Here is a 54,949-nt window from a genome sequence, read left to right as displayed (position 1 = left end):
CAACATCCGCCTCGCCATCAGTTCCTTTTTGCATGCGCACGCGCTTTCGCAGGAGGAGGCGGGCACCATGGGGCTGGGCAAGTACGCCCTGGTGCACTCCGAGGCCACCGACATCGAAGCCCTGCGCGGCGAACTCGCGGACCTGCTGGCCGCGATCACCCGGCAGAACGAGGTGGACGTGCGCACCGCCACCATCTCCGGCCAGGACGACGTGGCCGCCGAAGATATGGCCAAGGGCATCGTCTTCGCGATCAACCAGTTCAAGGAAAGCGCGGGCCAGGGGCTCACCCTCTCGTCCCTCAACGCCAACTTCGCCGGGCTGGCGGAAGAGGCGGTGAAAACCGTGACGCTGTTCCGCAACGTCGTGGAGCACTCCAACTTCGCCATCGTCTTCCAGCCGATCGTCAGCCTGAAAGACGGCGCGGTGCACCACTACGAGGTGCTGAGCCGCTTCCAGGGCAAGTTCGGCGAATCCCCCTACCGCTACATCTGCTTCGCCGAGGAGACCGGCCTGATTTCCAGCTTCGACTTCGCGGTGATGCTCAAGACCGTGGAGTGGCTGGAAACCAACGCCAGGAAGAACAAGCTGCGCATGGCGGTGAACATGTCGGGGCAGTCGCTGCTCGACCCCGGCTACCGCGAGCGCATCGACGACCTCCTCAAGGCCAAGCCCTGGCTCAAGGACCGCCTGATCTTCGAACTCACCGAATCCTCCCGCGTCGAGGACCTGCAAAGCGCCGACCTCTACATCCAGCACCTGCGCGGCAAGGGCGTGCCGATCTGCCTCGACGACTTCGGCGCGGGCGCGGCAAGCTTCAACTATCTCTCCGCGATGGCGGTGGACGTGGTGAAGCTGGACGGCGTGGCGGTGGAAAACACCATCGGCACGGTGCGCGGCCGCGCCTTCATGAAGGCGATGGGCTCGTTCTGCCGCGAACTCAAGGTGGAAACCATCGGCGAGATGGTGGACAGCAAGGAGAAGATGGCCTTCCTCCAGGCCTGCGACATCGACTTCGCCCAGGGCTACCTGTTCGGCAGGGGCGAAACCGTGCCTCAGGACATCGCCAGGCAGGTCGCGCCGCTGTTCTCCTAGGCCGCCAGCGCGCGGATGCGCTCCACCATCGAGAACAGGCCGTTGCGGCGGCTCGGCGACAGATGCTGGTCGAGCCCCAGCCCGTGGAGGAAGTCCTCCGCATCGATCGCCGCGATCTCCGCCTTCGGGCGGCCGGAATAGAGCATCAGGAGAATGCGGATCAGGCCGCGCACGATGTGCGCGTCGCTGTCCGCCGTGAGGTCGAGGCGCACCCGCCCCTCGCCGTCGGCGTGCTCGCGCCCCACCATCCACACCTGGCTGGTGCAGCCGCGCACCTTGGTCGCCTCGGTCTTCAGCGCCTCGTCCATCGGCGGCAGGCCCTTGCCCAGGTCGATGATGTAGGCGTAGCGCTCCTCCCAGTCGTCGAGGAACCCGAACGTCTCCTTGAGGTCCTCCAACTCCGCCGCCGCTTCCATTCCGTCACGTCCTCATGAAAAACCAGACCGGGGCGCGGCCCCGGACCCCGCAAAGGGTCGTGGACCCTTTGATCCCCTAACTTGTTTTCGCCGCGCAGCGGCAATCCTATCGCGCTTTGCGCAAAAACCGAAAGCATGTGGGTTCCAAGGGCGTTACGGCCCTTGGCGGGGGTTCCGGGGGCGGCGCCCCCGGATTTTAGAAGTAGTCCAGCAGCATGCGCGCCGCTTCGGTCATGCAGTCGGGGGTCCATGGCGGGTCCCACACCAGGTAGACCTCGACGATGCCGACGCCGGGCACGCGGGAAACGGTGAGCGCCACCTCCTCCGGCAGTTCGCCCGCCACCGGGCAGCCCGGCGCGGTCAGCGTCATGCGGATCTTCACGTCGCCGTCCTCGGAGCGCAGGATGTCGTAGATCAGCCCGAGGTCGTAGATGTTGACCGGGATTTCCGGGTCGTGCACCTCGCGCAGGGCGGCGACGATCGGCTCGTCGGAGTCCACCGGGGGCATGCCGGGTTGCAGCGGCATGCCGGCGCGGCCCACCAGGTCGTCGCCCGCCAGCGCATCGGCGAGCGCGTCCGCGCCGTCGTCCGTCTCGTCGCGCCAGGTCTCCGCGTCTGCGGTCTCTTCCGGGGCGGTCTCCGCCTCGGGCACGAATTCATTCATCGAAAACCGGTTGCCTTCCGTCATGTCCTGACCCTACCCGATACCTGTCACCGCAACATCGCCAGCGCGCGCTCCACCCCTGAGGCCAGGGCTTCCGCCTCGGCCAGGGTGTTGTAGAGGGCGAACGAGGCGCGCGTCGTCGCCGAAACCCCCATCCGCACCATCAGCGGCTGGGCGCAGTGGTGCCCCGCCCGCACCGCGATGCCGCGTTGATCGAGAAGCGTCGCGATATCGGCGGGGTGCGCGCCCTCCGCCACGAAGGAGAGCACGCCGCCCTTGTCCGGCGCGGTGCCGACGATCCGCACGCCGGGAATGCGGCCGAGCAGGTCGGTGGCGTGCGCCAGAACCTCGGCCTCGTGCGCGTGGATGCGCGCAAGGCCCAGACCCTCGATATAATCGATCGCGGCGGCGAGGCCAATCGCCTCGACGATCATCGGCGTGCCCGCCTCGAAGCGCGCCGGGGGCTCGGCCCAGGTGCTGCGCTCGAAGGAGACGGTCTCGATCATGTCGCCGCCGCCCTTGTAGGGCGGCAGGGCGTCGAGCAGCGCCCGCTTGCCGTAGAGCGCGCCGATGCCGGTGGGGCCGTAGATCTTGTGGCCGGTGATGGCGTAGAAGTCCACGTCGAGGTCCTGCACGTCCACGGTCTGGTGCACCGCGCCCTGGCAGCCGTCGGCGACGACGATCGCGCCCGCCGCGTGCGCCGCGGCGGCGATGCGCTTGATCGGCATGATCGTGCCGAGCACGTTGGACATGTGCGCCACCGCCACCGCCTTGACCTTGGGCGAGAGCATGGCGGTGAACGCGTCGAAGTCGAACACCCCGGCGTCGGTCACCGGGATCGGCCGCACCACCGCGCCGGTGGCCGCCGCGGCGAGCTGCCAGGGCACGATGTTGGAGTGGTGCTCGCTCTCGCAGACGAGAACCTCGTCGCCGGGCTTGAGGAAGCTCTGCCCCCAGCAGCGCGCCACCAGGTTGAGGGAATCGGTGCCGCCGGAGGTGAAGACGATCTCCGAGGCGTCCGCCGCGCCGAGGAAGCGGCGCACCGTCTCGCGCGCCGCCTCGTACATGCCGGTGGCGGCGTCGGAGAGCGCGTAGATGCCGCGGTGCACGTTGGCGTAGGAGGTGCGGTACATCGTGTCCATGGCTTGCAGAACCGCTTCCGGCTTCTGCGCCGAGGCGCCGTTGTCGAGGAACACCAGAGGCTTGCCGTGCACCAGGATGGAGAGGATCGGGAAGTCGCGGCGCACCGCCGCGACGTCGAAGCTGTTGCGGCCCGCGACCGTGGTGATTTCCCCCAGGGGACCGTTCATCGCTTCGCTCCTTCCGCGTCCAGCCATGCATCGGCCCGCGCCGCGAAAGCCGCGCGCACCGCCTCGTCCGAAATCGTGTCCAGAACCTCGCCGATGAAGGCCCGCATCAACAGGGCGCGCGCCGTCACCGCGTCGATGCCGCGCGCCTGTAGATAGAACAGCTGGTCGCCGTCGAGTTCGCCCACCGTGGCGCCGTGGCTGCACTTCACGTCGTCGGCATAGATCTCCAGCTCCGGCTTGCAGTCCACCTCGGCGGCGCGGGAGAGCAGCAGCGCCTTGTGCAGCTGGTTGCCGACGATCCTCTGCGCATCGCGCCAGACCTGCACCCGGCCCTGGTAGACGCCCTTGCTCCTGCCGTCGAGGATGCCCTTGAACACCTGGTCGGTGGTGGTCTCCGGCGCAATGTGATCGACCACCGTGGTGGTGTCGCACACCGCCTCGCCGCGCACCCCGTAGGCGCCGTTGAGCTGCGCCTCGCCGCCCGCGCCCACCATCTTCAGGCGCATCTCGTGGCGCGCCGTCTTGCCGCCGAGTTGCAGCACGAAGCCCTCGTAACGGCCGTTTTCCGGCACCGCGCAGCGGCCGAGGGAAACGTGGGTGGCGGCCTTGCCTTCCGCCTGCAACACATAGTGCTTGAGCGCGGCCCCGGCGCCGAGAACCATCTCGCTCACCGCGTTGACCGCATAGACGCCCTCGGCCGGGCCGGTGAAGGTTTCCACCAGGGTCAGCGACGCGCCCGCGCCGAGGCGCACCAGCAGGCGGGGAAACGACATCGCAGGCGTATCCCCGACGGCGAGCGCCACCACCTCGACGATCGGCGCGACCGCAACCGCCGCATCGACGGAGAGCACCGCGCCGTCCTCCAGCCAGGCGCTGGCGAGCGCAGCCATCGGCGCCTGGGCGAAATCCGCCCCGCCGTCCAGCGCCGCGAGCACTTCCGCGTCGCCCGCCTCCAGGCAGGCGCACAGGCTTTTCACCGTCACTCCGGCGGGCAGGCCCGGCGTGGAGAGGTGTTCGGCATAGCGGCCGTTGACCAGGACGATGCGCACCGCCTCCACCGCCAGGCCCGCGCCCCTCGGCGCGGCGGCCACCACAGCGGGCGCGGCGCGGCCGAACGAGGTGCTTTCCAGATCCTTCAACCGGGTGTAGCGCCAGGCCTCCACCTTGCCGTGCGGCAGGCCCTGGTCGCGGAAGGCGGCGGCGGCGGCGGCGCGCAACGCCGCCACCGGCCCGCCGCCGGGCAGCGCGGCGGCGAGATGCGCGTGATCCTCGAGGAAGGGAGCGGCAGAGATATGGTTCATCGCCTCCTCCCTCACGCCGCCGTGCCGGCATACTCGGCGTAGCCGGTCTTTTCCAGCTGCTTCGCCAGGTCCGGGCCGCCGGTCTCGACGATGCGTCCGTCGGCGAGCACGTGCACCACGTCGGGCACGATGTAGTCGAGCAGGCGCTGGTAGTGGGTGATCACCAGGAAGGAGCGGTCCGGCGCGCGCTGCGCGTTCACCCCCTCGGCGACGATGCGCAGGGCGTCGATGTCGAGCCCCGAATCCGTCTCGTCGAGGATCGCGAGCTTGGGCGCCAGCACCGCCATTTGCAGCATCTCGTTGCGCTTCTTCTCACCGCCGGAGAAGCCGACGTTCAACGGGCGCTTCAGCATGTCGTCGGGCAGGTACAGCAGCTTCGCCTTCTCGCGCAACAGCCGGAGGAACGCCATGGGGTCCATCTCCGCCTCGCCGCGCGCCTTCCTCTGCGCGTTCACCGCGGTCTTGAGGAAGGTGGTGTTGGTGACGCCGGGAATCTCCACCGGATACTGGAAGGCGAGGAAGAGGCCGAGCGCGGCGCGCTCCTCCGGCTCCATCTCCAGCACGTCATGGCCGTCGAAGCTTACCGAACCGCCGGTCACCGTGTAGCCCGGACGGCCGGAGATGACGTGCGCCAGCGTGCTCTTGCCGCCGCCGTTGGGGCCCATGATGGCGTGCACCTTGCCCGGCTCCACGGCGAGCGTGACGCCCTTGAGGATTTCCTTGTCCTCGATGCTGACGTGCAGATCCGTAACGATCAAACCCTTGCTCATGCTCTCAAACTCCTTCCCGCGCCGTCAGCCGACGCTGCCTTCCAGGCTGATGCCCACCAGTTTCTGCGCCTCGACGGCGAATTCCATGGGCAGGTTTTGCAGAACTTCCTTGCAGAAGCCGTTGACGATGAGGGCCACCGCCTCCTCCGGCGAGAGGCCGCGCTGGCGGCAGAGGAACAGCTGGTCGTCGCTGATCCGCGCCGTCGTCGCCTCGTGCTCGATGGTGGAAATCGGCATGTGGCTCTCGATGTAGGGCACGGTGTGGGCGCCGCACTTGTCGCCGATGAGGAGGCTGTCGCACTGGCTGTAGTTGCGCGCGCCCTCCGCATTGGCCAGCACGCGCACTAGGCCGCGGTAGGTGTTGTCGGACCGCCCCGCCGCGATGCCCTTGGAGACGATGGTCGAGCGGGTGTTCTTGCCGATGTGGATCATCTTGGTGCCGGTGTCGGCCTGCTGCGCGTTGTTGGTGATCGCGACGGAATAGAACTCGCCCACCGAATCGTCGCCCTGCAGGATGCAGCTCGGGTACTTCCAGGTCACCGCGGAGCCGGTCTCCACCTGCGTCCACGAGATCTTCGAGCGCTTGCCGCGGCAGGCGCCGCGCTTGGTCACGAAGTTGTAGATGCCGCCCTTGCCCTCGGCGTCGCCGGGGTACCAGTTCTGCACCGTGGAATACTTGATCTCCGCATCGTCCAGCGCGATCAGCTCCACCACCGCGGCGTGAAGCTGGTTTTCGTCGCGCTGCGGCGCGGTGCAGCCCTCGAGGTAGGAGACGTAGGCCCCCTCCTCGGCGATGATCAGGGTGCGCTCGAACTGCCCGGTGTTCTGCGCATTGATGCGGAAATAGGTGGACAGCTCCATCGGGCAGCGCACCCCCTTGGGGATGTAGACGAACGAGCCGTCGGAGAACACCGCCGAGTTGAGGCAGGCGAAGTAGTTGTCGCCCTGCGGCACCACCGAACCGAGGTACTTTTTCACCAGTTCGGGGGCGCGGTGCACCGCCTCGGAGAAGGAGCAGAAGATGATCCCCTTCTCCTCCAGCTTCGCCTTGTAGGTGGTGGCCACCGAAACGCTGTCGAACACCGCGTCCACCGCCACCACGCCCGCGAGGATTTCCTGCTCCTTGAGCGGAATGCCGAGCTTCTCATAGGTCGCCAGCAGCTCCGGGTCCACCTCGTCGAGCGACTTCGGGCCGTCGCTCCTGTTCTTCGGCGCGGCGTAGTAGTGGAGGTCCTGATAGTCGATCTTCGGGTAATCGACCTTGGCCCAGGTCGGCTCCTCCATCTTCCGCCACAGGGTGAGCGCCTTCAGCCGCCATTCCAGCAGCCACTCCGGCTCGTCCTTCTTCGCCGAAATGTAGCGGATGGTGTCTTCGGTCAGGCCCTTGGGCGCCACGTCCATCTCGATGTCGGTGACGAAGCCGTACTTGTAGGCCCCGGTGAACTCATGCACCGTTTCGACGGTTTCGATTGTGGACACCATACCTTCTTGCCTTTCCTTAAGAAGCCTGCATCGCCGGGGCGTGACGCGCCGCGATGCCCTTGATCAGATCGTCGTGGTCCATGAAGCGCGCCTCGGGCAGCATGTCGATCAGCCGCACCTCGTGCAGGGAGCGCCGGATCGCCACGTTGACGGCGTTCCAGTGGCCGCTCATCGGGCACTGGTCGGTGAGACTGCAACACGCCCCGGAGTCCTCGACGCAGCCGGTCACCGCGATCGGGCCTTCCAGGGATTCGATGATCTGCGCCATCGAGATCGTCTCCGGCAGGCGGGCGAAGCCGTAACCGCCATTGACGCCGCGCGCCGACTGCAAAATCTCGGCACGGGCGAGCTGCTTGAGAATCTTCGAGACGGTGGGCAACGGCACGCCGGAAGAGGCCGCGAGGTCGGCGGCGGAGCGCAGGCGTTCGCCGCGCACCAGGTCGCACAGCACCACCACCGCGTAATCCGTCAATTTGTTGACTCTCAGCATCGGGTATTCCCTGCCTTGCCGCAGCCGCCGGAGCGCCCGCCTTTCCTCGTCTTTTACAGTCGCGATTGCGAATCGTTCTCAGATACAGGACCAAAACGGTACAGTTTCTGAATTAGTCCGATCGCGCCGCCTGTCAACCCGATAAAATTGACGGGACGCAAAAATACCGCCGCAGCCCAACCCGGGGGACGCACCCGCCGCGGCGGGGCGAAACCCGCGGTCGCACCGCGAAACCGTTCCGGTGCAGGCGGTTCCACTCGAGCGGAATATGCTCTAGGGTGGAGCGTTTCGACTCGTCACCTCGCAGGACAATCATGACGCCGCGCCACCTCAAGAGCATCGTCTGCCTCAACTCCGGCCCGCTTTTGCGCAAGGGCCCGCCGGAAAAGGCGGAGTGCCTGAACACCGAGTCGCTCTATCACGGCTATTTCTGCGTCAACCGCTATACCCTGCGGCAGCAGACCTTCGGCGGCGGCTGGAGCGAACCGTTCACCCGCGAGGTGTTCGAGCGCGGCCACGCCGTGGCGATCCTGCCCTACGACCCGGTTTCCGACCGCGTGGTGCTGATCGAGCAGTTCCGCGTCGGCGCGCTGATCGCCGGGTGGCGCCCCTGGCTGATCGAGACCGCCGCGGGGATGATCGAACCCGGGGAAACCCCGGAGGAAGTGGCGCGCCGCGAAACCGCGGAAGAGACCGGCCTCGCCGTCGGGCGGCTGGAATTCATCGCGCACAGCCTCTGCACCCCCGGCGGCAGTTCGGAAACCCTGGCCCTCTACTGCGCCGAGGTGGACGCCTCGCAAGCGCCGGAATATGCCGGACTGGCCCACGAGAACGAGGACATCCGGGTGTTCTCCATGTCCGCGGCGGACGCCATCGGCCTGCTCGAAGCCGGATCGGTGAACAACGCCAGCACCCTGATCGTCCTGCAATGGCTCGCCCTCAACCACGCGCGGCTGCGCGCCGCGTGGCAGACCGGAAAGGACACGCGATGACCGCCTGCGAAGCCCTGATCGACGGCGACTGGCTTGCCGCCCGGCTCGACGCGCCGGATATCGTCATCCTCGACGCCACCAGCTTCCTTCCCACCGATCCGCGCGATCCGAAGCAATGCTTCCGCGAGGCGCGCATCCCCGGCGCGCGCTTCTTCGACATCAACGACGTCGTGGACCCGGCGAGCAAGCTTTCCCACGCCATGCCGAAGCCGGAGACCTTTCTCGCCAAGGTGAGCCGCCTCGGCGCGGGCGACGGCTTCAAGGTGGTGGTCTACGACGCCAACGGCGGCGGCTCCGCCGCGATGCGGGCGTGGTGGATGTTCCGCGCCTGCGGGCATGAGGACGTGGCGGTGCTCGACGGCGGCCTGCCGAAGTGGATCGCCGACGGCCACCCGGTGGAGGACGGCCCGGAGCGTCCGCTCGCGCCGCGCGACTGGCGGCACTTCACGCCGCGCGAGGGCGGCCCGCGCGTCGTCCCCATGGCCGAGGTGCTGGACAACCTCACGGCAAAGACCGCGGTGCTCGCCGACGCCCGCGCCGCGGAGCGCTATGCCGGCACCGCGCCGGAGCCGCGGGCCAGCCGCTTCTTCGGCCATGTGCCGGGCGCGGTCAACCTGCCGCACGCGAATTTCTTCAACGCCGACAAGACGGTGAAATCGCCGGAGGAGATCCGTGCGATCTTCGCCGCCGCGGGCGCGCCCCTGGACTCCACGCCCCTGGTGGCGATGTGCGGCACCGGCGTCACCGCCTGCGTCGTCGCCTTCGCCGCCTTCCTCGCCGGAAAGACCGACGTTGCGGTCTACGACGGGTCCTGGGAGGAATGGGGCAATTCCGACGTTCCCGTCGCCACCGGACCGAAACCCTGAGGAACCCGATGAAGAAAGACACCCTGCTCACCCATGCCGGACGCACCTCCCCCTACTTCTCGGGGAGCGTCAACCCGCCGGTGTATCACGTCTCCACCGTCACCTTCCCGACCATGGCGGCGATGGCGGACGCCCAGGGCGACCACCTCAACAGCTTCTACTACGGCCGCATCGGCACGCCGACCACCATGGCCTTCGAGGAGGCGGTGGCCGCGGCGGAAGGCGGCGAACGCACCATCGCCCTGCCCTCGGGCCTCGCCGCCATCGCCGCGACGCTCACCGCGTTCACCGCGCCGGGCGACCACATCCTGGTGTCCGACGGCGTCTACGGCCCGACCCGCACCTTCTGCCAGGACATCCTGAAGAAGAACGGCGTCGCGGTGGAATACTTCCACCCCCTGGCGGGCGAAAACATCGCGCCGCTGTTCAAGCCCAACACCCGCCTGGTGTTCTGCGAATCCCCCGGCTCGCTGACCTTCGAGATGCAGGATATTCCCGCCATCGCCGCGGTGGCGCACGCCAAGGGCGCGCTGGTGGCGGCGGACTGCACCTGGGCCTCGCCGGTGTTCTTCCGCCCGTTCGAGAAGGGCATCGACATCTCCATCCAGGCGGCGACCAAATACATCGTCGGCCATTCGGATGCGATGCTCGGCACCGTCACCACCAGCGCCGAACTCTACCCGCAAATCAAGACCACCGCGGTGAAATACGGCTATTCGGTGGGCGCGGAGGAAGCCTACCTCGGCCTGCGCGGCCTGCGCAGCCTCGGCGCGCGGATGAAGCAGCACCAGGAGAACGGCCTCGCCGTGGCGCGCTGGCTGCAAGGCCGCCCCGAGGTGGCGCACGTGCTGCACCCCGGCCTGCCGGACGACCCGGGCCACCCGGTCTTTGCGCGCGATTTCCTGGGGGCGAGCAGCCTGTTCGGGGTGATCCTCGAACCCTATCCGGAAGAGGCGATGGTGCAGATGATCGACAGCCTCAAGCTGTTCTCGCTGGGCTTCAGCTGGGGCGGCTTCGAAAGCCTGATCATGTACACCACGCCCGGCATCGTGCGCACCACGGTGCTGTGGAACGCCGACGGCCCGACGCTGCGCCTGCACGTCGGCCTGGAGGACCCGGAGGACCTGATCGCCGACCTCGAAGCCGGGTTCGAACGGCTCAACGCCTTCATCTATTGAGCGGGGACGCGATGACCGACGAAACCCTCGCGCCGCTCTTCGCCGAGCTGCGCTTCACCGCGGACGGGCTGATCCCCGCCATCGCCCAGCAGTTCGACAGCGGCGAGGTGCTGATGATGGCCTGGATGAATGCGGAGTCCATCGCCGAGAGCCTGGCCGCCGGGCGGGTGTGCTATTGGTCGCGCTCGCGCGGCGCGCTGTGGCGCAAGGGCGAGACCTCGGGCCAGGTACAGGCGCTTGTGGCGCTGCGCCCGGACTGCGACGGCGACGCCCTGCTGCTGCTGGTGGACCAGAAGGGCGTCGCCTGCCACACCGGGCGGCGCAGCTGCTTTTTCCGCGAATGGCAGGCGGGCGGCCTGGTCACCCTGACCGAGCCGCAAATCTCCGAAGAGGACCTCTACGGGAAAAAGCCTACGGCTTGAGCGGCGCGACCAGCAGGCCGCGCGCCGCGCCCTTGCCCTTGGCGGCGTCCGGCCGGTCGGTGAGCACGATCGGCTCCTGCGGCGGCACGAAATCGGGCGGCGGCGGAACCGCAGCCGCCTTGGCCACGGGCTTTTCGGCCGGCTTTTCGGCGGGTTCGGGCGGCGGCGGCGCGGGCGTGGCCTGCGGTTTGTCCGGATTGCGGGAGGCGATGGCCCCCTTCTCCAGTTGCTCGTCGAACCACGAAAGCAGAGAGCCGAGGCCCCCGGCGTTCTCCGGCCCCACCGCCTCGGCGGGCTTCGCCGCAGGTTCGGCCGCAGGCTCGGCCGCAGGTTCGGCTTCGGGTTCCGCCGGGGTTGCGGCCTGCGGCGGCGGAGAAGCGGGCGCGGTCTGCGGCTTGTCCGGGTTGCGGGAGGCGGCGGCCCCCTTCTCCAACTGCCGGTCGAACCACGAGAACAGGCTCCCCAGGTCCTCCGCGACGTCGGAAAGGGTGAGCGACGAATCCTTGCCCGCCTCCTGCGCCCGCGCCGCGGCAGGCGCAAGCGCCAGAACCGCGGCCAGAGCCAACCGGAAAAACCGCATGCGCACGCTCATCCACCGCTTCCTTTTCACCCGCTCCGGCGCAGTATCGGCGCGAAGCCGCAAAGGCGTCAACCGCGCCTTGACGGCATTGCCGCCGCCCCCCACTTCGGAAACCCACGGTACAGGATTCCGCCGATGCCCGCACCCGCCGCCGATCCCCGCCTTCCTGTCACCCTGATCACCGGGTTTCTCGGCGCGGGAAAAAGCACCCTGCTCAACGCCCTGCTCGCCCGGCCCGGTTTCGCCGGATCGGCGGTGCTGGTCAACGAGTTCGGCGACATCGGCATCGACTCCGCACTGATCCGCGCCGTGGACGGCAACGTGGTGACGCTCTCCACCGGCTGCGTCTGCTGCGCCCTGCGCGGCGAGCTGATCGACGCGCTTAAGGACCTGCACTTCAAGCGGGTGCGCGGCCGGATCGCGGAGTTCGGCCGCCTCGTCGTCGAGACCTCGGGCCTCGCCGACCCCGCGCCGATCCTCGCCACTCTGCTGCGCGAGCCGGTGCTCGCCGCGGTCTACCGCATCGACGGCATCGTCGCGGTGATCGACGGCGAACACGGCGCGGCGCACCTCGACGAACGCAACGAGGCGCGGGTGCAGGCCGCCGTCGCCGACCGCCTGCTGATCTCCAAGACCGACCGCATCGATGCGGCGACGGAGGAAGCCCTCGCCGCCCGCCTGCGGGCGCTGAACCCCCTGGCCGAGATCATCCCGATGCGCTGGGGCGATGCCTCGGCGGAGGCGCTCTGCGGCGGCTTCGACCCGGCGCGCGCGGCCGCCTTCGCCGCAGCGGAAGAGCACCACCACGACCACCACCACGGCCACGACCACCGCGACGGCATCGCCGCCACCGTCCTGCCCCTCGCCCCCGGCTGGCCGCGCGCCGCGCTGGAAAGCCGCATCCGCCTGTTCCTGGCGCTCAACGGCGGCCGCGTGCTGCGCCTCAAGGGCATCGCCCGCTGCGCCGACGGCGGCCTGTGGGCGCTGCACGGGGTGCGCCATGTCGCCTATCCCGCCGCGCCGCTGCCCGCCTGCCCGCCGGAAACGGAAAACCGCGTCGTCGTCATCGCCGAGGAGCCGCCGGACGCCGCCGACCTGCTTACCGCGCCGCCCGGACCCGACGACACCAGAGACTAGATTTTTTTCACCTCCGCCCATTGAAACAACCGCGCCGCGTTCCTTCGCTCCGGCAGAAGGAAAACTCCATAAATTTTTCAAGGTTATCTACAAACATTTCCATACTTCCAAACGTCAGGCGATTTTTTTTTGATAATTCTTGATTTCGTCCGGGGGACCCCCATGTGCATTGCAGGTGGACTGACAGTGTTCAGCCTTCCTCTCTCAGGGTCCACTTCGCAGCCGGTCTCAAACACCGGCTGCCTTTTTTTATGCGGCATTGACGCACCGCCGCGGACATGGAAACCTCCGCCGATGAATTGCATCAAAGCCCTGCTTTTCCTCCTTATCGCCGGCGGCCTCGCCGCCCCGGCGCAGGCCGCCTCCACGGCCCGTACCGATCAGGCGGAGGTGCGCCTGATCGCCGCATCCGCCGACGTCCGCGCCGCAACCCCGGTGGACCTCGGCGTGGAATTCCGCCTCGCCCCCGGCTGGCACATCTATGCGAAGAATCCCGGCGACGCCGGGTTGCCCACCGAGGTCGCCTGGGTCCTGCCGCCCGGCGCGAGCGTCGGCGATCTCGCCTACCCGCCGCACCGCCGCTTCGACGAGGCGGGGCTTTCCACCTACGGCTATTCCGGCTCCGCCCTGTTCACCGCCCGCGCCGTGCCCGCCGCCGCGCCGTTTGCGGTGCGCGCCCGCGTCTCCTGGCTCGCCTGCAAGGAGATCTGCGTTCCCGGCGCGGCGGACCTGACGCTCGCCCTGCCCGCCGCCGCGGGCGCGCCCACACCCTCGGCGGAGGCCGCGCTGTTCTCCCTCGCCGCGCCGCCCGCACCCGCGCCGCCGCCCGCAGCCCCCGCCCTCGGCGCGGTGGCCGCCCTCGGCCTCGCGCTGCTCGGCGGCCTGCTCCTCAACCTCATGCCCTGCGTCTTCCCGGTGCTCGCGCTCAAGGTGCTGCACGTCGCCCACCTCGCCGCCGCACCCGCGGGCCGCGCCGCGGCGCGCCGCGACGGCGCGCTCTATGCCGCGGGCGCAATCTTAGGATTTGCCGCCCTCGGCGGCCTGCTCGCCGCGCTGGCCGCAGGCGGCGCGGCGGTCGGCTGGGGCTTCCAGCTGCAAAGCCCCGCCGTCGTCCTCGTCCTCGCCGTCCTCATGCTGCTGGTCGGGCTCGACCTTTCCGGCATCCTGCCGATGGGCGGCCTGCCCGCCGCGGCGCAGGCCCGCCTGCCCGCGGCGCGCGGCCCCTTCGCCACCGGGCTGCTCGCCGTCGCGGTGGCCAGCCCCTGCACCGCGCCGTTCATGGGCGCGGCGCTCGGCTTCGCCGCGGTGCAGACGCCGCTCCTCGGCTTCGCGGTGTTTCCCGCCCTCGGCATCGGCTTCGCCCTGCCCTTCGCCGCCCTCGGCTGGGCCCCCGGCCTCGCCCGCCTGCTGCCCAAGCCGGGCGCATGGATGGAGCGCCTGCGCCGCATCCTCGCCTGGCCGATGTTCGCCGCCGCAGCCTGGCTCGCCTGGGTGCTGGCGCAGCAGACCGCCATGGAGGGACTCACCGCCGCCGCCCTGGTCGTCCTCGCCGTCATCCTCGCCATCGCCATGCCGAAGGCGCGCCGCGTCGCCGCGCCCGTCGTCGCCGCACTCCTGGTCTATGCCGCCGTCACCGTGGAACGCCACCCCGCCGCCCAGGCCGCCGCCGCAGACGCCTATTCCGCAACCCGCCTCGCCGCGTTGCGCGCCGAAAACCGCCCGGTGTTCGTCGATTTCACCGCCGCCTGGTGCCTCACCTGCCAGGTCAACAAGCGCACCACCCTCGCCGACGCCGCGGTACTGAAAGCCTTCAAGGACAAGAACGTCGCCCGCCTCACCGCCGACTGGACGCAACGCGACCCGGACATCGGCAAGGCGCTCGCCGCACTCGGCCGCAACGGCGTGCCCGCCTACGCCCTCTACGCGCCGGGCCGGGCCACCCCCACCCTGCTGCCGGAACTCCTCACCCCCGGCACCGTGCTGGACGCTCTCGCGCCGCTGCCGCCGAAGTAAAACAAGGCCGGGGCTTGTATCTCTGACAAGAAGTTACGGGGTCAAGGGGACCGAGTCCCCTTGCGGGTCCGGGCGGCGCCCGGCCTGTTTTTCCCTACGCCGCCACCACCCCCGCGCGGGCGAGGACGGCGTGCATCAGGATCGAGGCTCCGGCGGCGAGGTGTTCCGGTTCGGCGTTTTCCGCCTCGTTGTGGCTGATGCCGTTTTCGCAGGGGACGAAGATCATTCCCGCCGGGGCGACCTCGGCGATGAAGGTGGCGTCGTGGCCCGCGCCGGAGACGATGTCGCGGTGGGGAAGGCCGAGGCGTTCCGCCGCGGCGCGGACGAAGGCGACGCACTCCGGGTCGAAGGAGAGCGGCGGGAAGTCGGCGGTGGGGGTGAGTTCCGCGGTCACGCCTGTCCGCTCTGCGATTTCGGCGACGCGGGCGGTGACCGCGGCGGCGAGCGCGTCGAGGTTTTCCGCCTCCCAGTGGCGCAGGTCGAGGCCCATCTCGACGCGTCCGGGGATGACGTTGCGCGAGTTGGGGTGGATGCGCATGTAGCCGACGGTGCCGCAGGCATGGCCGCCGGAGGCGAGCGCCGCGGCGTTCACCGCCTCGACCACCCGTGCGGCGGCGAGCAGCGCGTCCTTGCGGCGGCGCATCGGCGTGGGGCCTGCGTGGGCTTCCACTCCGGTCAGGGTGAGGTCGAACCACTTCTGCCCGAGGGTGCCGATGACCACGCCGATGGTCTTGCCTTCGTCCTCCAGCACCGGGCCCTGCTCGATGTGGGTTTCGAAGTAGGCGCCCACCGGGTGGCCGGTGGCCTTGCGGGTTCCGGCGAAGCCGATGCGCGCCAGTTCCGCGCCGACGGAGAGGCCGTGTTCGTCGGTCTTGGCGAGGGTTTCGGCGAGGCCGAGTTTGCCGATGAACACGCCGGAGCCCATCATGCACGGCGGAAAGCGCGAGCCTTCCTCGTTGGTCCAGGCAATCACTTCGAGGGGGGCCTCGGTCTCGATGCCGAGGTCGTTCAGGGTGCGCATCACCTCCAGGCCCGCCATCACGCCGAAGCAGCCGTCGAACTTGCCGCCGGTCGGCTGGGTGTCGATATGGCTGCCCATCATCACCGGCGGCAGGCTGGGGTTCTTCCCGGCGCGGCGGGCGAAGATGTTGCCGATCTCGTCGATTTCGACTTCAAGTCCCGCCGCCTCGCACCAGCGGACGAACAGCCTGCGGCCCTCGCCGTCCAGCTCGGTGAGCGCGAGGCGGGCGACGCCGCCCTTGGGGGTTGCGCCGATTTCCGCCAGGTCCATCAGGGAGCGCCACAGGCGGCCGCCATCGACCGAGAGGTTGGACAGGGCATGCGACATCTTTTCTTGCCTTCTTCGAAGCCCCTAGGGCCGGGGCAGAGCCATCAAAAACGAATTGGCCGCCTCGCCCTCCAGGGCGGTCATGTGCCGCTCCGCATCGCGCATGTGCTCCAGCATCAGGGCGCGCACCCGGTCGGCATCGCCTGCGCGGTAGGCCGCCATCAGGTAGCGGTGGTAATCGACGTTGGCCTCGCCGAACTGCCGGCGTTCCGGCTTGTAGGCCTGCTTCAGCACCACGAGGTCGCGCAGCATGTCGTTGAGGAAGCGCCCGACGAAGGCGAGCAGCGGATTGGGGCAGGCATCGGCGAGGATATCGTGGAAGTCGAGTTCGAGGACGCGCCGGCGCAGCTGTTCTTCCTCGCTTTCCGGAACGCGGCTGCACGCCGCGATGTTGGCCTCCAGCGCCACGTATTGCGCATCGGTGAGGCGGCCGACCACCGCGGCGGCGAGTTCCGGCTCCACCACCTTGCGGATCTGGTACACCCCCGCGCCGTCGATATGGTTGAAGTGCAGGAAGTTGCGCAGCATGCGCGCCGCCGGGGCGCTGTCCGCCGCGGCGAGGTAGGCGCCGCCGCCGGGGCCGGTGCGGGTGTAGACCAGGCCTTCCACCTCCAGCGCCTTCAGCGCCTCGCGCACCGTGCCCTTGGAGCAGCCGTAGGTGGCGATGAGGTCGCGCTCGCTGGGCACGCGGTCGCCGGGGTTGAGGCGCTGGGCGACGATCAGGCGCTTCACGTCCTCGACGATGATGTCGGAGAGCTTGGTGCGGCGGCGGGGCGGACGCTGGGGCATCGGAAGCCTGGTACGGAAGCTAATTTATACGGATAAATAGCATCATTCCAGGCAAGCGCCAAGAAAAAGTCTGCGCCCGCCCGCCCTGCCCTTACAGGAACACGCCGCCCGAAACCTCGATCCTCTGGCCGTTGATCCAGCCGGTCTCGCCGATGAGCAGCGTGGCGACGGCGCCGCCCACGTCGTCCGGCAGGCCGACTCGGCCGAGCGCGGTGGCCCCCGCGATGGCGCGGTTCATCTCCGCATTGTCGCGCACCGCGCCGCCGCCGAAATCGGTCTCGATCGCGCCGGGGGCGATGGCGTTCACCCGGATGTGGCGCGGCCCCAGTTCCTTCGCCAGATAGCGGGTGAGCACCTCGATGCCGCCCTTCATCGCGGCATAGGCGGAGAACCCGGGCAGGGAGAAGCGGGCGAGCCCGCTGGAGAGGTTGACGATGCGCCCGCCGTCCTCGATCAGCGGCAGCATCGCCTGGGTGAGGAAGAAGGCGCCCTTGAGGTGGATGTTCATCAACTGGTCGAACTGCGCCTCGGTGGTTTCGGCAAAGGGCACGTTGATGCCGATGCCCGCGTTGTTGACCAGGAAGTCGAAGCTCTTGCGCCCCCAGGTTTCGGCAAGCGCTGCGGCGAGGGCCTGCGCGAAGGCGGGAAAGCCGGCGCTCTCGCCGACGTCGAGTTGCAGGGCCGCCGCCTTGCGGCCGGAATCGGCGATTTCCGCCGCCACCGCTTCCGCCTCGGCGCGGCGGCTGTGATAGGTGAGAACGATGTCCACCCCGGCGCGGGCGAGGTGCAGGGCGGCGTTGCGGCCGAGGCCGCGGCTGCCGCCGGTGATCAGGGCGATCTTGGAGGAGGTCATGGAGCGCGTCCTTCATGAGTGGTGCATGAAGGAGGGATATAGTGGCGCGCCCTGCTGGATTCGAACCAGCGACCGCTCGCTTAGAAGGCGAGTGCTCTATCCAACTGAGCTAAGGGCGCGGAAAAGCTCGCATCAATTCCACTTCGACGCGGCGAAATTGTCGGAATAATTGTTGGGGACGAGGCGGCGGGCCTGCGGCTCCTCCACCTCGTAGGCCAGGCCTTCCTTCTCGGCGAAGGCGACGGCGGCCTCGCGGGTGTCGAAGGTCAGGCGGACCTGCGCCAGGGTGTCGCCGGAACCGACCCAGCCGACCAGCGGGTCGTTGACGCGCCGTTCCGCCGGTTCGAACTCCAGAACCCATTTCGCGGTGTTGCGGCGTCCCGACTGCATCGCGGTCTTGGCCGGTTTGAAGATCCGGGCTTTCGCCATGGCGTTTCCTTTCCTGATGATCCCACCCGCGGATGGTCGGGGTGATAGGATTCGAACCTACGACTTTCGGCTCCCAAAGCCGACGCTCTACCAGGCTGAGCTACACCCCGTGGCTTGGAAAATATGGGCAACCCCGCCGCAAGGCAACGCTTTTCAGGGCTTTGCCGGGCCGCCTTCGCGGCGAGCCCGGTCGCCCGCCCGGATGCCAAGAGCATCGGCACGGCCGCCGCCGATTTCAAGCACCCAGCGCACCGCAACCGGCGTGGCGATCACGGTTTCGTCGAAGGGGCGCGCCATCGCGTGGATGTGGCGGATGACGCCGTCCGCGTCGATGAACAGCATGTCGAGCGGAATCCGGGTGTTCTTCATCCACATCCGCGCCATCACCGGGCGGCCGTAGTCGAACAGCATGCCGCGCCCCGCGGCCAGGGCGTCGCGGTGCATCAGGCCGGTGGCGCGCGCCGCCGGGGTGTCGGCGATCTCGACGGAGAGCACCACCGGATGCGCCGCCTCGATGCGCAGGCGCGCCGTCTCCGCCGCGCCGGCGGGCAGCGGCGCGGCCAGCAGCAGCGCGCAAATCAGCAGCCCGATCGCCTTGCCCATGCCGTCGCCCTTGACCGTGGTCCCGCCCGGCACCATACAGGGATGAGCCGCGCGGGAAAAGCGCCCGCGCACCCTCACGGGGGGAGCCGCCGCCAAGCGGCTGAGAGGCCTCTTCTTCGAGGCGACCCCGGGAACCTGATCCGGTTCGCACCGGCGTAGGGACGTGAAAGCCCGATGAACACACCGGCCCCATCCGCCCTCTCCTCCCCGCCGCCCGGCATTTGCGTGTCCGCCGTGTCTCTGGCGCTCGGCCGCGTGCCGGTGTTCGAGGACTTTTCCTTCCGCGCCGAGGCCGGGCGGTTCACCGGCATTCTCGGGCCCTCCGGCGTCGGCAAGACGACGCTTCTGCGCGTCGTCGCCGGACTTGCGCCTGCGCCGGGCGCGGCGATCGGCGACGAGGACGGCGCGCCGCTTTCCGGCCGACTCGCCTGGATGGCGCAGCGCGATTTGCTGCTCCCTTGGCTCTCGGTGCTCGACAACGTGCGCCTCGGCGCGCGGCTGCGCGGCGAGGCGGCGGGCACCAAGGCCCGCGCGCACGCGCTGCTGGCCGCCGTGGGGCTGGCGGAGCGCGCCGCCGACCTGCCGGACACCCTCTCCGGCGGGCAGCGGCAGCGCGTCGCGCTCGCCCGCACCCTGATGGAGGACCGCCCGGTGGTGCTGATGGACGAGCCGTTCTCCGCGGTCGATCCGCTCACCCGCCTCGGTTTGCAGGACCTCGCCGCCCGGGTGCTCGCCGGGCGCACCGTGATCTTCGTCACCCACGACCCGCTGGAGGCGCTGCGCCTCGGCCACCGGGTGTTCGTGCTGAACGGCAGCCCCGCCACGGCGACGGAAATTCCCCTGCCGGAGGGCGCGTGGCCGCGCCCCGCCGACAACCCCGAGGTGCTGGCGGCGCAGGCGGCGATCCTGCGCGCGCTCGCCCCGGCGGAGGCCGCGCGATGATCCGCCGACTCGTCCTTCTCGCCGCCACCCTCGCCGCATGGAGCCTCGCCTGGGCCGCCTCGGGCCGCTACGACTACATCCTGCCGCCGCCCTGGGCGGTGGCCGCGGCCTTCGCCGACAACACCGCCCTGCTCGCCCATCACGCGGGCATCACCCTCGCCGAGATCGTCCTCGGCCTCGTCCTCGGCGGCGGCTTCGGCGCGCTCGCCGCGCTCGGGCTGGCGCTCTCGCGGCCCGCCGCGTTGTGGTTGTGGCCGCTTTTCGTGGCGACGCAGGCGCTGCCGGTGTTCGCCATCGCGCCGCTTCTGGTGCTGTGGCTCGGCTACGGCGTGGCCTCCAAGGTGGCGATGGCGGCGCTGATCATCTTCTTCCCCGTGGCATCGGGTTTCTACGACGGCCTGCGCCGCACCGACCCGGAACTCCTCGACCTCGCCGCGACGATGAACGCGCCGCGCCGCGCCGTCTTGCGCCACATCCGCCTGCCCGCCGCGCTGCCCGGACTCGCCTCCGGCCTCAAGGTCGGCGCGGCGGTGGCGCCGATCGGCGCGGTGGTCGGCGAGTGGGTCGGCTCCGGCGCGGGACTCGGCTTTCTGATGCTGCACGCCAACGCCCGCATGCAGGTGCCCCTGATGTTCGCCGCCCTCGTCCTTCTCGCCGCCGCCGCGGTGCTGCTGCACGCGGGCGTCGGCCTCCTCTTGCACCGCGCCCTGCCCTGGGCGCACGATAGCCTGGAGACTTCGCCATGACCTCCTCCCCCCTCGACAGCGGAACCCATGAGACCATGATCCCGGCCCTTCCCCGCCGCAGCTTCCTCTCCGGCCTCGGCGCGATCGCCGCAGCCGCCGCCGGCCCGGCGCTCGCCGCCGACTCCGCCGCCAAGGCCAAGCCGCAGGCTCCGGAACGCCTCAGGGTGATGCTCGACTGGTTCGTCAACCCGGACCACGCGCCGATCATCGTGGCGCAGCAGAGAGGCTTCTTCCGCGACGCCGGGCTTGCCGTGGAGCTGATCGCCCCCGCCGACCCCAACGCGCCGCCCAAGCTGGTGGCCGCCAAGGAGGCGGACATCGCGCTCACCTATCAGCCGCAGCTGCACCTTCTGGCCGAAGGCGGCCTGCCGATCGTGCGCATCGGCACCCTGATCGAAACGCCGCTCAATTCCCTGGTGGTGCTGAAGAGCGGCCCGGTGAAGGAGATCGCCGACCTCAAGGGCAGGAAGGTCGGCTATTCGATCTCCGGATTCGAGGACGCGCTGCTCGGCACCATGCTGCAGAGCCATGGGCTGAAGCTCTCGGACGTGACGCTGATCAACGTCAACTTCTCGCTTTCGCCCGCGCTGCTCTCCCATCAGGTGGACGCGGTGATCGGCGCCTTCCGCAATTTCGAACTCAACCAGATGGACATCGAGAAGCACCCGGGCCGCGCCTTCTATCCGGAGGAAAACGGCGTGCCGGTCTACGACGAGCTGATCTACATCACCCACCAGCAGCGCCTCGGCGACCCGCGCATCCGGCGCTTCCTCGACTCGGTGGAGCGCGCCGGTCTTTTCATCGTCAATCACCCGAAGGAGGCCTGGGCCGCGTTCATCTCCTACGAGAAGGGTCTGAACACCGAGGTCAACCGCCGCGCCTGGCGGGACACCCTGCCGCGCCTCGCGCTGCGCCCCCTGGCGGTGGACCGCACGCGCTATGTGCGCTTCGCCGAATACCTGTTCAAGCAGAACCTGATCGGCCGCCAGGTGCCGATCGACCGCTACGTGGTGTCCCTGAACTGAAAACCCGTCTCTCCCTTCCGGCAGGGCGATTTTTTTACCGCCGGTATTGCATCAAGCCCCGCCGAAAGATACCTTCGATTCTAGGAAGGCGCTTCGTTGCGCCGTCGGCTTGCGGTGCGTATCAATGCCTTGAAAGCGCACGTATCGGTCGGGTCGGAAAAGTGCGCACGACACCTTGGACGAGACTGGTTGTTGACTTTCCCGTTCCGCCGGAATAGCGTCCCCGGCCCCGGGCATGGATCCGTGGTCGGAGGCCCAAAGTAGGGAACGCTTCGGTATGAGCATCAGATCGATCCTCGTTCATCTCGCCAATGACGAGGAATATATGACTCGCCTGCGCGTCGCCTACAATCTTGCCTGTCGGCATAACGCGGTGTTGAGCGTCGTCTTCATCACCAGCCCGGTGCGCAGCCCCACCGCCGATGGCCGCACCTATTCCTATGCCTACACCAACGAGGTGGAGGACATCGCGGCGGAAAAATCCAAGACCGTGGAATACGAGTTCCGCCAGTGGTGCAAGCTGCACGACGTGCGCTACGAGTGGACCATGGTGGAGGGCGAGCACATCAAGGTGCTGACCCAGCTGTCGCACTATCACGACCTCGCCATCGTCAGCCAGAGCGACCCGCAGAACCTGGAAGAGATGCTGTTCGCCGAGTTGCCGGACCAGCTTGCCATGGTCGGCAGCTGCCCGGTGATCGTGCTGCCGCACGGCCAGCGCCGCATGGTGCTGGGCCGCCGCGTCCTGGTGGCGTGGAAGGAAACCGTGGAATGCTCGCGCGCCGTGCGCTCCGCCATTCCTTTCCTGCAGGAAGCCGAGTCGGTCACCCTGGTCTCCCGCGAGGGCGGCAAGGAGGCGGCGCTGTCGCTGGAGCGCATCGCCAACACCCTGCGCCTGCACGGCATCGAGCCTGCGGTGCGCGCGCCGCGCCACGGCGCCCGCGCGGCGGAGGGCCGGGTGCTGGAATACGCCCGCGAGTCGCGCGCCGACATGATCGTGATGGGCGGCTCCGGCAATTCGCGCCTGCGCGAACTGGTGCTCGGCGGCGGCACGCGCCGCCTGCTCTCCAGCGCCAACATCCCGATCCTGATGGCGCACTAGGCCGCCGGCCTCCCACGAAAAAGCCCCCGTTTCCGGGGGCTTTTTTCATCGCCGCGGCATGAGCCTCAGAGGAAGAACAGGTAGATCAGAAGCGCATAGACCGGCCCGAGAATGCCGAACGACCAGGCCATGTAGCCGAAGAAGCTCGGCATCTTCACGCCGCGTTCCTCGGCGATCGCCTTGACCATGAAGTTCGGCGCGTTGCCGACGTAGGTGTTGGCGCCCATGAACACCGCGCCGCAGGAGATCGCCATCAGGGTCGCCACCTCGCCCATCAAAACGTGCGCATCGCCGCCCGCGGTGTTGAAGAACACCAGATAGGTCGGCGCATTGTCGAGGAACGAGGAAAGCAGGCCGGTGAGCACGAAGTACATGGCGTTGATCGGCTCGCCCGCCGAGTCGGTCACCGCATGCACCACCGGCGAGAGCGCGCCGTGGGTCCCGGCCTTGAGGATGGCGATGGCCGGGATGATCGTCATGAAGATGCCGAAGAACAGCTTGCCCACCTCGATGATCGGAAACCAGTTGAAGGCGTTGGCCTTGCGGCTTTCGCGGCTGGTCAGCTTCCACGACAGGTAGGCGATGACGAGGAGCAGCACGTCGCGGGCGACGTTCTGGATCTCCAGCGGCACGTGATAGACCGACAGGGCGAATCGGTAGTCGTGCGGCCACAGGCCGCTCATCAGCACCGCGGCGACGATGCCGCCGAGCAGAAGGATGTTGACCTTGCCCTCGATGCCGATCTTCTCCTCCATCTCGCCTTCCGGGGCCTCGTGCCCCTCGTGGCGGTAGAACCAGGTGTCGATGGCGAAGAACAGCGTGAGCAGGATCGCCGCGGTGGTGAGAAGCGGCACCAGCACGTGCTGAGTCGGCCAGAAGAAGCTCACCCCCTTGAGGAAGCCGAGGAAGAGCGGCGGGTCGCCGAGAGGCGTCAGACCGCCGCCGATGTTGGCGACCAGGAAGATGAAGAAGACGATGATGTGGACCTTGTGCTCGCGGTGCTCGTTGGCACGGATGATCGGCCGAATCAGCAGCATCGCCGCGCCGGTGGTGCCCATCCAGCTGGCGAGGCAGGTGCCGGCGGCGAGGATGCCGGTGTTGAGAATCGGCGAGCCGTGCAGCGAGCCGGTGAGACGCACGCCGCCCGCCACGGTGAACAGCGAGAACAGCAGAATGATGAACGGCAGGTATTCCAGCAGGATCGAGTGCAGGACCTCGAACAGGACGGTGGAGAAGCCGAATTCGAAATAGGCCGGAACGAGGAAGCACAGCGCCCAGAACAGCGACGCCTTGCCGAAGTTGTGATGCCAGAAATGCGGCAGAATCAGCGGGAACAACGCGATCGACAGCAACATCGCGCAGAACGGCACGGCCCACAGCAGGCCGAGTTCCGATCCGTCGATATGCGGCGCGTGTCCCCCCGCGGCAGACGCCACCTGTTCCGCCGCGCTGGCCGCGAACGGATCGAGAAGGCAGGCTCCGCCAATCAAAAGAGCCACGAACGATGGCAGGATTTTTCTCATACCGCTGACGATTATTCACCCTGTTTCCGAGGAGATGCGTACTCCCCGTCACCCCCAGGGAACCCAAATCTCTTTCCGCTACGCAGGTGACGAATCAGTATGCACGAACCCCCGGAACGGGAAAAGACCGATTCGGAAAAATGTATCGCTTCTCGCCCACTCGTTCGCGTAGGGGCGGTGGAAACCTCCCCATCCGAACGTCATTTCGGCGATTTTCCGGGGCGAGGCGTCCAACGCCGCACCGTCACCGCCTGTCCGCGGGCGCTGACCATGGTGCGCGGGCGCAGCACGTCGTCCACCGCAGGGGCGGCGGTGGCGGGGGCCTCGCTGCGGGCGCGGCCGTAGAATGCGGCCATCGCGGCCAGCGGGATTTCGCCGCGCAAACCGTCGGCCAGAGCCCCCAGGTAGGGCGGTTGCGCCGCCACCAGATCGGTGAGGTAATCCGCCGAATAGGCGCCGAATCGCCGCCACACGCTGTCGAGAAATTGCGCCACCCGCTCCGGCGGCGGCACGCTCTCGATGTAGGGCCGCCCGCTCGCATAGACTCGCCAGACGTCGGGCTCGACGGGGCCGCTTTCCTCGGCGATGAAGGTGGCGGGCATCAGCTTCTCGCCGTGGTAGGCGGCGGCGAAATAGGCCTGGGCGAGATAGAGCAGGCGGTGCAGCTTCACCGGCTGCAGGTATTCCCCATCGTTGAGGGCTCGGTCGGTCAGCCAGATCACCACGTCGAAGGTGGAGGTGACGGCGGTTTTCGGCATCGGCGGCTCCCTCGGACTAAACGCGCGCCGTCATCATGGCCGCATCCGCGCCGATTCGCCAAGTCTCTTCGGGAGAAAATGGAGCGCCGTTTCAGAACAGGCGGTTGTAGGTCTCGCCGCCGACCTTCTCGATGCCCGAGATGACCCGCATGTTGGTCTCGTAGCGCCCTACGCCGCGCATCACCTCGACCGGCAGCAGCGTGGCGTCCGGCGACCAGTCGTAGGCGGTGAGCACCTCGTCGAGATGGCTGACCTGGGCATAGCGGGAAAACTCCGCCGCGCGCCTGCCGTCGCGGTCGCGGCGCTGCCCCTGCCCCGGCGGCCGGTAGCCGTCGTCATAGCGAATCGACTGCTCCTGCGCCCCGAGGGCATTGGACCCGCCGAGATCGTCAACCCGCTGGAAGGAAACGGACGCAACGTTCCGTCCGGCGTTCGCGACCCGAGTCGTCGCGGCCGGTCCGAAAGTCGGAGAAGAGACACGTTGCGTCGTGCTCATCCCTGCCCATCCTTTTCCCTGGGAAGCCGGGGCGTTCGCCGGACATTCCGGCACGCAAAACCGTCGCGGGGCGGCTCCTCCCCCCACGGCGTACCCGACACTTCCCACATCTAACTAAAGATGTGACGACGCGCAGGGTCGGTTGTCAATGCCTGCGGCCTTCAACGCTCCAGTGTGCCGTAGAGACGGTCGCCGGCATCGCCGAGGCCCGGCACGATGTAGGCCGAGTCGTTCAGCCCCTCGTCCAGCGCTGCGGTGACGATGCGCAGCCCCGGATAGGCGGCGGCGAGCGTCTTCACCCCTTCCGGCGCGGCGACCAGGGAGACGAACACCATGGACCCGACGGACGCGCCGTGGGCGAGCAGCAGCTTGATCACGTAAACGCTGGAATTGCCGGTGGCGAGCATCGGGTCCACCACCAACACCGGGCGGCCGGTCACGTCCCTGGGCAGGCGTTCCAGGTATTCCACCGGGTGCAGGGTTTCCTCGTCGCGGTAGACGCCGACGTGGGCGACATCGGCCTCCGGCATCGCGGCGAGCACGCCGTCGGCGAGCCCCAGCCCGGCGCGCAGAATCGGCACCACCAGCGGCACCGCGGCGAGGCGGACGCCACGCGCCGCGCGCACCGGGGTTTCGATGTCCACCTCTTCGAGCGGCAGGCTCCGCGTCGCCTCGATGGTCAAGAGGCACCCCACCTCTTTCATCAGGGCGCGGAAAAGCGGCGTCGGGGTGTCTTTGCAGCGCAACAACGTGAGCTTGTGGCGGATCAGCGGATGATCCACTACGATCAGGGACGAGCAGATTTCGGCCATAAGAGTCTTCCGGATTGAGGCGGACGCGCCGGACGGGCGCCACGTGGACAGGAGAACGATGATGGAATTGGGTCTGAAAGGCAAACGCGCTTTGGTCATGGGGGCGTCGCGGGGCCTCGGCCGCGGCATCGCGGCGAAACTCGCGGCGGAAGGCTGCGACCTCATCCTCGCGGCGCGCAACGCCGAGCGCCTCGGCGCCGACGCCGCCGCGCACACCGCGGCGCATGGCGTTTCGGCCACCGCGGTCGGCCTCGACCTCGCGGACGCGGCCTCGGTACAATCCCTGATCGCCACGGTCAAGACCCTGGGCGGGGTGGACATCCTGATCGCCAACGTCGGCGGCCCGCCGCCCTCCGGCGCGCTGGGGGTCGCCCCCGAGCAGTGGCAGAAGTTCTTCGAGAGCATGGTGCTCGGCATCATCCGCATCATCGACGGCCTGGTCCCCGGCATGCGCGAAAAGAAATGGGGCCGCGTCGTCGCCATCACCTCGAGCGGCGTGATCCAGCCGATCCCCACGCTCGCCATGTCCAACACCCTGCGCGCCTCGGTGGCCGCCTTCTGCAAGACGCTGGCCACCGAGGTCGCCGCCGACGGCGTGACCGTCAACGTGGTGCTGCCCGGCCGCATCGGCACCGAGCGCGTCGCCGAGCTGGACCAGGCCGCGGCGCAGCGCACCGGATGCACCGTGGAAGAGGCGCGCGCCAAGTCCGCCGCCGGCATCCCGATGAAGCGCTACGGCACGGTGGAGGAGTTCGCCTCGGTGTGCGCCTTCCTCGCCGGGGTGCCCGCGGGCTACATGACCGGCGGCATGATCCGCATCGACGGCGGCATGATCCAGTCGATCTGAGCGCATGCGGGGGCCGCCCGGCGGGCGGCCCCTTCCCGTCTCCGCGACGCATTGACAAGCCGGTACCGGAAGACTCGAATTTCCGACTCAAAGAATCGGCTTTATTTCCCTGATTCCCCTGACTCTCTGCCTGTTGACGACTCGAGTCGCATCGGGCATGATGACGGTTGGATACAGTCTTGACGGCACGTTTTGTCCTTTTTCGCTTCCCGCCCACTATGGGTTGCGGTATCAACGGACGTGCTCTTGTCCGGCGGAAGCCCGGACACGGACCGAGGGAACCGATGCAAGACGACCACCGGACCGCCGTGGGAACCCCACGGCGAATCGAACCCAGGCACCTGCTGGCGATGGGCCTCATCGTCGGCATTTCCGCCCTGACCCTTGCCGCGGCGATGACCGCAGGCCCGTCGGAGGCGACCGTCAACCGCAAGGACGATGTCTCCGCGGCGGCGTTGATGACTCCGCCGCCGCTCGACGGCGCCGCCTCGTTCGGCGGCCCCCGCGCCTTTCTCTACGGCGGCAGCGAATACCTGCCGGAACCCGCCCGCCGCCGCGCCGCGCCGGACGAGACGATCACTCCCGCCGCCGCGCCCGCCGGCCCGCAGGAGCGCGAGGTCGCCCTCACGGTGATGCCGGGCGACACCCTGGGGCAGATTCTCGACCGCAGCGCGGTCTCCCGCCAGGAGGCGCACGAGGCGATCTCCGCCTTGAAAAAGGTGTTCGATCCGCGCCGCCTCACCCCGGGGCAGGATGTCTCGCTGGTGGTGGTCGCCGACCCCGACGGCACGGTGACCCTCTCCCGCCTGCAGGTGGAGGCCGAGCCCGGCCGCCGCAGCATCGTCTCCCGCGGCGACGACGGCAGTTTCTCCGCCGACGAGGAACACGACCCGATCACCACCGAGACCCACGCCTTCTCCGGCGTGATCAACTCCAGCCTGTTCGCCGCGGGCGAGGCCTCCGGCATGTCGGCGGGCGCGCTGCAGCAGCTGATCCGCCTGTTCTCCTACGACGTCGATTTCCAGCGCGACATCCAGAAGGGCGACTCCTTCGAGGTGATGGTGGACCGCCGCACCCTGCCCGACGGCACCACCGTCGGCGACGGCGAGATCGACTACGCCGCGCTCACCCTCTCCGGCGTGACGCTGCGCCTCTACCGCTTCGAGGACCGCCAGGGCTTCGTCGATTACTACAACGAAAAGGGCATGAGCGTGCGCAAGGCGCTGTTGCGCACCCCGGTGGACGGCGCGCGCATCTCCTCCGGCTTCGGCCTGCGCAACCACCCGGTGCTCGGCTTCTCCAAGATGCACAAGGGCGTGGACTTCGCCACCCCGGTCGGCACCCCGGTCTATGCGGCGGGCGACGGCGTGGTGGAGAAGGCGGGGCCGTGGAGCAGCTACGGCAACTATCTGCGCATCCGCCACACCGGCACCTATTCCACCGCCTACGGCCACCTCTCCGGCTATGCGCGCGGCATTCACGCGGGCAGCCGGGTGCGCCAGGGCCAGGTCGTCGCCTATTCCGGCAACACCGGGCGCACCACCGGGCCGCACCTGCACTACGAGGTGCTGGTGGACAGCCGCCAGGTCAACCCGCTGAAGATCAAGATGCCGTCGGGCCGCACCCTGAAGGGCGAGGACCTGCGCCTCTTCGGCAAGCTGCGCACCGGCATGGACCGCGATTTCGCCCAGCTCTCCGGCCACAGCAAGGTGGCCGCCGCCGCCGCCGAGTCGGCGACGCGCTGAACCCTTCTTCCGCGAATTTTCCTGCCGACGCCCCCTCACGGGGGCGTTCGCGCTTGGGCCGGGGGCGGAAAGCGCGTAAAATGTAGTCAAGCGGTCTCGGGATGCGGCCAGAACCTACCCAGGACGAGATCGCGGACGGAGTTGCTCCTTGCGGCCGCACCCGATTCGCTCCGTTTCCGTCATCGGTCCGTCCATACCAGGGAGGGCACCATGACCAGCACCAAGACCGGCGGCGTCACCATCGACACCGGCATCGGCCTTTTGCGTATCTCCGATACCATTCCGGTTCCGGTCAAGACCGCATGGGCGCTGCTGACCTCGCGCCGGCACATCTCCAAGTGGTGGGGCGATTACGTCGCGATCGAACTGCACCCCGGCGGCGCCTTCGAGGAGCTCTGGACCTCTCCCGAGGGACACCAGAGCCGCGCCTTCGGCACGGTGCGCCAGGTCGCCGCGCCGCACCTGCTGGAAGTCACCTGGCGGGAGGACGCCTGGAACTATTCCACCACGGTGCACCTGCACCTGCGCCAGGTGGGCGACCAGACCCAGGTCAGCATCACCCACAAGGACTGGCCCGCGCCGGTCACCGACGCGGTGCGCGCCATGCTCGCCAAGCACTACTACGGCTGGCGCACCTGCCTGACGCGGCTCAAGGCCTACGCCGCGGACTTCGTGGCGGCGAAGGTCGCCACCGTATCGTGAACGGGTTCCGGCGGGGCATCCGCCCCGCCACGGACTTTCCTCAGCGCAGCGCGGCCAACCCGTTGATCAGATCGACGAGATCGAGAAGCCGCGGCAGGTAATGATCCGCCAACAGCGGCGGCAGCGGCGCGTGTGCGCCTTCCTCCGGCGCAAGGTCGCGCGCCAATCCCTCGACCAGGCGCTCCAGGCGCTTGCGGTGCAGCCCGAGGCGGCGCTGCACCGGGTCCGCCGCGACCCCGGCCAGAGCTCCGGCGGAAGCCAGCGCGAAAAGAAGCGCGCCGCCGGTGGCCGCGGTGAGGAAGGGCGTGGCCGCGGCGGGAAACGCCGCATACCACCAGCCGCCGATCGCGCCGCCGAGAGGAAAGGCGGAAATCGCCAGGCCGTTGGCCAGCGCGGCGGAGACCATCGGGGTGAGGCTCAGCACCCCCGGCGTGAAGGCGTGGAACGCCCCCGCGCCGAGGCCGAGCGCGCCCGCCTGTAGCGCCATCTCGGCCATCGCGGCGCGCCCGGCCGCGGCTCCGGCCAGCACCCGCGCCACCGCGGCGCGGAACTCGGGGGAATCGGCGCGCTCGGCGACCAGGCGCTCCACCTGCCGCACCCCGGCGGCGAGGCGCGGATCGGCGAGAATCTCCACCGCCAGGGCGTCGCGGGCGGAGAGCACGCGGCCGGTGGCGTCTTTCACCGGCAGTTCCAGCAGTTCGGTCATCAACAGGTGGTTGACCCGCCGCCCGACATCGGTGTCGAGCGCCAGCCGCGCCCGCGCCGCACGGGCCACGAGGGCGGGCGGCCGCCGCCCGCTCTTGCCCCAGGCCCACGCCGCCGCCGCGCCGGAGCGGCGCAGGGCGAATTCCGGCAGGGAGACCATCAGGTTGTAGGGGGCGCGCAACAGGTCCGGCCCGAGCGCGTGGCGGTGCAGCGCGAGGCTGCCGCGGAAGCTGAAGTGGCGGTCGATGAAGGGGGCGATGCGCTGCCGCCGCGCCGTAACGTAACGCGCCGCCGCCTGCAGCAGCAGCGCCTCCGCCGCGGCCCGCGACAGCACCACGGCGGGGGGAGAAATCCCCCCCGCCGGAACCGGAAGCGCGGCGTCCTCCCCGGTCATTCGAGCCAGGCCGAGGCCGGACGCCCGGCGATGAGCAGCCCGCTCTCGTCGGCGTCCACCCGCACCGTGTCGCCCTCGCCCACCGCGCCCGCCAGCAGACACATCGCCAGCGGATTCTCCAGGGTGCGCTGGATCAGCCGCTTCAACGGCCGCGCGCCATAGACCGGGTCGTAGCCGCGCTCCGCCAGCCAGACGCGGGCGGCGTCGCTCACCTCCATTTCCAGGTCGCGCTCCCGCAGCCGCTGTTCCAGGCGTTCCAGCTGAATCTTCACGATGCCGCCCATGTGCTCCGGCGCGAGGCGATGGAACAGCAGAATCTCGTCCAGCCGGTTGAGGAACTCGGGGCGGAAGGCGGACCGCACCACCGCCATCACCTGGTCGCGCGCCACGCCGGAGTCCTCGCCCGGCGGCTGCGCCGCGAGGATATCCGCGCCGAGGTTGGAGGTCATCACGATCAGGGTGTTGGCGAAGTCCACGGTGCGGCCCTGGCCGTCGGTGAGGCGGCCGTCGTCGAGCACCTGCAACAGCACGTTGAACACGTCGGGGTGCGCCTTCTCCACCTCGTCGAAGAGGATCACCTGATAGGGCCGCCGCCGCACCGCCTCGGTGAGCGCGCCGCCCTCGTCATAGCCGACATAGCCGGGCGGCGCGCCGATCAGCCGCGACACCGCGTGCTTCTCCATGTATTCCGACATGTCGATGCGCACCATCGCCGCTTCGTCGTTGAACAGGAACGCGGCGAGCGCCTTGGTCAGTTCGGTCTTGCCGACGCCGGTGGGGCCGAGGAAGAGGAACGAGCCGATCGGCCGGTTGGGGTCCTGCAACCCGGCGCGGGCGCGCCGCACCGCGTTCGCCACCGCCTTCACCGCCTCCGCCTGGCCGATCACCCGGTTGCCGAGCTCCGCCTCCATGTGGCGCAGCTTCTCCTTCTCGCCTTCCAGCATCTTGTCCACCGGAATGCCGGTCCAGCGCGCCACCACCTGCGCGATGTGGCGTTCGGTCACCACCTGGTCGAGGATGCGCGCGTTCGCCGCGCCCTCGGCCTGCCGCAACTGCGCTTCCAGCTTCGGCACCTCGCCGTAGAGCAGGCGGCCCGCCTCCTCGAAACGGCCTTCGCGCTGGGCGCGTTCCGCCTGGATGCGGGACTGCTCCAGCCGCTCCTTGATCCTGGTGGAATCCGCCAGCGTCGTCTGCTCGCTCTTCCACTGCGCGGTCAGCTCGGCGGAGCGCTCCTCGAGGTCGGCAAGCTCGCCTTCCAGCTTCTCCAGCCGCTCCCGCGACGCCGGGTCCTTCTCCTTCTTCAGCGCCTCGCGCTCGATCTTGAGCTGCACCAGGCGGCGGTCCACCTCGTCCAGTTCGTCCGGCTTGCTGTCCACCTGCATGCGCAGGCGGCTGCCCGCCTCGTCCATCAGGTCGATCGCCTTGTCGGGGAGGAAGCGGTCGGAGATGTAGCGGTCCGACAGCGTCGCCGCGGCGACCAGGGCGGAGTCGGAAATCCGCACGCCGTGGTGCAGCTCGTACTTCTCCTTGATCCCGCGCAGGATGGAAATCGTATCGGCCACCGTCGGCTCGCTGACGAACACCGGCTGGAAGCGCCGCGCGAACGCCGCGTCCTTCTCCACGTGCTTCCTGTATTCGTCCAGGGTAGTCGCGCCGACGCAGTGCAGGTCGCCGCGCGCCAGCGCCGGTTTCAGCAGGTTGGAGGCGTCCATCGCGCCTTCCGCCGCGCCCGCGCCGACCAGGGTGTGCATCTCGTCGATGAACAGGACGATCTCCCCCGCCGCCGACTGGATTTCGGTGAGCACGCCCTTCAGGCGCTCCTCGAACTCGCCGCGGTATTTCGCGCCCGCCACCATCGCCCCGAGGTCGAGGGCCAGAAGCTTCTTGTCGCGCAGGGAATCCGGCACGTCGCCGTTGACGATGCGCAGCGCCAGGCCCTCGACGATGGCGGTCTTGCCGACGCCCGGCTCGCCGATCAGCACCGGGTTGTTCTTGGTGCGGCGCGACAGCACCTGGATGGTGCGGCGGATCTCCTCGTCGCGGCCGATCACCGGGTCGAGCTTGCCGTCGCGGGCGCGCGCGGTGAAGTCCTGGGTGTACTTCTTCAGCGCCTCGAACTGGTCCTCGGCGTTGGCGGAGTTGGCCGCCCGGCCCTTGCGCATCCCGGCGATCGCGGCGTTGAGCCCCTGCGGCGTCACCCCGGCGCGCTTCAGCGCCGCGGCGGCCTTGGTGCCCTCGGCCAGAGCCAGGGCAAGCAGCAGATACTCCGCGGTGACGTAGGAATCCCCGGCCTTGGCCGCGGCCTGTTCCGCCGCATCGAGGAGACGCACCAGCGCGGGCGCGGTGTAGACCTGGCCGGAGCCGCCCTCCACCTTCGGTTCCTTGGCGAGCGCGGCCTCGACCTCGGCCTTCGCCGTCTCCGGCTTGCCCTTCGCGGCGCGGATCAGGTTGGCGGCCAGACCCTCGCCGTCGTCGAGCAGCGCCTTGAGCAGGTGCTCCGGCAGGAATTGTTGATGATCGAGGCGGATCGCAGTCTGTTGCGCCGCCTGAAGGAACCCCTTCGAGCGTTCCGTGAATTTTTCGATGTCCATGTTCCGTCCCTCTCGTGGCGACACTTCCCACAAGCCCCGTTGCGGCAGCTTGCGGTTTCACCGTTCCATATGGACATCTCCTTGCGGTCCTCGCAAGTCCCTGCAAAACAAAGGCCGCCCCCTTGCGGGGGCGGCCTTTTCGTCGCCCGGCGGCGCGGCGTTCAGACCGCCACGCTCTCCGGCTCCTCGGTCTCGGCGGCCTCCGGGGCGGCCGGGCGGATCACCTCCACCGTCGCCTCGTCGGCGGCTTCCGCCGCTTCGTCGTCGCCGTCCTCGTCGGTCATCTCGGGCTGCGGCCCGTCGGCGCCGTCGGCAGCCGCCGGGTTGAGCACCCGCGGCGGACGCGGCTGGCTGTTCTGGATGATGCGGAAGTAGTGCTCGGCATGCTGCAGATAGTTCTCCGCCAGCACCCGGTCGCCCTGCCCCGCCGCATCGCGCGCCAGCGCCAGGTATTTTTCCATCACCTGATGCGCCGAACCGCGGATGCGGATGCTCGGACCGTTGCTGTCGAAGGTCTGGTTGCGCGAAGAGCCGTTGCCCTTGCGCTGCTGCTGCTGCTGCTGGTTGGGCGTGCGACCCCGCGGACGGGGCTTTTGATTCGGATGTTGTTTCATAATCTCTGAGCTAACCGCGAGAGTTCACCACAATGCGCCTGACGGGCCAGCCGCCGCGCGACGCCGGGAGTATCCCCGGACGAAAATACGAAATTTGCCGTCTGCCGGACGTATCCGGCCGGATGCGCAGCCCATGGCGCTCATCCCCCGTGAGACCCTGCAAGGGGTCCGGCTTCACGGAATAAATCTGTTCAAAGGTCTCATCGAACGGCGCAGATCCCACGATGCCTGACGGGGTCCCCGGGCGGCCTGCCCAGGCCCCAACGGACCCGACCCCTGCTCGGTAATCCGTACCGGCCCCCACGCGCGAACGTCTGAAACCTAATCGCATCGGCGGCGCTTTCCAACCGCTTTTTTCATTTATCGTATGGTTTTTTCGCGTCGGGCCCGCCGCGCCGCCACCGCCCGCGCCACCCCGCCGAGGTCGGCGAACGCCCCCACACCGGCCATTCCGGCGGTTTCGAGCATCGCCGCCACCGCTTCCGCCTGGCCGAGCCCCACCTCGAAAACCACGCCGCCGCACGGCGCCAGCAATTCCGCCAGGGCGGGCACGAGAATGCGGTACGGCGCAAGCCCGTCCGCGCCTCCCGCCAGAGCCAAACGCGGCTCGAACTCCCGCACCTCGGGCGCGAGGCCCGCGATCTCCGCGTCCGGAATGTAGGGCGGATTCGCCACCACCAGGTCGAACCGCCCGCCGAGCGCCGCCGCCCACCCCGCCTCGCGCCAGTCGCCGCACACGAAACGCGCACGAGCCGAAAGCCCCAGCGCCGCCGCGTTCGCCGCCGCCGCCGCCACCGCGCCCGGCGCGGCGTCCAGGCCGACGCCCGCGGCATCCGCCCGCTCCGCCAGAACCGCCAGCAGCAGGCAGCCGGTGCCCGCGCCGAGGTCCAGCACCCGCGGCGCGGCAACCCCCTCCAGAAGCCGCAACGCGGTTTCCACCACCACCTCGGAATCCGGCCGCGGGTCCAGGGTATCCGCGGTCAAAGCGAACCGCAGGCCGCGGAACTCCCGCTCCCCCAGGATGCGCGAAACCGGCTCCCGCGACGCGCGGCGCGCCACCGCCGCCTCCACCGCCGCAACCTCCGCCGCGGTCAGCCGCCGCTCCGGATGCGCCACCATCTCCGCCGTGCCCAAACCCAGCACCACGCCCGCCAGCAGCCGCGCATCCCGCCGCGGCCCCTCCACCCCGGCCGCCCGCAGCCGCTCCGTCGCCGTCCGCAGCACCGTCCCGAGGTCAGCCATGAGCGATGCTCCGGAAACGGGGGACGACAAGGCCAGGGGTTTCACCCCTGGACCCCACCAAGGGTCTCAGACCCTTGGAACCCATAACTTGCCTGTCCGGGGGATGGTCTCCACCCCTCGGACAGACGATACGGGAGGCCCGGAGGGACGAGTCCCTCCGGCGGGGCGCGGGGCGGAGCCCCGGCGTTTTCCTCCCCGCCTCCGGGGCGGCGGTCATTGCGCCTCCAGGGCGGCGAGGCGGTTGGCCTGGTCTTCGGCGATCAGGGGGTCGATGACGTCGTCCAGCGCCGAGCCGTCGATGATCTGGTCGATCTTGTAGAGGGTGAGGTTGATGCGGTGGTCGGTGACGCGGCCCTGGGGGAAGTTGTAGGTGCGGATGCGTTCCGACCGGTCGCCGGAGCCGACCTGGGCGCGGCGGTCGGCGGAGCGCACGGCGTCCTTTGCCTGGCGCTGCTGTTCGTAGAGGCGGGCGCGCAGCACGGTCATGGCGCGCGCCCTGTTCTTGATCTGCGAGCGTTCGTCCTGGCAGGCGACCACGGTTCCGGTGGGCAGGTGGGTGATGCGCACCGCGGAATCGGTGGTGTTGACGTGCTGGCCGCCCGCGCCCTGGGAGCGGTAGGTATCGATCCGCAGGTCGCCGTCCCTGATCTCGATGTCCACCTCCTCGACTTCCGGCAGCACCGCGACGGTGGCGGCCGAGGTGTGGATGCGGCCGCCCGCCTCGGTGGTGGGGACGCGCTGCACGCGGTGGACGCCGGATTCGAACTTCAGGCGGGCGAACACGCCGGTGCCGGAGACCGAGGCGACGACTTCCTTGATGCCGCCGATGCCGGTCTCGTTGAGGTCGAGGATTTCGACGCGCCAGCCGCGGACGGCGGCATAGCGCTGATACATGCGGAAGAGGTTGGCGGCGAAGAGCGCGGCCTCCTCGCCGCCGGTTCCGGCGCGCACTTCGAGGATGGCGTTGCGCACGTCGTCCGCGTCCTTGGGGAGGAGGGCGAGGCGCAGCTCCGCCTCGATCTCCGGCAGCCTGGCCTTGGCCTCCAGGAGTTCCTCCTGGGCGAGGGCCTTGATGTCGGGGTCGGCGGCGGCGTCGTGAAGCAGGCCTTCCGCCTCCGCGATGTCGGCGCGGACCTTGGAAAGCGCCTCCGCCAGTTCGACCACGGGGCCGAGTTCCGCGACCTCGCGGGAGAGCGCGGCGACGGTTTTCGGGTCGAGCGTGGGATCGGTGCCGAGGCGGCCCTGCGCTTCCTCGAAGCGGCGGACCACCTGCGCCAGCGTCTCCTCAAATGCCACCGAAGGCATCCTCCGACAGATTGACCAGCATGCGGGCGAGGGTTTCCTCCAGGCGGTCGAGGGACACCGTGGCCTGCTCGCCGGAATCGAGGTCGCGCAGGGTGACGGCGCGGGCCAGCCGCTCGTCCTCGCCGAGGATCACCGCGACCTTGGCGGAGAGCTTGTTGGCGCGCTTCATGCGCTTGCCCATGTTGCCGGAGAAGGCCATGTCCACGGCGAAGCCGGCGCGGCGCAGGCGTTCGGAGAGGATCATCGCCTCACGCTTGATCACCGGGTCGTTGCCCGCCGGGATCATCGCCACCGGGCGGCCCTCGGCGGGCGGCTCGGCGAGCAGCATGGAGAGGCGTTCCACCCCCGCGGCCCAGCCGACGCCGGGGGTCTGCGGCCCGCCCATCAGCTTGACCAGGCCGTCGTAGCGGCCGCCCGCCATCACCGTGCCCTGCGCGCCGAGCGCGTCGGTGGTGAACTCGAAGGCGGTGTGGCCGTAATAGTCCAGCCCGCGCACCAGGTGCGGGTTCTCGATGAAATCCAGGCCGAGGTCGAGAAGACCGTTCTTCAGTTCCTCATAAAAGGCCTTGGAGGCGGCGTTGAGGTATTCGCCGAGAAGCGGCGCGCCGGCGATCACCGCGCGGTCGCCTTCGTCCTTGGAATCGAGAATGCGCAGCGGGTTGCGCTCCAGGCGGTCGCGGCTGTCGGCGGACAGCTCGGCGAGGCGGCCGGAGAGGAATTTCACCAGCGCGCCGCGGTAGGCCTCGCGGCTTTCCGGGTCGCCGAGGGTGTTGATCTCCAGGGTGACCGCGCCCTTGAGGCCGAGCGCATCGAGAATGTGGCGGCCGAGCGCGATGACCTCGACGTCGGCCTGCGGCTCGGCGACGCCGAGAAGCTCCACGCCGACCTGGTGGAACTGCCGCTGGCGGCCCTTCTGCGGGCGCTCGTAGCGGAACATCGGACCGGCGTAGAACGCCTTGAACGGCAGGTCGTTGGAAAGCCCGTTGGAGATGAAGGCGCGCGCGATGCCCGCGGTGTTCTCGGGCCTGAGGGTGATGCTTTCGCCCTTGCGGTCGGAGAAGGTGTACATCTCCTTGGTGACGATGTCGGAGGTATCGCCGAGGGTGCGCGCGAACACGCCGGAGAACTCGAAGGCCGGCGTCGCCATCTCGGCGAAGCCATAGAGCGCGGCGGCCATCCGACTGGTATCGACGACATGGCGGAAGGCCCGCATCTCGTCGGGTAAGATATCGTGCGTGCCACGCACCGGTTGGAGGGACGACACCCCGCTGATCCTTTCTTCGCTAATTCATTGCGCCTTGGTTGCGGCGATGCGTTTTTCCACCAGATCGACGAGATGGTCAACAATCGCGTCGGTGCCGACCGCATGATCGGGCACCCCGGCGAGGAAAATCTTGTGCCGCCCCTTGCCGCCGCCGGTGAGGCCGATGTCGGAGTGGCGCGCCTCGCCCGGGCCGTTGACGACGCAGCCGAGCACCGAAAGCGTCATCGGCGTGGTGACGTGTTCGAGGCGGCGCTCCAGCTCGGCGACCACGGCGGGCACGTCGAAGCCCTGCCGCGCGCACGACGGGCAGGCGACGATGCGCACGCCGCGGTGGCGCAGGTCGAGGGATTTCAGGATGTCGAAGCCGACGCGCACCTCCTCCACCGGATCGGCGGAGAGGGAAACCCGGATGGTGTCGCCGATGCCCTTGCGCAGCAGCCAGCCGATGCCGAGCGCCGACTTCACCGTGCCGGTGCGCAGCCCCCCCGCCTCGGTGACGCCGAGGTGGAGCGGATAGTCGCAGACCTCGGAGAGCTGCTCGTAGGCGGCCATGGCGAGGAACACGTCGGAGGCCTTGACGCTGATCTTGAAGTCGCGGAAGTCCAGCTCCTCGAGGATGCGGGCGTGCATCAGCGCGCTTTCCACCATCGCCTCGGGGCAGGGCTCGCCGTATTTCTCCAGCAGGTCGCGGTCGAGGCTTCCGGCATTGACGCCGATGCGCATCGAGCAGCCGTGATCCTTGGCCGCCTGCACCACGGCGCGCACCCGCGCCGCCTCGCCGATGTTGCCGGGGTTGATACGCAGGCAGGCCGCCCCCGCCTCCGCCGCCTCGATGGCGCGCTTGTAGTGGAAGTGGATGTCCGCCACCACCGGCACCGAGCAGCCGCGCACGATCGCGGCGAGCGCCTTGGTGGAGTCCTCGTCCGGGCAGGAGACGCGCACGATATCCACGCCCGCCGCCTCCATGCCGCGGATCTGCGCCAGCGTGCCCTCCACGTCGGAGGTCAGCGTGTTGGTCATCGACTGCACGGTAATCGGCGCGCCGCCGCCCACCAGCACGGAGCCGACGCGAACCTGCCGCGTCTTGCGCCGGGCGATCCGGCGGTACTCTGGATTTTCCAATGGGGCCTCACCACCCGGGTGTCACGATGGCCTTAAAGTGGGCGTTTACCGCGCGGCGCGCAAGCGCTCCGGCTCCAACGCCACGTCGCGCATCACCTGCCCGGCAGAGCCGAGCGCCGAGGCCTTGGCCCCATCGATGAGGACGCTGAGGTTGCCCGCATTCCCGGTCATCAGCAGAAGGCCGGGGCGATTGGGCACCCTGAAGCGGTCGCCCGCGTGCAACAGGCGGGTGAGCACCAGATTTCCGCCCTCGGTGACCTGCACCCAGGACTCGCCGGTGGCGACGATCTCGACGCGGGCGTCGGCGTTCTCCGCGCCGTAGACCCGCGGCTCGCGCGGCGCGGGTTCCGCCGCTTCCGGCACCTCGCCCGCAGCCTCCACGGCGGATGCGGCGGGCGCGGGCGCGGCCGCGGCCGGCTGCGGCGTTTCGGCCTTGGGCGGCGCGGGCTTGGCCGCTTCGGCCTTCGGCGGTTCCGGCTGCGGCGCTTCGGCCTTCGGCGGCTCCGGTTTCGGCACGGGCTTGGCCGCCTCGGGCTTCGGCGCGGGTTTGGCCGGCTCGGTCTTGAGCGGCGTGGGCTTCGGCGGCTCCGGCTTCGGCACGGGTTTGGCCGCTTCGGCCTTCGGCGGTTCCGTCTTCGGCGGCTCCGCCTGCGGCGCGGCGGGCTTTTCGGCTTCGACGGCGGGCTGTTCCGCCTTCGGCGCGGCCGGGGCCTTGGCCTCCGGCGCCGGTGCCGGCGCCGGTGCGGCGCCCACCTTTTCGTTCAGCGCGGCGGGAATGCGCGGCAGCAGCGAGGCGCTGTCGGCGCCGGAAAACATATACCACGCCCCGCCCACCAGCGCGGCGATGACCACGATGGCGGTGAGAATGGCGCCGACCGGCAGGCCGAGCGTCTTGACCGGCTGCGGAAACTCCACCGGCTGCGGCTGCGGCGCGGCGCCCCCTCCGGATTCCATCTTGAAGCGGCGCACCAGCTCCACCGGGTCGAGACCCAGTTGCTCCGCATAGGAACGGATGAAGCCCACCGCATAGGTGCCGCCCGGCAGATCGCCGTAGCGGCCGTCCTCGATCGCCTCCAGATAGACGCGGCGGATGCGCAGCGTCTCCGCGATCAGGCCGAGGTCGATCCCCAGCCGGAGCCGCGAGGCCCGCAACAATCCGCCGACGCTGCCTTGCACCGGCGCGTCCGGTCCCGTCTGTTGCACCCCTTCGCCGTGCGGTGCCGACGGCATGTTGTCGTGTTCCACAGACTATCTTCCTTCGCCGGTCCGGTTTCCCCCATGGTCTTGCGCCCATGCGCAAGCGCGCCGCGGCGTTCTGTCGCACCGTCGGCGACCCACAGTATGTCCGGAACCCACCCGCCTTGCAATGCCCGAAACCCCTTCCGGCACCCCGTCATTCTCTGGAACGCATTGAAAAATCGGCGGGATCAGGCGATTTGCACGGCGTGATCGAGAGCATAATTGGCGAGGCTCGACCGCAGACTATGGGCGGGAGACTGCAACAGCTTCTTCACCACCCGCTCGGTGTCGCCGACGTTCATGCTGCGAATCATCGCCTTGACCGGCCCCACCGCCGGGCCGGTCACCGAAAGGCGGCGGAAGCCGAGCCCGACCAGCGCCATGCTGTCGAGCGGGCTGGCCGCCATCTCGCCGCACAGCGAGCACGGCACTCCTGCCGCATCGCAGGCGGCGATAATGCGGTCGAGCAGGCTGAGGAACGGCGGCGACAAGAGGTCGTAGCGTTCGGCGATGCGCTGGTTGCCGCGGTCGCGCGCGAACAGGAACTGCGCGAGGTCGTTGGAGCCGACGGAGAGGAAGTCCACCCGCTTCAGCATCTGCGGCAGCTGGAACACCAGGGATGGCACCTCCAGCATGCAGCCGACGGAAAGGCGCTCCGGCAACGGCTCGCCGCGCCGCGCCGCGCGGTCCATTTCGAGGTCGAGAATGCGCTTCGCCGCGTCGAATTCCGCCACCTCGGCGACCATCGGGAACATCACCGAGAGCGGCCGCCCCTCGCAGGCGCGGATCAGCGCGCGCAACTGGTGGCGCATGATCGCCGGGTGGTCCAGGGTGATGCGGATCGAACGCCAGCCCATCGCCGGGTTCTCCTCGCCGGTGCTCTGCCAGTAGGGCAGCATCTTGTCGCCGCCGACGTCGAGGGTGCGGAAGCACACCGGCCGCCCGCCCGACTGGTCGATCACCGCGCGGTAGAGCGCGGTCTGCACCTCCACGTCCGGGGTTTCGGCGTGCGCCATGAACGGCAGCTCGGTGCGGTAGAGGCCGATGCCGTCGGCGTTCACCTGGTCGAGAATCGGCATGTCGGCGAGAAGGCCCGCGTTCATCAGGAGTTCGATTCGCACCCCGTCCCGGGAGACCGCGGGCAGGTCGCGCAGCACCGCGAAGGCCTTCTGCTTCTCGCGGCGCATCCGCACCGTGGAGATGAAGGAGGCGGTGAGGTCCTCGCTCGGGCGGATGAACACGCTGCCGTTGTCGCCATCGACGATCACCGGGTCCCCCGCCCCGATCTTGCCGAGGATGGCGGGAACGCGGGCGACCATCGGGATATTGAGCGCGCGCGCGATGATCGCGACGTGCATCGAGGGCGAACCTTCCTCCAGCACCACGCCGTGGATGCGGCTCATGTCGTAGTCGAGGAGGTCGGCGGGGCCGAGGGTGCGCGCCACCAGAATGGCGTGCGGCGGCAGAATCTTGCGCTCCGCGCTGTCCTGGCCCATGAGGTGCAGCATCAGGCGGTCGGTGAGGTCTTCGAGGTCGTAGAGGCGCTCGCGCAGGTAAGGGTCGGTGACCTGCTGCATGCGGACGCGGTTTTCCTCCTGGGCGCGCTGCACCGCCGCCTCGGCGGAGAGGCCGCCGCGGATGTGGTCGCGGATGCGCTCGATCCAGCCGCGGTCGGCGGCGAACATGCGGTAGGCTTCCAGAATGTCGCGGTACTCGCTCTTGCCGATCTCCTCGGCGGCGAGCATCTCGTCGAGCGCGATATGCATGCGCCCGAGCGCCTCCTCGAAGCGCTTCGCCTCCTGCTCCGGGTCCTCGCTGACCAGATGGGTGATGAAGGGGACCTTGCGGTGCAGGTAGGCCGCGCCGACGCCGAGGCCCGCGGAGAGCTTCAGCCCGTTGATGCGCAGCGGCACCAGGGCGGTGCCGTCCACCGGAATCTGCTCCCGCCGGTCGATCAGGTTGCCCGTGGTCAGGAGTTCGGCGAGCACCATCGCCACGGTTTCGAGCGCTTCCACCTCCTCCGGGGCGAAGGCACGGCTCTCCGTGGTCTGCACCACCAGGACGCCGGCGACGCGGGCGATGCGCACGATCGGCACGCCGAGGAACGAGCGGTAGGGCTCCTCGCCGGTTTCCGGGCGGTAGGCGAAGTTGGGGTGGCTCCACGCGTCGGACAGCGCGAGCGGCCGCGGGTGCGCGGCGATGAAGCCGACCAGGCCCTCGCCGACGCGCAGGCGCGTCATGTGCACCGCGGTGGGGCGCAGGCCCTGGGTGGCGAACAGTTCCAGCACCTCGCCCGCGCGCATCACATAGCAGGAGCACACCGCCGCCTGCATCTCCTCGGCGATGATCCGCACGATGACCTGCAACCGGTCCTCGGGGAGGCCCGGTTGCGCCATCGCCTCACGGATACGCCCGAGAAGGCGGCGCGACACCGCGGCGGCATCCCCCGGCATCAGAGCGCGCCCTGGATTTCCCCGGGCATTGCGGCGACGTGCGTCCTCCGCGCGTCGAGTGCATCCAATGCCTGGGCGATGATGTCGTCGATGATCTCCCGCGCGCTCTGTTCCGCCGTCACCATGCCGACGCTCTGCCCGGCCATCAGCGAGCCGTTCTCCACGTCGCCGTCGATCACCGCGCGGCGCAGCGCGCCGGCCCAGAAGTGCTCGATTTCGAGCTGCGCCGCCTTCTGGTCCATTTCGCCGCGGTGGAACTTCTCGATCACCGAGCGCTGCACCTCCATGAACCGCTCGGTCCCGGCGTTGGAAATGGCGCGCACCGGAATCACCGGGAACTGCGGGTCGATCTGCACCGAGACCACGGCGTCGCGCGCCGAGGCGCGGATGAACGCCTGCTTGAACTTCGGATGCGCGATGCACTCGTGGGCACAGACGAAGCGGGTGCCGAGCTGCACCCCGGCGGCGCCCATTTCCAGGTAGGAGAGCATCGCCTCGCCGCGGCCGATGCCGCCCGCGACGAACACCGGCACCTTGTCGCCCATCTCCGGCAGGATTTCCTGCGCCAGCACCGAGGTGGAGACCGGGCCGATGTGGCCGCCCGCCTCCGCTCCCTCGATCACCAGGGCGTCGGCCCCGGCGCGCAGCAGCTTCTTGGCCAGCACCGGGGCGGGCGCGAAGCAGATCACCTTGGCCCCGAAGTCCTTGGCGCGCTTGATCGCCGCGGAGGTGGGCAGGCCGCCCGCCAGCACCACGTGGCCGACCCCGGCCGCGCCGCACACGTCGATGAGGTCGTCGAGCTGCGGATGCATGGTGATGAGGTTGACGCCGAAAGGCTTATCGGTCAGCGCCTTGGCGCCCTCGATCTCGGCGGCGAGGAGGTCCGGCGGCATCGAGCCGCAGGCGATCACGCCGAAGCCCCCGGCATTGGAGATCGCCGCCACCAGATGGCGTTCGGACACCCAGGACATCGCTCCGCCGAGAACGGCGCACTCGCACCCCAAAAACTCCCGCCCACGACGCCACAGACGGTCCAGATCCTGATACGCTTGCCGAGTCCTGCTCATCGCGGCCGGTCGCTCCCAACTCGTTACCGCCCGGCGCACGGCCGGGCCCTGCTTACCGCGCGTCCAGACCGTAGGCCGTGTGCAGGGCGCGCAACGCCAACTCGGTGTATTCCTCCTCGATGAGGACGCTCACCTTGATCTCCGAAGTGCTGATCACCAGGATGTTGATGCCGCGCTCGGCGAGGGCGGAAAACATCTTCTGCGCCACGCCCGCGTGGGTGCGCATGCCCACGCCGATGACGGAGATCTTCACCACCGTGTCGCTGTGGGAGAGATCGCGGAAACCGACGGTCTTCTTGACTTCCTCCAGCACCTTGAGCGCGCGCAACAGGTCGGTGCGCGGCACGGTGAAGGTGAGGTCGGTATGGCCCTCCGCCGAGACGTTCTGCACGATCATATCGACGTTGATGTTGGAGTCCGCGAGCGGGCCGAAGATGGCCGCCGCGATGCCGGGGTGGTCCTTGACCCCCTGCAGGGTCACCTTCGCCTCATCCCGGCTGTAGGCGATGCCGCTGACAACTTCCTTTTCCACGATGTCTTCCTCGTCGCAAACCAGGGTTCCGGGGATGTCCTCGAAGCTCGACAGGACCTGCAGGTTGACGCGATATTTCATCGCCATCTCGACCGAGCGGGTCTGCAGGACCTTCGCGCCCAGGGACGCCATTTCCAGCATTTCCTCGTAGGTGACGCGCGGCAGCTTGCGCGCCTTGGGGACGATCCGGGGGTCGGTGGTGTAGACCCCGTCCACGTCGGTGTAGATGTCGCAGCGGTCGGCGCCCAGCGCCGCAGCCAGCGCCACCGCCGAAGTGTCGGAGCCACCGCGCCCCAGCGTGGTGATGCGCCCGTCCTCGCCGATGCCCTGGAAGCCCGCGACCACCGGCACCTCGCCCGCCGCCATGCGGGACAACAGTTCGTCGGTCTCGATATCGACGATGCGCGCCTTGCCGTGGGCGTCGTCGGTATGGATCGGAATCTGCCAGCCGCACCAGGACCGCGCGGAAATCCCCATGGATTGCAGGATGATCGACAGAAGGCCGACGGTCACCTGCTCGCCGGTGGAAACCACCGCGTCGTATTCGCCCTGATCGAACAGCGGCGCCGCCTCCTGACAGTAGGCGACCAACTGGTTGGTCACGCCGGACATGGCGGAGAGCACCACCGCCACCTGGTTTCCGGCATCCACTTCTTTTTTCACCAGGCGGGCGACGTTGCGAATACGCTCCATATTCGCGACCGAGGTTCCGCCGAACTTTTGGACAATACGGGCCATGACACGGTATCTCTGATTGCCGGGAGGCGCGCGCCGCCGCACGGCCGGGTTTCCCAAAAAAAGTCTTTCGTAACGAGTTGCCTGACGACCGGCAGCTATACATACTCGGTCCTTATCCTTTTAGGCAAGGGCACAGACATGAGCAAATCCGCAAAACCGGCGGCGCGCGAAGCCGCCGCGCACGGCTCCGCCGACCCCGCCGAGATCGCCAAGTTCACGGCCCTGGCGGATACCTGGTGGGCGCTCGAAGGGCCCTTCCGCCCGCTGCACCGCTTCAACCCGGTGCGCATCGCGATTCTCAGGGAGCGGCTGGCCGCGCACTTCGGGCGCGATGCGGCGCTCGAGCGGCCGTTCGAAGGGCTCAGCCTGCTCGATGTCGGCTGCGGCGGCGGCCTGATCGCCGAACCGATGGCGCGGCTGGGCTTTGCGGTGACCGGCGTGGACGCCTCGGAAAAGAACGTCAAGACCGCGGCCAACCATGCGGAGCGCATGCGTCTGTCCATCGACTACCGCGTCGCCCTGCCCGAGGACCTCGCCGCGGAGACCGGGCGCTTCGACGCGGTGCTGGCGCTCGAAGTGGTGGAGCACGTCGCCGACCGGCCGCTCTTCCTCTCCGCCGCCGCCGCGCCGCTGAAAAAGGGCGGCCTGATGGCGCTCGCCACCCTCAACCGCACGATGAAGAGCCTGGTGCTCGCCAAGATCGGCGCGGAATACATCGTGCGCTGGCTGCCCGCGGGCACCCACGACTGGCGCGACTTCGTGAAACCCTCGGAGATCGCCCGCGACCTCGAACGCGCCGGGATGAGCCCGCCGCGCTTCACCGGCCTCACCTACGCCCCGCTTTCCGATTCCTGGAGGGAAGGCGGCGACCTATCCGTCAACTATATGGCCTTCGCGGCGAAGCCTTAGGATCTTGCCGGTGGTGCGGCGGCCGTAGCGCGCCATGAAGTCGTCGAACGGCATCGGCTTGGCGAACAGGTAGCCCTGCAACGTGGTGCAGCCGTTGGCGACCATCCAGTCGCGTTGCGCCTCGGTCTCGATGCCCTCGGCCACGCAGTTCATTCCCAGGCGCTGCGCCAGGGTGAGAATGGTGGACGGCACCGCCACGTCGTTCGGCACGTCGGAGACGAAGCTGCGGTCGATCTTCAGCACGTCCACCGGGAAGCGGCGCAGGTAGGAGAGCGACGAATACCCGGTGCCGAAGTCGTCGAGCGCGATGCGGATGCCGTGGTCGCGCAGGGCGCGCACCCGGTCGGCGAGCGCGCCGCGCTCCATCGCCAGGGTGTATTCGGTGATCTCGATCTCCAGGCGGTCCGGCGCCACGCCGTGGCGCGCCAGCGTCTCGCCGACGCGGGCGACGAAGCCGGGATCGGCGAGCTGCTGCGGCGAGACGTTGACCGCAATCGTCATGTTCGCCCCCGCGGCGCGCAACAGCGCCGAGGCGCGGCAGGCCTCCTCCAGCACGAAATCGCCGATCGGCACCACCAGGCCGCAGTCCTCCGCCACCGGAATGAACGCGCCGGGCGGCACCACCTGGCCGTCGCGGCGCCAGCGCAGCAGCGCCTCCGCCCCCACCACCTCGCCGGAACACGACATCTGCGGCTGGAAGTAGAGGACGAATTCGCGCGCCTCCAGCGCCTGATGCAGTTGGCTTTCCAGCAGCAGGCGGCGGTGCGCGCCTTCGGCCAGGCCGTCCTCGAAGAAGTTCCAGCGCTCGTTGGCCTTGCGCCGCGCGCCCGCGGTGGCGGCCACCGCCTTGCGCAGAAGCTCGGCGGCGTCGGTGCCGTCGTTGGGGAAAAGCGCGATGCCGACGCACACCGAGGGGCGCACCTCGTCGGCGGATTCGACGCGGGTGAGGCTTTCCAGGAGGCCGTTGGCGTAGTCCACCGCGGCGGTCACCGAATCCAGGTCCTCGATCACCACGGCGAAGGAATCCACGCCGATGCGGCCGATGAACGCCTCGGAACCCACCGCGTCGAGCAGGCGCACCGCCATGTCCATCGCCATCTCGTCGGCCTCCTCGTGGCCGATCAGGTCCTTGAGTTCGTCCAGGCGGTCCATCAGCACCGCCATCACCGCCGCCACCCTGCCCGGCTGGGCGCGGCGCGCCATGGCGACGAGGTGCTCGATGGTGAGGGTGCGGTTGGGCAGGTTGGTGGTGGCGTCGCGCGTCGCCATGCGGCGCAGCGCGTGCTGCGCGTTGCCGAGGTGGATGAGCATGGCGTTGATCTTCTGCACCGCGAGGCCGAGTTCGGAATGCAGGTGCCACCTCGGCACCGTCAGCATGTAGCCGTGCGGATCCTCGGCGTCCACGCCGTCCACCTGGCGCGCGATGGAGAGGATCGGCCGGGTGAGAAAGCGGTCGAACAGCACGGCGACCACCGCGACGACGAGGAACACCCCGAGCAGGGTGAGCGCCAGGCCGCCGGACAGCATGCCGACGAAGCGGTCGGCCTGCGCCGCCACGTCGAACACCACGATCAGGCTGCCGATGGTGTCGCCGTTCTGGCCGGGCACCAGGCCGGGCATCGACAACGGCTGGGCGATGCGCTCGTGCGGCCCGACGATCAGCTTGCCGAGAAGGCGTTTCCACAAGGGCGCGGAGCCGGGCGGCCGCCCCTCGGCGGCGAACGGCATGCCGTCGGCATGGACGATCATCGCCGACTGCACGTCGGGCGCGCGCATCACCCCGGCCAGAGTCTCCGCGGCGAGGCGGTCGTTGAATTCCCAGACGGCGGAGGTGGCGGGGCGCTCGGCCAGGGCGATGATCTGCGCCTGCCGCGTCACCAGCCCGTCCCGCTCCGACGCGGCGAGAAAAGCGGCCTCGACGAGGAACAGCAGGCCGCCGACGGTGAGCACGGCATAGAGGACCAGCCGTCCCTGCCGGTAGGTGATGGAATTGCGGCGGAAGGTATTCCCCCAGCGCATGACGTGCGTCTCTCCCCCTCACCGCCAGTGATTGCCCTCGTCCAAAAGCGGCAAGCTCGCAGTCTAACACAGAAACTTTTGAGTAAAACGATAATTACGTCGTAAAATGCGGGGGAAAGCTTAAGTCAAGACACTTTCATGGCGCGGCCGTCGCCGCAGCGCGCAAAAAACCGGCACGGCAAAGCGCGCCGCCAATTGACAGGGGGATGAGACTATACATTCCAATGCACTGATGGATCGAGAAACCAATATACAGCGGCACGGCGGCCTAGGAATCGCCGCGGGAGATCCACGGCAGACGCGCAAAAGTTATCTCTTCCTCTACCAAGGCGTTAGCCTCCTCGGCGGAAGCCTCGCCGTAAATGCCGCGCGCCGGGGCCTCGCCGTAATGGATCTTGCGCGCCTCCTCGGCGAAGGCGGAACCGACGTCCTCGCAGTTGCTTTCCACCGTGTCGCGCAGGCCGAGCAGCAGGGAGCGCAGGCGCACGGCGGCATCCGCCCCCTCTTCCCGCGCGGCCGCGAGGCTGGGGGCCATCGGCGCCTTGGCGACCTCGCCGCCGCCGCAGGCCGGGCAGGCAATGCGCCCGGCGGCGGACAAGCCCTCGTACGCCCGGTTGTCGCGGAACCAGGAGTCGAAGCGATGCCCGCAGGCGCATTTGAGGGCGAACCGGATCATCCCTACCCGCCGATCACCACGTCCGTCAGGTCGCGCCCGTGCGCGAGCGACGGCACCTTGCCACGCGCCGCATCCACCGCCGCCGGGTCGATATCCGCGAGGACGTAACCCACGTCCTCCCCGCCGTCGGCCAGAACCTCGCCCCAGGGGGCGACGACCAGGGCGTGGCCATAGGTCTTGCGCCCCCGGACGTGGGTTCCGGTCTGCGCGGGCGCAAAGACGAAGCACCCGGTTTCGATGGCGCGCGCACGTAACAGGATATGCCAATGCGCCGCCCCTGTCACCTGGGTGAAGGCCGCGGGCACCGCCAGAAAATCGCACCCCGCCACGGCGAGAGCGCGGTAGAGATGGGGGAAACGCAGGTCGTAGCACACCGAAAGCCCGAGCCGTCCCCACGGCAGGTCCACCGCCGCGGGCGCGGACCCCGGCTCGAAGGTGAGGGATTCGGCATAGCTTTCGCCGTTGCCGAGGTCCACGTCGAACATGTGCAGCTTGTCGTAGCGCGCCGCGATCCGCCCCTCGGGGCCGATCACATAGGTGCGGTTGAACACCTTGCCGGAGGGCGACGGCACCGCCAGGGTGCCGGCGTGCACCCACACCCGGCGCGCCTTGGCGAAGGCGCGGAAGGCGGCGAGCGCGGGGTGCGCCTCCTCCGCCCGCGCCGCGGCGCGGATCGCCTCGGTGCCCCAGGTCATCATCGCCACGTTTTCGGGCATCAGGATGAGGTCCGCCCCGTCGTCCGCCGCGCCGCAGGCAAGCGCGAGCGCGGCGGCGATGTTGGCGTCCATGTCGTCGGCCGCGTTGACCTGTAGGCAGGCGACGGAAAAGGCGCTCATCGCGCTCAGGAAGCGAGCAGCGGGTCGAGGCCGCCCTTGGAATCGAGCGCGTAGAGGTCGTCGCAGCCGCCGACGTGCTTCCCGTCGATGAAGATCTGCGGCACCGTCTGGCGGCCGCCGGCGCGCGCCATCATGGCCTCCAGCTTCGCGTCGTCGGCGGACACGTCGATCTCGGAGAAATCCACGCCCTTGCGCTTGAACAGCGCCTTGGCGCGCATGCAGTACGGGCAGACCTTGGTGGTGTAGATCTCGATCTTGGCCATGGGGTTCTCCTGTTGCGGGTTTGCCGTCCCCGATGTGAGGGGATTTTCCGAAAAAATCAAGTTTCGCCGGGCACCGCCGCGGCGGCGGACAACAGGTCCACCGAGGCCGCGCCCGCGGCGAGCAGCGCCTGCGCGCAGGCCTCGGCGGTCGCCCCGGTGGTCGCCACGTCGTCGATCAGCACGATGCGACGCCCGGCGAGCGCCGCCCCCGGCCGCGCGGCGAAGGCCCCCGCCACGTTGCGCCGCCGCGCCCGCGCGGGAAGCCGCGCCTGCGGCGGGGTGCGGCGGATGCGCGCGAGCGCCCGCGCATCCCACGGCGTGCCGCAGAGGCGGGCGAGGCTGCGGGCGATCTCCGCCGCCTGGTTGTATTGGCGAAAGGCGAGTCGCGTCCAGTGGATCGGCACCGGCACCAGCAAATCGGCCTCGGCCAGCAGCTCCGCCCCGGCGCGCGCCATCCACGCGGCGAGGCGGCCCGCGATCTCGGGCCGGTCACCGTGCTTGCAGCGCAGGATCAGCGCGGCGGAAACCTCGTTGTAGAACAGCGCGAAACGCCGCCTGCGGATCGCCCCGCCCGCGGCGCAGCCGCAGCTTCCCGAGGCGGGCAGCGGCAGGCCGCAGCGGCCGCACAGCGGCGGCGCGGGGAAGCGCAGCCCGGCGAAGCACGCAGGGCACAGGGCGGCGCCGGAACCGCCCTGAAGCGGCGCGCCGCACACCGGGCAGCGCTCCGGCAACAGAAGGTCCAGCGCCGCCCCCAGGCCGCGCCGCGCACCCCGAATCCGTGGGAAAATCATCGCACTGGTCATGGCAGGCGAGTCTGCCCGATCGCGCCGCGCCGCTCAAGCAAGAACGGCTTTGCGTTTTGCCGCGGCAAGCGCCATATGGGGGTCATGTCCAGCCGGCCAGTCCTCTTCGACCGTCCCCTGCTGCGCCGCCGCCGCGACCGCGCGGTGCGCGGCGTCGCCCCGGCGCGGGAGCCCGACTTCCTGCTGCGCGAGGCGGCGGAGCGCCTGCTCGACCGGCTTTCCGACATCCGCCGCGCCTTCCCCCTCGCCCTCGACCTCGGGGCGCACACCGGCCAGCTCGCGCGCCTGCGCGCCGGGCGCGGCGGCATCGACACCCTGGTCTCGGTGGAGCCCTCCGCGGCGATGGCGGCGCTCGCCCCCGCCCCCGCCGTGGTCGCCGACGAGGACTCCCTGCCGTTCGCCGACGCCGTCGCCGACGCGGTGTTGAGTTGCATGAGCCTGCACTGGATCGACGACCTGCCCGGCCTCCTCGCCGAGGCGTTCCGTGTGCTCAAGCCGGGCGGCCTGTTCCTTGCCATGCTGCCCGGAGAGGAAACCCTGCACGAGTTGCGCGACAGCCTCGCCCGCGCCGAACTGGCGGTGGACGGCGGGGTGAGCCCGCGCGTCATCCCGATGCTGACGGTGCAGGATGCGGGCTCCCTGTTGCAGCGCGCGGGCTTCGCCGAGCCGGTGGTGGACCGCGAGCGCATCGCCATCGACTATGCCGACCCGCTGCGCCTGCTCGCCGACCTGCGCGCCATGGGGGAAACCAACGCGCTCGCCGAGCGCCGCAAAGCGCCGCTCTCCCGCGCCGTGCTGCTCGCCGCGCTTGCCGCCTACCGCGAAAACCACCCCGCCGCCGACGGGCGCGTCGCCGCCACCGTCGATCTTCTGACGCTTACCGCCTGGAAACCCGAATGACCTTCTCCACCCCCCTCATCCGTGGCGTGCTGCTCCGCCGCTACAAGCGATTCCTCGCCGACGTGCGCCTCGCCGACGGCAGCGAGGTCACCGCCCACGTCGCCAACTCCGGCGCGATGCTGGGGTTGAAGGAGCCGGGGATGACGGTGTGGCTGTCGCGCTCCGACAACCCGAAGCGCAAGCTCGCCTATACCTGGGAACTGGCGGAGACGGACGGCGGCCTGGTCGGCATCAACACGTCCCACCCCAACCCCCTGGTCGCCGCGGCGATCGCCGCGGGCAGGGTCCCCGAACTCGCGGGCTATGCCGAGCTGCGGCGCGAGGTGCCCTACGGCAAGAACTCGCGCATCGACATCCAGCTCACCGATCCCGCCCGCCCGCGCTGCCTGGTGGAAGTGAAGAACGTGCACCTGATGCGCACCCCGGGCCTCGCCGAGTTTCCCGACGCGGTCACCGCGCGCGGCGCCAAGCACCTGCGCGAGATGGCCGATGCGGTCGCCGCCGGAGACCGCGCGGTGATGGTCTACCTGGTGCAGCGTACCGACTGCGACCGTTTTTCCCTGGCCGCCGACATCGACCCGGCGTATGCGGAGGGGTTCGCCGCCGCCCGCGCCGCGGGGGTGGAGGCGCTGTGCTACACCTGCGCGATCGCGCTCACCGGCTTGAGCCTGGACCGCGCCCTCCCCCTGGCGTTATAGCTAACCCAGGACATCACACCGAAGGACTACCCCGCTTCATGGACCGTTCCGCTTCCACCATCATCCTGCACACCGCCGAAGACTTCGCGGGCATGCGCGCCGCCGGGCGCCTCGCCGCGGAGACCCTCGACTACATCACCGATTTCGTCGTCCCCGGCGTGGAGACGCAGGAACTCGACCGCCTGATCGCCGAATTCGTCACCGCGCGCGGCGGCATCAACGGGCCGCTCGGCTACCGCGGCTATCCCAAGTCGTGCTGCATCTCGATCAACCATGTGGTCTGCCACGGCATCCCCAGCGAAAAGACCCTGAAGGACGGCGACATCCTCAACATCGACGTCACCCCCATCCTCAACGGCTGGTACGGCGACACCAGCCGCATGTACACGGCGGGCAAGGTCGGCGTCGCGGCGAAGCGGCTGGTCGAGGTGACCTACGAGTGCCTGATGCGCGCCATCGACATCGTGCGCCCCGGCGCCACCCTGGGCGACATCGGCGCGGTGATCCAGGAATACGCGGAGGGCCACCGCTTCTCGGTGGTGCGCGACTTCTGCGGCCACGGCCTCGGGCGCACCTTCCATGCCGAGCCCAACGTCATGCACTACGGCCGCCGCGGCCACGGCCTGCGGCTGGAGGAAGGGATGTTCTTCACCATCGAGCCGATGATCAACCTCGGCGTGCCGGACACCAAGATCCTCTCCGACAACTGGACCGCGGTGACGCGCGACCGCAAGGCCTCCGCCCAGTTCGAGCACTCCATCGGCGTCACCGCCGACGGCTGCGAAATCTTCACCCTGTCGCCGAAGGGCTACACCCAGCCGCCCTATCCGGCGGCGTGAGCGGAGCGGCGGCATGAGCGGCGGCGACGACACCTCTCCGGGCCTGTTCGAAGCGCCGGTGACGTCCGCGCCGGAACCGCACTACCTCGGCCACCGCCAACGCCTGCGCGACAAGCTGTTGCGCAACGGCGCGGCGGGGTTCGCCGACTACGAACTCCTCGAACTGCTGCTGGCGCTCGCCATCCCGCGCCGCGACGTCAAGCCCCTGGCCAAGGACCTGCTCGTCCGCTTCGGCGACTTCGCCGGCGTCATCGCCGCCTCGCCGGAGGACCTGACGGCCGTGCCCGGCGTCAAGGAAACCACCGTCGCCGCGCTGAAACTGGTGGAAGGCGCGGCGGTGCGCCTGCTCAAGGGCCGCGTCGCGGAGCGCACCGCGCTCGCCGCCTGGGACGACCTGATGGACTACTGCCTCGCCGCGCAGTCGCGCGCCGATGTGGAGGAGTTCCGCCTGCTCTTCCTCGACACCAAGAAACGCCTGATCGCCGACCAGGCGATGCAGCGCGGCACCATCAACCACACCCCGGTCTACCCGCGCGAGGTGGTCAAACGCGCCCTCGAACTCAAGGCGCATTCCGTGATCATGGTGCACAACCACCCCTCCGGCGACCCGACCCCCTCGCAGGCCGACATCGACACCACCCAGCAGATCAAGCAGGGCCTCGCCACCGTGGATATCGCCCTGCTCGACCACGTCGTCGTCTCCCCCGGCCGCTACATCAGCTTCCGCCGGAAGAACCTGCTGTAAAAAATAAAACTTCATGGGGGGACGCGGTCCCCCCACACCCCCCATAAGTTTTCGCCGCGCAGCGGCCATCAACCGTCACACCGCGTGATGGCTCTATCGCGCTACGCGCAAAAACCAAAAGTTATGGGGTGCGCGAGGGGTCCAAGACCCCTCGCAAAGTTTTGGCATTTTAAAACGCCCGGTCCCCGACGTAGGGATTGCTGCGGCGCTCGTCGCCGAAGGAGGAGAGCGGGCCGTGGCCGGGGATGAAGATCACCTCGTCGCCGAGGGGGAAGAGTTTGTTGCGGATCGAGGAGACGAGGTCCTTGGCGTTGCCGCGCGGGAAGTCGGTGCGCCCGACCGAGCCCTGGAACAGCACGTCGCCGACCACCGCGAGCTTGTCCTTGCGGTCGAAGAAGACGACGTGGCCCGGGGTATGGCCGGGGCAGTGCAGCACCTCCAGGGTGACGTTGCCGAAGGAGACGGTATCGCCCTCCTTGAGCCAGCGGTCGGGGGTGAAGCTTTCGCACGGCGGAAAGCCGTAACCGCGCGCGGTTTCCGGCAGCGCCTCGAGGAGGAAGGCGTCCTCCTCGTGCGGGCCTTCCACCGGCACGTCGAAGATTTGCTTCAACGCCGTGGTGCCCGCGGCGTGGTCCACATGGCCGTGGGTGAGCAGGATCTTGACGATCTCCACGCCCTTGCGCTTCGCCGCCGCCTCCACCTCGGCGATGTCGCCGCCGGGGTCCACCACCGCGCCTTGCATCGTCTCTTCGCACCACAGGATGCTGCAGTTCTGCGCAAAGGCGGTTACCGGAACGATCATCGCTTTCATCGGTAGGTTCTCCGTTAGTCGCGCCAGAAGTGCGCGGTCATCATCACGAACACCGTCTCGAATTCCAGGCGTCCGAGGATCATCCCCACGTCGAGCGCCCATTTCGCGCCGTCGGGCAGGGAGGAAAAGTTGCCCGCCGGGCCGATCACCGGCCCCAGCCCCGGGCCGACGTTGGCGAGCGCGGTGGCCGCGCCCGAAAGCGCGGTGATGAAGTCCAGCCCGTAATACGCCAGCGCCAGAACCAGGGCGGCGCAGGTGGCGGCATAGCACAGCACGAACACCTGCACGTCGCGCACCAGGGATTCGCTCGCCGGGCGGCCCGCCATCATGTCGGGGAACACGCCGTGCGGATAGAGCAGGCGGCGGGTCTCCTTGCGGATATCCTGCCACAGAATCTCGAAGCGGAACATTTTCAGCCCGCCCGCGGTGGACCCGGCGCAGCCGCCGACGAAGGTCATGAAGAAGAACACCGCCACCGCGGGCGGCCCCCACAGGGAATAATCGGTGGAGGCGTAGCCGGTGGTGGTCATCACCGAGACGAGGTTGAACAGCGCCTTGGTGAACGCCGTCCACGGGTCGAAGTCGTTGGCGAAGACCAGCCACACGGTGAGCATCGCCGCGGAGATCAGCGCGGTGGCGAGCATGCGCTTGACCTGCGCGTCGCGCAGAATCACCATCGGTCCGCGGCCGGAAAGCGCCAGCACGAAGAGCACGAAGGGGGTGCCCCCGGCGAGCATGAACACCGTGCCC

General features: G+C 69.2%; 54 protein-coding genes, 2 tRNA genes and 1 riboswitch (2 of these 57 only partly in view). Of the genes, 19 read left to right on the top strand and 37 right to left on the bottom strand.

Going from position 1 to position 54,949, the window contains the following annotated elements; genetic code table 11:
• Nucleotides 1–1,093: the 3' portion of an EAL domain-containing protein gene (locus O7R11_RS13030; RefSeq protein WP_337997965.1), read on the top strand. The gene continues 542 nt to the left of window position 1, outside the view; 1,093 of the gene's 1,635 nt are visible here — the last part of the coding sequence; its start codon lies off the left edge, out of view; its stop codon occupies nt 1,091–1,093.
• Here the strand turns inward: O7R11_RS13030 and O7R11_RS13025 are convergent.
• From O7R11_RS13025 to O7R11_RS12995, 7 genes are all read right to left on the bottom strand, one after another.
• A complete protein-coding gene (locus O7R11_RS13025) occupies nt 1,090–1,509 on the bottom strand; it encodes a SufE family protein (RefSeq protein ID WP_337997964.1) in 420 nt (139 codons plus the stop codon). The two genes, O7R11_RS13030 and O7R11_RS13025, sit on opposite strands and share 4 nt — an antisense overlap.
• Nucleotides 1,510–1,705: 196 nt before the next feature.
• Nucleotides 1,706–2,173: an iron-sulfur cluster assembly protein gene (locus O7R11_RS13020; protein WP_337997963.1), complete on the bottom strand. Its 468-nt coding sequence runs from the start codon at nt 2,171–2,173 to the stop codon at nt 1,706–1,708.
• 47 nt (nt 2,174–2,220) lie between these two features.
• A complete protein-coding gene (locus O7R11_RS13015) occupies nt 2,221–3,483 on the bottom strand; it encodes a SufS family cysteine desulfurase (RefSeq protein WP_337997962.1) in 1,263 nt (420 codons plus the stop codon).
• Nucleotides 3,480–4,784 (bottom strand): Fe-S cluster assembly protein SufD, encoded by a 1,305-nt coding sequence (gene sufD, locus O7R11_RS13010; protein ID WP_337997961.1) that lies wholly within the window; start codon nt 4,782–4,784, stop codon nt 3,480–3,482. The genes O7R11_RS13015 and sufD overlap by 4 nt, the downstream gene beginning before the upstream one ends.
• A gap of 11 nt (nt 4,785–4,795) precedes the next feature.
• Nucleotides 4,796–5,554, bottom strand: coding sequence for a Fe-S cluster assembly ATPase SufC (gene sufC, locus O7R11_RS13005; RefSeq protein WP_337997960.1), 759 nt, complete (start codon nt 5,552–5,554; stop codon nt 4,796–4,798).
• Nucleotides 5,555–5,578: 24 nt separating this feature from the next.
• The gene (gene sufB, locus O7R11_RS13000) at nt 5,579–7,036 is read right to left on the bottom strand and encodes a Fe-S cluster assembly protein SufB (protein ID WP_337997959.1); all 1,458 of its coding nucleotides are present in this window, start codon (nt 7,034–7,036) and stop codon (nt 5,579–5,581) included.
• A gap of 16 nt (nt 7,037–7,052) precedes the next feature.
• The gene (locus O7R11_RS12995; protein ID WP_337997958.1) at nt 7,053–7,526 is read right to left on the bottom strand and encodes an SUF system Fe-S cluster assembly regulator; all 474 of its coding nucleotides are present in this window, start codon (nt 7,524–7,526) and stop codon (nt 7,053–7,055) included.
• 314 nt (nt 7,527–7,840) lie between these two features.
• On the opposite strand from O7R11_RS12995, the gene O7R11_RS12990 reads away from it, so the two are divergent.
• The 4 genes from O7R11_RS12990 to hisI are packed head-to-tail and all read left to right on the top strand — an operon-like array spanning nt 7,841 to nt 10,984.
• Nucleotides 7,841–8,518, top strand: a complete 678-nt coding sequence (locus tag O7R11_RS12990) for an NUDIX domain-containing protein (protein WP_337997957.1) — start codon at nt 7,841–7,843, stop codon at nt 8,516–8,518.
• Nucleotides 8,515–9,384 (top strand): sulfurtransferase, encoded by an 870-nt coding sequence (locus O7R11_RS12985; protein ID WP_337997956.1) that lies wholly within the window; start codon nt 8,515–8,517, stop codon nt 9,382–9,384. The genes O7R11_RS12990 and O7R11_RS12985 overlap by 4 nt, the downstream gene beginning before the upstream one ends.
• Before the next feature lie 8 nt (nt 9,385–9,392).
• Nucleotides 9,393–10,562 (top strand): cystathionine beta-lyase, encoded by a 1,170-nt coding sequence (metC, locus tag O7R11_RS12980; protein WP_337997955.1) that lies wholly within the window; start codon nt 9,393–9,395, stop codon nt 10,560–10,562.
• 11 nt (nt 10,563–10,573) lie between these two features.
• On the top strand, nt 10,574–10,984 hold the full coding sequence (hisI, locus tag O7R11_RS12975) for a phosphoribosyl-AMP cyclohydrolase (protein ID WP_337997954.1): 411 nt from the start codon (nt 10,574–10,576) through the stop codon (nt 10,982–10,984).
• On the opposite strand, the gene O7R11_RS12970 is transcribed toward hisI, so the two are convergent.
• Entirely contained in the window at nt 10,974–11,576 is a 603-nt protein-coding gene (locus O7R11_RS12970; RefSeq protein WP_337997953.1) for a hypothetical protein, read from the bottom strand. The two genes, hisI and O7R11_RS12970, sit on opposite strands and share 11 nt — an antisense overlap.
• A gap of 123 nt (nt 11,577–11,699) precedes the next feature.
• On the opposite strand from O7R11_RS12970, the gene O7R11_RS12965 reads away from it, so the two are divergent.
• Entirely contained in the window at nt 11,700–12,701 is a 1,002-nt protein-coding gene (locus tag O7R11_RS12965; RefSeq protein WP_337997952.1) for a CobW family GTP-binding protein, read from the top strand.
• 294 nt (nt 12,702–12,995) lie between these two features.
• Entirely contained in the window at nt 12,996–14,714 is a 1,719-nt protein-coding gene (locus tag O7R11_RS12960; RefSeq protein ID WP_337997951.1) for a protein-disulfide reductase DsbD family protein, read from the top strand.
• Nucleotides 14,715–14,808: 94 nt separating this feature from the next.
• Here the strand turns inward: O7R11_RS12960 and O7R11_RS12955 are convergent, their stop codons facing one another.
• The 7 genes from O7R11_RS12955 to O7R11_RS12925 all read right to left on the bottom strand — a co-directional run bounded on the left by O7R11_RS12955 (nt 14,809) and on the right by O7R11_RS12925 (nt 18,772).
• Nucleotides 14,809–16,062 carry a Zn-dependent hydrolase gene (locus tag O7R11_RS12955; RefSeq protein ID WP_337997950.1) on the bottom strand — a complete coding sequence of 418 codons (1,254 nt, stop codon included), beginning with the start codon at nt 16,060–16,062 and terminating at the stop codon, nt 14,809–14,811.
• 24 nt (nt 16,063–16,086) lie between these two features.
• Nucleotides 16,087–16,851 carry a FadR/GntR family transcriptional regulator gene (locus tag O7R11_RS12950; RefSeq protein WP_337997949.1) on the bottom strand — a complete coding sequence of 255 codons (765 nt, stop codon included), beginning with the start codon at nt 16,849–16,851 and terminating at the stop codon, nt 16,087–16,089.
• 91 nt (nt 16,852–16,942) lie between these two features.
• Nucleotides 16,943–17,704, bottom strand: a complete 762-nt coding sequence (locus tag O7R11_RS12945) for an SDR family NAD(P)-dependent oxidoreductase (protein WP_337997948.1) — start codon at nt 17,702–17,704, stop codon at nt 16,943–16,945.
• A gap of 42 nt (nt 17,705–17,746) precedes the next feature.
• Nucleotides 17,747–17,823, bottom strand: a tRNA-Arg gene (locus O7R11_RS12940).
• A 13-nt stretch (nt 17,824–17,836) separates the two neighbouring features.
• The gene (locus O7R11_RS12935; protein ID WP_337997947.1) at nt 17,837–18,133 is read right to left on the bottom strand and encodes an ETC complex I subunit; all 297 of its coding nucleotides are present in this window, start codon (nt 18,131–18,133) and stop codon (nt 17,837–17,839) included.
• Nucleotides 18,134–18,166: 33 nt separating this feature from the next.
• Nucleotides 18,167–18,243, bottom strand: a tRNA-Pro gene (locus tag O7R11_RS12930).
• A 43-nt stretch (nt 18,244–18,286) separates the two neighbouring features.
• Nucleotides 18,287–18,772 (bottom strand): DUF192 domain-containing protein, encoded by a 486-nt coding sequence (locus tag O7R11_RS12925; RefSeq protein WP_337997946.1) that lies wholly within the window; start codon nt 18,770–18,772, stop codon nt 18,287–18,289.
• A gap of 33 nt (nt 18,773–18,805) precedes the next feature.
• A riboswitch (TPP riboswitch) is annotated at nt 18,806–18,915 on the top strand.
• A gap of 46 nt (nt 18,916–18,961) precedes the next feature.
• Here O7R11_RS12925 and O7R11_RS12920 point away from each other — a divergent pair.
• From O7R11_RS12920 to O7R11_RS12905, 4 genes are all read left to right on the top strand, one after another.
• On the top strand, nt 18,962–19,678 hold the full coding sequence (locus tag O7R11_RS12920; protein WP_420792994.1) for an ABC transporter ATP-binding protein: 717 nt from the start codon (nt 18,962–18,964) through the stop codon (nt 19,676–19,678).
• On the top strand, nt 19,675–20,424 hold the full coding sequence (locus tag O7R11_RS12915; RefSeq protein WP_337997945.1) for an ABC transporter permease: 750 nt from the start codon (nt 19,675–19,677) through the stop codon (nt 20,422–20,424). Before O7R11_RS12920 ends, O7R11_RS12915 begins: the two co-directional genes overlap by 4 nt.
• A 35-nt stretch (nt 20,425–20,459) precedes the next feature.
• Entirely contained in the window at nt 20,460–21,449 is a 990-nt protein-coding gene (locus O7R11_RS12910) for an ABC transporter substrate-binding protein (RefSeq protein WP_420792995.1), read from the top strand.
• A gap of 277 nt (nt 21,450–21,726) precedes the next feature.
• Nucleotides 21,727–22,551 carry a universal stress protein gene (locus O7R11_RS12905; protein WP_337997943.1) on the top strand — a complete coding sequence of 275 codons (825 nt, stop codon included), beginning with the start codon at nt 21,727–21,729 and terminating at the stop codon, nt 22,549–22,551.
• Between the two features lie 65 nt (nt 22,552–22,616).
• On the opposite strand, the gene O7R11_RS12900 is transcribed toward O7R11_RS12905, so the two are convergent.
• The 4 genes from O7R11_RS12900 to upp form a co-directional block, all read right to left on the bottom strand.
• Nucleotides 22,617–24,050, bottom strand: a complete 1,434-nt coding sequence (locus tag O7R11_RS12900; protein ID WP_337997942.1) for a sodium:proton antiporter — start codon at nt 24,048–24,050, stop codon at nt 22,617–22,619.
• 224 nt (nt 24,051–24,274) lie between these two features.
• The gene (locus O7R11_RS12895; RefSeq protein ID WP_337997941.1) at nt 24,275–24,832 is read right to left on the bottom strand and encodes a Panacea domain-containing protein; all 558 of its coding nucleotides are present in this window, start codon (nt 24,830–24,832) and stop codon (nt 24,275–24,277) included.
• A gap of 91 nt (nt 24,833–24,923) precedes the next feature.
• Nucleotides 24,924–25,328, bottom strand: coding sequence for a hypothetical protein (locus tag O7R11_RS12890; protein ID WP_337997940.1), 405 nt, complete (start codon nt 25,326–25,328; stop codon nt 24,924–24,926).
• Nucleotides 25,329–25,489: 161 nt separating this feature from the next.
• Nucleotides 25,490–26,140, bottom strand: coding sequence for a uracil phosphoribosyltransferase (gene upp / locus O7R11_RS12885; protein WP_337997939.1), 651 nt, complete (start codon nt 26,138–26,140; stop codon nt 25,490–25,492).
• A 58-nt stretch (nt 26,141–26,198) separates the two neighbouring features.
• Between upp and O7R11_RS12880 the strand changes: the two genes are divergently transcribed.
• From O7R11_RS12880 to O7R11_RS12870, 3 genes are all read left to right on the top strand, one after another.
• Nucleotides 26,199–26,987 carry an SDR family oxidoreductase gene (locus tag O7R11_RS12880; protein WP_337997938.1) on the top strand — a complete coding sequence of 263 codons (789 nt, stop codon included), beginning with the start codon at nt 26,199–26,201 and terminating at the stop codon, nt 26,985–26,987.
• A gap of 284 nt (nt 26,988–27,271) precedes the next feature.
• Nucleotides 27,272–28,732, top strand: a complete 1,461-nt coding sequence (locus O7R11_RS12875; protein WP_337997937.1) for a M23 family metallopeptidase — start codon at nt 27,272–27,274, stop codon at nt 28,730–28,732.
• Nucleotides 28,733–28,942: 210 nt separating this feature from the next.
• A complete protein-coding gene (locus tag O7R11_RS12870) occupies nt 28,943–29,434 on the top strand; it encodes an SRPBCC family protein (RefSeq protein ID WP_337997936.1) in 492 nt (163 codons plus the stop codon).
• Between the two features lie 40 nt (nt 29,435–29,474).
• Here O7R11_RS12870 and O7R11_RS12865 read toward each other — a convergent pair whose 3' ends face one another.
• From O7R11_RS12865 to O7R11_RS12815, 11 genes are all read right to left on the bottom strand, one after another.
• Nucleotides 29,475–30,533, bottom strand: coding sequence for a DUF6635 family protein (locus O7R11_RS12865; RefSeq protein ID WP_337997935.1), 1,059 nt, complete (start codon nt 30,531–30,533; stop codon nt 29,475–29,477).
• A complete protein-coding gene (clpB, locus tag O7R11_RS12860; protein WP_337997934.1) occupies nt 30,530–33,124 on the bottom strand; it encodes an ATP-dependent chaperone ClpB in 2,595 nt (864 codons plus the stop codon). Before clpB ends, O7R11_RS12865 begins: the two co-directional genes overlap by 4 nt.
• Before the next feature lie 161 nt (nt 33,125–33,285).
• The gene (locus O7R11_RS12855; RefSeq protein ID WP_337997933.1) at nt 33,286–33,738 is read right to left on the bottom strand and encodes a DUF4167 domain-containing protein; all 453 of its coding nucleotides are present in this window, start codon (nt 33,736–33,738) and stop codon (nt 33,286–33,288) included.
• 360 nt (nt 33,739–34,098) lie between these two features.
• Nucleotides 34,099–34,980, bottom strand: a complete 882-nt coding sequence (gene prmC / locus O7R11_RS12850; protein WP_337997932.1) for a peptide chain release factor N(5)-glutamine methyltransferase — start codon at nt 34,978–34,980, stop codon at nt 34,099–34,101.
• A 213-nt stretch (nt 34,981–35,193) separates the two neighbouring features.
• Nucleotides 35,194–36,276, bottom strand: coding sequence for a peptide chain release factor 1 (gene prfA / locus O7R11_RS12845; protein ID WP_337997931.1), 1,083 nt, complete (start codon nt 36,274–36,276; stop codon nt 35,194–35,196).
• Nucleotides 36,266–37,549 carry a histidine--tRNA ligase gene (gene hisS, locus O7R11_RS12840; RefSeq protein WP_337997930.1) on the bottom strand — a complete coding sequence of 428 codons (1,284 nt, stop codon included), beginning with the start codon at nt 37,547–37,549 and terminating at the stop codon, nt 36,266–36,268. The genes prfA and hisS overlap by 11 nt, the downstream gene beginning before the upstream one ends.
• A gap of 24 nt (nt 37,550–37,573) precedes the next feature.
• Nucleotides 37,574–38,671, bottom strand: a complete 1,098-nt coding sequence (gene ispG / locus O7R11_RS12835; RefSeq protein WP_337997929.1) for a flavodoxin-dependent (E)-4-hydroxy-3-methylbut-2-enyl-diphosphate synthase — start codon at nt 38,669–38,671, stop codon at nt 37,574–37,576.
• A gap of 45 nt (nt 38,672–38,716) precedes the next feature.
• On the bottom strand, nt 38,717–39,901 hold the full coding sequence (locus tag O7R11_RS12830) for a RodZ domain-containing protein (protein ID WP_337997928.1): 1,185 nt from the start codon (nt 39,899–39,901) through the stop codon (nt 38,717–38,719).
• A gap of 197 nt (nt 39,902–40,098) precedes the next feature.
• Nucleotides 40,099–42,363: a phosphoenolpyruvate--protein phosphotransferase gene (gene ptsP / locus O7R11_RS12825; protein WP_337997927.1), complete on the bottom strand. Its 2,265-nt coding sequence runs from the start codon at nt 42,361–42,363 to the stop codon at nt 40,099–40,101.
• Nucleotides 42,363–43,430: an NAD(P)H-dependent flavin oxidoreductase gene (locus tag O7R11_RS12820; protein WP_337997926.1), complete on the bottom strand. Its 1,068-nt coding sequence runs from the start codon at nt 43,428–43,430 to the stop codon at nt 42,363–42,365. Before O7R11_RS12820 ends, ptsP begins: the two co-directional genes overlap by 1 nt.
• 52 nt (nt 43,431–43,482) lie before the next feature.
• On the bottom strand, nt 43,483–44,700 hold the full coding sequence (locus O7R11_RS12815; RefSeq protein ID WP_337997925.1) for an aspartate kinase: 1,218 nt from the start codon (nt 44,698–44,700) through the stop codon (nt 43,483–43,485).
• Nucleotides 44,701–44,838: 138 nt separating this feature from the next.
• Between O7R11_RS12815 and ubiG the strand changes: the two genes are divergently transcribed.
• Nucleotides 44,839–45,609, top strand: a complete 771-nt coding sequence (gene ubiG, locus O7R11_RS12810; protein ID WP_337997924.1) for a bifunctional 2-polyprenyl-6-hydroxyphenol methylase/3-demethylubiquinol 3-O-methyltransferase UbiG — start codon at nt 44,839–44,841, stop codon at nt 45,607–45,609.
• On the opposite strand, the gene O7R11_RS12805 is transcribed toward ubiG, so the two are convergent.
• The 5 genes from O7R11_RS12805 to O7R11_RS12785 form a co-directional block, all read right to left on the bottom strand.
• Entirely contained in the window at nt 45,571–47,628 is a 2,058-nt protein-coding gene (locus O7R11_RS12805) for a putative bifunctional diguanylate cyclase/phosphodiesterase (RefSeq protein WP_337997923.1), read from the bottom strand. The two genes, ubiG and O7R11_RS12805, sit on opposite strands and share 39 nt — an antisense overlap.
• Nucleotides 47,629–47,896: 268 nt before the next feature.
• The gene (locus O7R11_RS12800) at nt 47,897–48,304 is read right to left on the bottom strand and encodes a DUF1178 family protein (RefSeq protein ID WP_337997922.1); all 408 of its coding nucleotides are present in this window, start codon (nt 48,302–48,304) and stop codon (nt 47,897–47,899) included.
• 2 nt (nt 48,305–48,306) lie between these two features.
• Complete coding sequence (locus O7R11_RS12795) at nt 48,307–49,140, bottom strand: carbon-nitrogen hydrolase family protein (RefSeq protein WP_337997921.1); 834 nt, start codon at nt 49,138–49,140, stop codon at nt 48,307–48,309.
• A 5-nt stretch (nt 49,141–49,145) separates the two neighbouring features.
• Entirely contained in the window at nt 49,146–49,403 is a 258-nt protein-coding gene (gene grxC / locus O7R11_RS12790) for a glutaredoxin 3 (RefSeq protein ID WP_337997920.1), read from the bottom strand.
• Nucleotides 49,404–49,459: 56 nt separating this feature from the next.
• On the bottom strand, nt 49,460–50,206 hold the full coding sequence (locus tag O7R11_RS12785) for a ComF family protein (RefSeq protein WP_337997919.1): 747 nt from the start codon (nt 50,204–50,206) through the stop codon (nt 49,460–49,462).
• 84 nt (nt 50,207–50,290) lie between these two features.
• Here O7R11_RS12785 and O7R11_RS12780 point away from each other — a divergent pair, with 84 nt between their 5' ends.
• The 4 genes from O7R11_RS12780 to radC are packed head-to-tail and all read left to right on the top strand — an operon-like array spanning nt 50,291 to nt 53,388.
• Nucleotides 50,291–51,106 (top strand): methyltransferase domain-containing protein, encoded by an 816-nt coding sequence (locus O7R11_RS12780; protein WP_337997918.1) that lies wholly within the window; start codon nt 50,291–50,293, stop codon nt 51,104–51,106.
• On the top strand, nt 51,103–51,804 hold the full coding sequence (gene sfsA, locus O7R11_RS12775) for a DNA/RNA nuclease SfsA (RefSeq protein ID WP_337997917.1): 702 nt from the start codon (nt 51,103–51,105) through the stop codon (nt 51,802–51,804). The genes O7R11_RS12780 and sfsA overlap by 4 nt, the downstream gene beginning before the upstream one ends.
• A gap of 38 nt (nt 51,805–51,842) precedes the next feature.
• Nucleotides 51,843–52,643 carry a type I methionyl aminopeptidase gene (gene map, locus O7R11_RS12770; RefSeq protein ID WP_337997916.1) on the top strand — a complete coding sequence of 267 codons (801 nt, stop codon included), beginning with the start codon at nt 51,843–51,845 and terminating at the stop codon, nt 52,641–52,643.
• 13 nt (nt 52,644–52,656) lie between these two features.
• Nucleotides 52,657–53,388 carry a RadC family protein gene (gene radC, locus O7R11_RS12765; protein WP_337997915.1) on the top strand — a complete coding sequence of 244 codons (732 nt, stop codon included), beginning with the start codon at nt 52,657–52,659 and terminating at the stop codon, nt 53,386–53,388.
• 169 nt (nt 53,389–53,557) lie between these two features.
• Here the strand turns inward: radC and O7R11_RS12760 are convergent, their stop codons facing one another.
• Together O7R11_RS12760 and O7R11_RS12755 are read right to left on the bottom strand one after the other, a co-directional pair.
• Entirely contained in the window at nt 53,558–54,199 is a 642-nt protein-coding gene (locus tag O7R11_RS12760) for an MBL fold metallo-hydrolase (protein WP_337997914.1), read from the bottom strand.
• A gap of 14 nt (nt 54,200–54,213) precedes the next feature.
• Nucleotides 54,214–54,949: the 3' portion of a TrkH family potassium uptake protein gene (locus O7R11_RS12755; protein WP_337997913.1), read on the bottom strand. 731 nt of this gene lie beyond the right edge of the window; only the last 736 of its 1,467 coding nucleotides appear in the window; its start codon lies off the right edge, out of view; its stop codon occupies nt 54,214–54,216.

The sequence above is a fragment of the Oleispirillum naphthae genome, assembly GCA_027864655.1.
GTDB classification, from domain to species: domain Bacteria; phylum Pseudomonadota; class Alphaproteobacteria; order Rhodospirillales; family Rhodospirillaceae; genus Oleispirillum; species Oleispirillum naphthae.
The sequence above is the reverse complement of the archived record's forward strand: the minus strand, read 5'-3'. Positions and strand labels throughout refer to the sequence as shown.

Excerpts from the sequence above, each read along its gene's own strand:
- O7R11_RS13025 (WP_337997964.1), bottom strand. The coding sequence starts at position 1,509 with ATGGAAGCGGCGGCGGAGTTGGAGGACCTCAAGGAGACGTTCGGGTTC.
- O7R11_RS13020 (WP_337997963.1), bottom strand. The coding sequence starts at position 2,173 with ATGAATGAATTCGTGCCCGAGGCGGAGACCGCCCCGGAAGAGACCGCA.
- O7R11_RS13015 (WP_337997962.1), bottom strand. The coding sequence starts at position 3,483 with ATGAACGGTCCCCTGGGGGAAATCACCACGGTCGCGGGCCGCAACAGC.
- sufD (WP_337997961.1), bottom strand. The coding sequence starts at position 4,784 with ATGAACCATATCTCTGCCGCTCCCTTCCTCGAGGATCACGCGCATCTC.
- sufC (WP_337997960.1), bottom strand. The coding sequence starts at position 5,554 with ATGAGCAAGGGTTTGATCGTTACGGATCTGCACGTCAGCATCGAGGAC.
- sufB (WP_337997959.1), bottom strand. The coding sequence starts at position 7,036 with ATGGTGTCCACAATCGAAACCGTCGAAACGGTGCATGAGTTCACCGGG.
- O7R11_RS12995 (WP_337997958.1), bottom strand. The coding sequence starts at position 7,526 with ATGCTGAGAGTCAACAAATTGACGGATTACGCGGTGGTGGTGCTGTGC.
- O7R11_RS12990 (WP_337997957.1), top strand. The coding sequence starts at position 7,841 with ATGACGCCGCGCCACCTCAAGAGCATCGTCTGCCTCAACTCCGGCCCG.
- O7R11_RS12985 (WP_337997956.1), top strand. The coding sequence starts at position 8,515 with ATGACCGCCTGCGAAGCCCTGATCGACGGCGACTGGCTTGCCGCCCGG.
- metC (WP_337997955.1), top strand. The coding sequence starts at position 9,393 with ATGAAGAAAGACACCCTGCTCACCCATGCCGGACGCACCTCCCCCTAC.
- hisI (WP_337997954.1), top strand. The coding sequence starts at position 10,574 with ATGACCGACGAAACCCTCGCGCCGCTCTTCGCCGAGCTGCGCTTCACC.
- O7R11_RS12970 (WP_337997953.1), bottom strand. The coding sequence starts at position 11,576 with ATGAGCGTGCGCATGCGGTTTTTCCGGTTGGCTCTGGCCGCGGTTCTG.
- O7R11_RS12965 (WP_337997952.1), top strand. The coding sequence starts at position 11,700 with ATGCCCGCACCCGCCGCCGATCCCCGCCTTCCTGTCACCCTGATCACC.
- O7R11_RS12960 (WP_337997951.1), top strand. The coding sequence starts at position 12,996 with ATGAATTGCATCAAAGCCCTGCTTTTCCTCCTTATCGCCGGCGGCCTC.
- O7R11_RS12955 (WP_337997950.1), bottom strand. The coding sequence starts at position 16,062 with ATGTCGCATGCCCTGTCCAACCTCTCGGTCGATGGCGGCCGCCTGTGG.
- O7R11_RS12950 (WP_337997949.1), bottom strand. The coding sequence starts at position 16,851 with ATGCCCCAGCGTCCGCCCCGCCGCCGCACCAAGCTCTCCGACATCATC.
- O7R11_RS12945 (WP_337997948.1), bottom strand. The coding sequence starts at position 17,704 with ATGACCTCCTCCAAGATCGCCCTGATCACCGGCGGCAGCCGCGGCCTC.
- O7R11_RS12935 (WP_337997947.1), bottom strand. The coding sequence starts at position 18,133 with ATGGCGAAAGCCCGGATCTTCAAACCGGCCAAGACCGCGATGCAGTCG.
- O7R11_RS12925 (WP_337997946.1), bottom strand. The coding sequence starts at position 18,772 with ATGGTGCCGGGCGGGACCACGGTCAAGGGCGACGGCATGGGCAAGGCG.
- O7R11_RS12915 (WP_337997945.1), top strand. The coding sequence starts at position 19,675 with ATGATCCGCCGACTCGTCCTTCTCGCCGCCACCCTCGCCGCATGGAGC.
- O7R11_RS12910 (WP_420792995.1), top strand. The coding sequence starts at position 20,460 with ATGATCCCGGCCCTTCCCCGCCGCAGCTTCCTCTCCGGCCTCGGCGCG.
- O7R11_RS12905 (WP_337997943.1), top strand. The coding sequence starts at position 21,727 with ATGAGCATCAGATCGATCCTCGTTCATCTCGCCAATGACGAGGAATAT.
- O7R11_RS12895 (WP_337997941.1), bottom strand. The coding sequence starts at position 24,832 with ATGCCGAAAACCGCCGTCACCTCCACCTTCGACGTGGTGATCTGGCTG.
- O7R11_RS12890 (WP_337997940.1), bottom strand. The coding sequence starts at position 25,328 with ATGAGCACGACGCAACGTGTCTCTTCTCCGACTTTCGGACCGGCCGCG.
- upp (WP_337997939.1), bottom strand. The coding sequence starts at position 26,140 with ATGGCCGAAATCTGCTCGTCCCTGATCGTAGTGGATCATCCGCTGATC.
- O7R11_RS12880 (WP_337997938.1), top strand. The coding sequence starts at position 26,199 with ATGATGGAATTGGGTCTGAAAGGCAAACGCGCTTTGGTCATGGGGGCG.
- O7R11_RS12875 (WP_337997937.1), top strand. The coding sequence starts at position 27,272 with ATGCAAGACGACCACCGGACCGCCGTGGGAACCCCACGGCGAATCGAA.
- O7R11_RS12870 (WP_337997936.1), top strand. The coding sequence starts at position 28,943 with ATGACCAGCACCAAGACCGGCGGCGTCACCATCGACACCGGCATCGGC.
- O7R11_RS12865 (WP_337997935.1), bottom strand. The coding sequence starts at position 30,533 with ATGACCGGGGAGGACGCCGCGCTTCCGGTTCCGGCGGGGGGGATTTCT.
- clpB (WP_337997934.1), bottom strand. The coding sequence starts at position 33,124 with ATGGACATCGAAAAATTCACGGAACGCTCGAAGGGGTTCCTTCAGGCG.
- O7R11_RS12855 (WP_337997933.1), bottom strand. The coding sequence starts at position 33,738 with ATGAAACAACATCCGAATCAAAAGCCCCGTCCGCGGGGTCGCACGCCC.
- prmC (WP_337997932.1), bottom strand. The coding sequence starts at position 34,980 with ATGGCTGACCTCGGGACGGTGCTGCGGACGGCGACGGAGCGGCTGCGG.
- O7R11_RS12830 (WP_337997928.1), bottom strand. The coding sequence starts at position 39,901 with ATGCCGTCGGCACCGCACGGCGAAGGGGTGCAACAGACGGGACCGGAC.
- ptsP (WP_337997927.1), bottom strand. The coding sequence starts at position 42,363 with ATGCCGGGGGATGCCGCCGCGGTGTCGCGCCGCCTTCTCGGGCGTATC.
- O7R11_RS12820 (WP_337997926.1), bottom strand. The coding sequence starts at position 43,430 with ATGAGCAGGACTCGGCAAGCGTATCAGGATCTGGACCGTCTGTGGCGT.
- O7R11_RS12815 (WP_337997925.1), bottom strand. The coding sequence starts at position 44,700 with ATGGCCCGTATTGTCCAAAAGTTCGGCGGAACCTCGGTCGCGAATATG.
- ubiG (WP_337997924.1), top strand. The coding sequence starts at position 44,839 with ATGAGCAAATCCGCAAAACCGGCGGCGCGCGAAGCCGCCGCGCACGGC.
- O7R11_RS12805 (WP_337997923.1), bottom strand. The coding sequence starts at position 47,628 with ATGCGCTGGGGGAATACCTTCCGCCGCAATTCCATCACCTACCGGCAG.
- O7R11_RS12800 (WP_337997922.1), bottom strand. The coding sequence starts at position 48,304 with ATGATCCGGTTCGCCCTCAAATGCGCCTGCGGGCATCGCTTCGACTCC.
- O7R11_RS12795 (WP_337997921.1), bottom strand. The coding sequence starts at position 49,140 with ATGAGCGCCTTTTCCGTCGCCTGCCTACAGGTCAACGCGGCCGACGAC.
- grxC (WP_337997920.1), bottom strand. The coding sequence starts at position 49,403 with ATGGCCAAGATCGAGATCTACACCACCAAGGTCTGCCCGTACTGCATG.
- O7R11_RS12785 (WP_337997919.1), bottom strand. The coding sequence starts at position 50,206 with ATGACCAGTGCGATGATTTTCCCACGGATTCGGGGTGCGCGGCGCGGC.
- O7R11_RS12780 (WP_337997918.1), top strand. The coding sequence starts at position 50,291 with ATGTCCAGCCGGCCAGTCCTCTTCGACCGTCCCCTGCTGCGCCGCCGC.
- sfsA (WP_337997917.1), top strand. The coding sequence starts at position 51,103 with ATGACCTTCTCCACCCCCCTCATCCGTGGCGTGCTGCTCCGCCGCTAC.
- map (WP_337997916.1), top strand. The coding sequence starts at position 51,843 with ATGGACCGTTCCGCTTCCACCATCATCCTGCACACCGCCGAAGACTTC.
- radC (WP_337997915.1), top strand. The coding sequence starts at position 52,657 with ATGAGCGGCGGCGACGACACCTCTCCGGGCCTGTTCGAAGCGCCGGTG.
- O7R11_RS12760 (WP_337997914.1), bottom strand. The coding sequence starts at position 54,199 with ATGAAAGCGATGATCGTTCCGGTAACCGCCTTTGCGCAGAACTGCAGC.